The sequence below is a fragment of the Paenibacillus arenosi genome, from assembly GCF_014841135.1.
GTDB classification, from domain to species: Bacteria; Bacillota; Bacilli; order Paenibacillales; family Paenibacillaceae; genus Paenibacillus_B; species Paenibacillus_B arenosi.
The window spans coordinates 288,357-346,027 of sequence record NZ_JACYTN010000003.1; the positions used below are offsets into that span (position 1 = coordinate 288,357).

Consider the following 57,671-nt stretch of genomic DNA (forward strand, 5'->3'; position numbering starts at 1 on the left):
CGTTCAGTGCGAATGAAATCCAGCCAATTTGGGTGTAGCTAAGCTGCATGGAGTCTTTTAAAATCGGGAAAATGGCTACGATAACCGCCTGTATCGAATCATTGAACAAATGAACGAAGCTAATCGCCAGCAAAATGTTGTACAGCGTTCTGGGAGCTGGTGTCGTTTGCTGTGTAGTGAGCTTATGAGCATTGTTCGATTGAGATACGGCAGTATGATTCGTAGTGACTGCTGATGGTTGTGACATCAGAGTGACACCTCGCTTTATATGTAAGGGAATGTATACAATTATCCATTCTTTACTAATGTATGTAATAGTTAACGATACTCCTGTCAGTCGGGGTCTGCAATACACAATTTAGCCTGAAATGAGGGAATATCATGTCTTTCTTTCAGCAGGGCGGGCAAATGCTAATTATTTTGTATAAAAGATAAGCTAAGTAAAGTCGGCATGCTCTAGTAAATTGTAAGTAAAAAAGCACCTCTATCGTATGCACAGGAACGCTTCTTTGCTGAGAAAGATTCCGAGTGATTACGAGTAGAGGTGCTTATCGATAAGATTACTTACTTATTGTATGTGAGGAAGCTTCATTTTAGAAAATGAGATGCGCCATACCAACGATAATTGGCAATGTAATAATGGTGCGCAGCAAGAAGATAATGATTAGATCGTGCAGCTTCACGGGAAGCTTCGAGCCCAGCAATAGTCCGCCTACTTCAGACATATAGATAAGTTGAGTTACCGATAAGGCAGCAATGACAAAGCGAGTGAGTTCACTCTCGATACCAGATGCCAATACCGTAGGCAGGAACATGTCTGCGAAACCGACCATAATCGTTTGCGATGCTGCAGCGGCTTCAGGGACGCCTAGTACATTTAAAATAGGAATAAACGGTTTGCCGAGCCATTCAAACAATGGCGTATACGTTGCCAACGCAACGGTAGCTGTACCGATTGCCATTACGACAGGAAGTACGCCGATCCATAAGTCTAAAATGTTATGGAAGCCGTTCTTCACAAATGCCCCGGCCCCTTTATGGCTTTGTGCCTTCGCTACTGCTTGCTGCAAGCTCCAGCGCCAAGGTGTCCATTGTGCAGGGATTAATTCATCCTGCTGTGGCTCTACGCCTTCATAATACGTATCAGATTTGCGAGACAGAGGCGGTATACGAGGCATAATAATAGCTGCCACCATACCTGCAATTGTAACTGTCGCATAGAACGGGAGGAACAAATGTCCCAGCTTAACATTTGACAAGACGATAAAACTGAATGTAATCGATACGGCTGTAAAGGTTGTACCAATAACAGCGGCTTCACGCTTGGTGTAGTAGCCTTCTTCATACTGCTTGCTTGTCATCATGACGCCGATCGTACCGTCTCCAAGCCAAGAAGCCATGCAGTTAATGGAGGAACGGCCAGGCAGCTTGAAGAGTGGACGCATAATTTTGGTCATCAATGTGCCTGCGAACTCCAGTAAGCCGAAGTCGACGAGCAATGGCAGCAGCAAGCCTGCCAGCAGGAACACGACGAATAGGCCAGGGATTAACCCTTCGAGCAGCATTCCGCCTGTATCCGCTGACCAAATCCACTCAGGGCCGATCTTAAGCAAGACGGACCATGCAAATAGAAGTCCTACCGTACGGACCGCATACCAAAATGGCGGTATATGAAATAAGGTGCGCCATAACGATTTTGCTAACAGCTGTTTAGGCTTAAGTAGTAGGGAAATTGTAGAGCCGACCCAAGCGATTGTTATGATAGCTACCGTAGCTGGAGCAATGAAGTCTCCCAGCAGGTGCTGAATATATTTTGCTAAAAAAGCGATTGGTACCGTCACTTCACCATTCCATGTAACAGGAACGACAAACAGCATAAGGCCGATGATGGATGGGATAGCAAAGGCTAAAATAGAAGCGAGTGCTGGCCATTTATTCGGCGACGGTGCCGTTTCTTTATGTGAATTCATGTTCTGTATCTCCTATACCGAAATAAGTATAAATATGCAACAAGGACAACTTTATACGATTCTAGGTCAAATTCCAACCCTCTAGGGCATGGAAGTTATTAACACGTGCTAAATATTCCTGTCCAGGCCAATATTTCGCCTTGAGCAACGAAAACATTACCTCGTATGACAAGGGGGCGGATCCCTCCCACTCCTTGATGTCCTAACGGTTGCCATAGAGGCTATTCCGTGAATATGAATGGATTTTAAAATGTAACGGTCACGACGGAGCTTATTTGTCTGAGTGATCGATATCAATTGTCTTCATTGCTAAAATAAGCTCAACTGCAACCGTTAAAAATCTGAAATGAACCATTTCATGAAAATAGCGCCTATGGCGCTCGGTAGTGGAATATGTGTTCATCAAGTGTATTTGTTCAAGTGCATTCAACGGTTAAGTATGTTCATGTTCATTTACAATATTATTTACATTAATAGTAGTATTCCAACAAAAGGATGTTTCGTATGTATGTAGTGGAATTTCGCTACATACAATAAATGGAATATACTTACAATTATGACTTGCATGTTGAAAAATAGATGCTGTACTCCAATTCCATCAAAATCCCCGTTAAAGAATGATCTAGCTTTACTATCGGTTACATTTCTTTCTTCTTCCTCTTCTATAATGACGGATTTGAAGCCTGTTCTCGTCCAGAGGATTACATTTGGAGTTAGTGTTAATGTTAATGCATCAGTGCATCCTCAAGGGCGGGAACGGTCAGCAATACTGTTGTTCCTTCCTCAGTCACAGATTGAATCCATTGTCTTAGCAAATAGCTTCCTTCCTTATCAAGCTGGAACTCAGGATCTTCAATTAAAATAAGCCGCACAGCTTAGGACGCTGTGCGGCTGCTAGTGCCAAATGAAATCGCCGCTGCTCGGAAGGGGTGAGCTTTCCAAGTGCAATATGCTGCTTTTCTTTAAGACCAACGAGCTGCAGTAAGGATTGAATACGTGTTTTATCTGTTTTGTCATACAGCTGCATAAAGAAAGTGATTTGTAGTTAACATTTAGGCGGGAAATAAGTTGTTTACAATGATAATACGAAATATTTCGACAAGCTAAATAAAATATGGTTATTTGTGGGTGTCAAAATAATGTTCGTGAAATACAATATATAAAGATATATTTATAGATGAAAACTATTTTAATGTAATAAAACACGAACATTAAATAAATTTATTGTTGACTCGTTCGTTTTATACCTCTACAATAGGGGATGTTGCACGAAGGTTACTACAAATAGAAATCAATTTCGTTCGTATAACCCTGATAATAAGGTTCGGGGGTCTCTACAAGGAGCCGTAAATTCCTGTCTACGACGAGGCGCGCTTTGACGCACCTTCGTGTAGGCAGGTTTTGGCATGTTCAATCGTCACAACCAATGGATGAGGAAAGTGTACAGCAGGCAACGATTCGAATGGACCTTAAGGAGGAGCTCATGAGCAAATACGATGTAATTGTAGTCGGGGCAGGACCAGCAGGTATTTTTACATGTTATGAATTGATGTTGAAGGCGCCACAGCTGAAAGTGGCACTTATTGATAAAGGTCATGATATTTACCGACGCAATTGTCCAATCTTGGAAGAGAAAATTCAGAAATGTCCTCCTGCAGCAGGCAAGAAGGATTTTGCTGGATGTGTGCCGGCATGCTCGATTACGAATGGCTTCGGTGGAGCTGGAGCTTATAGTGATGGCAAGTTCAATATTACGACTGAATTCGGCGGCTGGATGACGGACTATCTCGCTCCCACGCAAGTGTTGGATTTGATTCGCTATGTAGATGCGATTAACTTGGAGCATGGTGCAACGACAGATATTACGGATCCTACAACGGACACGGTGCGTCGAATTGAGCAGCAAGGATATGCGGCTGGATTGAAGCTGTTGCGTGCACAAGTTCGTCATCTAGGTACAGAGCAGAACTTAGAGATCTTGAAATCGATTTATGAGAAGTTAGCCACTCATATTGATATGATTTATAAAGCGGAAGTATTGGATATTATTACGGTCAAACAAGAGGGCCGTCATACGATTAAGGGTGTTGAGCTGAAAAATGGCGAGCGCTACGAAGCAGATGCTGTCGTAATTGTTCCTGGTCGTGATGGTTCAGCATGGTTAACAGATATATTGAAGAAGCGTCGTTTGAAAATGTACAACAACCAAGTCGATGTTGGTGTTCGAGTAGAGACATCCGATGTCGTTATGCGTGAAATTAACGAACATTTATATGAAGGTAAATTTGTCTTCAATACTTCTGTTGGTACGCGTGTGCGTACATTTTGCAGCAATCCGTCAGGGCATGTTGTAGTTGAGAACCACAGCGGCATTATGTGCGCGAACGGTCACTCTTATAAAGATCCGAAGCTGGGATCGCCAAATACGAACTTTGCCCTGCTCGTTTCGCACAAATTTACGGAGCCGTTCGATAAGCCGAATGAATATGCTCGTGAAATTTGTAAGCGTGCGAATGATTTGTCTGGCGGAGGTCTAATCGTACAAAAATACGGAGACATTATCCGTGGCAGACGTTCCACAGAGAATCGCATTCGTGAAGGTTTCTTGGAGCCTACGTTGAGAGAGGCTGTTCCAGGGGACTTAGGACTTGTTCTTCCTTATAATACGATGAAAAGTTTGATCGAAATGGTAGATGCGCTGGAAAAAGTAACGCCAGGTATCGCATCTGAGCATACTTTATTCTACGGTGTAGAAGCGAAGTTCTACTCAGCTCGTCCGAAGTTGGACGATAACTTCGAGTCCGAGATTGCAGGCTTGTACTGCGGCGGCGATGGCGCGGGGATTACGCGTGGTCTCGCACAAGCAGGAGCGGCAGGCGTGCATATCGCGCGCGGCATTATTGCGAAGCGTGGCTAAACGGGTATTAGCTAGAAATTTATCGTAAGTTAGAAAAGTAGCCTAGCAACCTCTAAGTGATATGAGGAAACTAGACTACTTTTCAGTTCAGTTATTTTCTAAGTAGTTGTTATGAGGACTGTATGGGTTATGAAGATGATAGTTAAATAGAGTGACTTCATATTACTGAAGAAAGTCGAACGTTGATTTCAAGTCTTAAATTGGTTGAGTAGAGGATATTTCAACGCTAACATCATTTTTACTGATAGCTGTCCCGCTAGCATTTTCTTTATACGTGCCTAAATGAGTCATATAATCAATATCGTATCTGTCCCATACTAAGGTACCACCAGAATTATAGCCTACAGCATAGGCGCTAATATAGGCAATACTCTTAGCAGGAATCGTTTGGGTAATTCCATATGTCGTTCCGGAGTGATAGGTCCATTGTTTGCTGACGCTTGCGCCTGTTGTTACTTCAATTTTTCCTAAAAATGAATTTCCGATTGTTGCTTCTCCTTGAAGATTGACAGTTGCATTCCAATTGTGTGTTGTTGTATTGGTTTGGGTGTAGGATGCTTGCGTAGATGTTGTAAGTCTATTTTCAACTCTGTATGTTCCAGTGTTTTTAAATTTCCAGTCTTTAGCTATTCTGCTTTGGTCGTAATGGGAAAAAACATAATTGTAGCCATTTCCTACAGGTGGAGCTAATGTGCTATTTTCGTTAGTAGATAGATTTAACGGTGTGACTTCACGTGTAACACCGTCAAGATCGGTTTCCCATGCTTTTATTTCAGGAATCGTAAACACTTGTTCATTTTCTGCTTGTTTCACTTTTTCTAATACTTCATTAGGTATCTCTGAAACTGTTGATGTTGCATAGGCTGTTGTGTGTAGAGATGAAAGCAGGGCAAAACTGGTAGCATAGATTGCAATCTTCTTTTTTAAAATCATTCAAAAACCTCCTATAATATGTAATTCAAAATGTAGAATACATTAAAATCCACATATTGTCAAACTAGATTAATAGTTTTTTATCATTTCCACAATAGGGTATATCGAATCTATTAATACATCCCGATCTGCTTTATTATGAGAAGTTAGTTGAACACTGATAATAAGATTTTTATAGCTTAGTATCATGAGATTCGTTGCTTCTGCTAGAGATTGATCGGTCTCTGAAAAACCAAAATTTTTATTTCCATCTACAATATCATTTCCAATATATGATTTTGTGTAAGCCAACCTGATTACAAGTTGATTATTTACCTTACTTTTATCTTTATTGTCTTCAAAAATAAGTAAATGATGAGTGGGTTGGGGAATCTCGTTAGGATCCAGAGATCCGTTTAAGACTAATGTATCTCTTGTATTAAAAGTTAATTTTTTATCTATTATTGTAATATCGGGGAGTGTACTACTTCCGTTTTTGAAATGAAATCCATTTATTTTTAGTTGTTTCTCCAAATCAATTGCAAGCTCTTGGAACTCTGGATAAGTTAATATTTTTTCGTCATTATTAGGTATATCCTTATGCGGAATGTTATCATTTTGAGTTATTGAAGGGACGTTCTTTTGAGGAGTGGGATTTGCTATGGGTTCATTACAGCCGACAATAAATATCATAGTTAACAGTAAATAAAGCATGTACTTAAATTTCAAACTAACACTACCTCCCATATATTGTGAATTTAATAATTATATATTAGTCTTAAAACCCAAAAAAGTAAAGTTTTGCTTGGGTAATTTCAATGATAAAGGTTATTGTAACGCGGAAGTACATTGTTTATCTAATCTTGATTTTTTTACTGTAGGTGGCATTATATTTGCTGGCTGTACAATTTCTTACCGTTCAAAATTCTGCTGTGAGGTTTATTAATCAGCAACCCCACTATATCCCAACAAACTTAAGTTCGTATACATGGAATACTGTATAGGCCACTTTTTCGTACGTACACTTAGATTTGTAGGTATAATGGATGTAAATAGATATGATTTTACAAAGAAACATGAAATGATTGAAAGGCTGTTGCAAAAAGAAGAAACAGAGCTTGAATTTGGATTTATCAACTATACTTCTATTGCTAAATAATAGGCCTAAAATTCTTATGCTTGTCATGCTATAAATGGAAGGTAATTACGAAAAAATAAAGAATATTATGCATACTGAGGAGAGTCCTGAAGAGCAAAATCTATACATCATAGCACCAACGAGTACATTTAAGGAAGTTGTATAGCTTATTCCGTTTGTTACAGTATAAAAGCTGTATTCAGATTGTTGTATCGCTAGTTCATAACATACATGCTCAGAAGCATAAAGGCCTCATACAGCCATCGCGATGCGAGGGATACATGAGGCTTTTTGCCTGTAACAACGGCTCATCCCACCTCCCACCAGAGAAGGCTTGCCTGTGTAGACAAGGTACCTGCAACGGTGAGGGAGGCGCTGACGGCAAGGGAAAGTGTCGTGGATGGAGGTACGACAATGCTGCCGTTAAAGTCTGAAGTAATCGGTCCGGCAGTAACAGGTACCGTGAGTAGTAAAGTCCCGCCGGTGACAGCGCCAGTTGAACCGGTTACCGTCATGCTGCTCGTGTTTGCGCTACCTAAGTTTGCATTCTGTGGTGTAAGCGTAGTCGGAGACGTGATCGTGCCGTTTTGATAGACGGAGTAGGAGGCATTTAAGCTGGATAACAAGCTTAATCCGACTCCGACGCCCCCGGCAATGCGTATAACGTAGCATGTTCTCGTACTACTCGCATTGTTTAGGCGGATGGACGATTGCACGGTACCACCGAGCAAGCCAAGTGAGGCGGATGTAGTTGTAAATGCACTAAATACATTGCCAGCGACGCTCGCACTATATGGAGGGCTCGTAATAATGGCTGGCGAGTCCAGCGCATTGGTAATTTGATCGAAGACAGGGCGGTCGGAACGGTTGAATGGTACGAAATTGGGCATTATAGTTCCCACCATTGCAAGTTAATCGAGCCTGTTAAAGCGCCTACACCCAACGATACGGTGAGTACTTGGTTCGCAGGAACGATTAGGCCGCCATCGAAAACGAGGAGATAAGCCCCCGCAGTAACGTAGGTGGTTAAAAATGTCGTTGGTGTTCCACCCAAGGTTCCGCTAAGCTGTCTTGTAGTGACGACACTGGTCGTAGCTGTACCGAGTCGAGTGTTAACAGGTACAGGAGTCGTACCTCCAGCGATAGTACCGCCTGAAGATACATTGATTGTGGCAGCTGCGGTAGTGCCTCCTGAAATATCCACTAGATAAATATTTTTACCGCTGGCTGCGGGGTTTGTAATCTGAAGCAGTAGGTTTTGGCTTCCTCCTACACTTGCACTAGCTGTCGTTAGCCGAAAGCCCACTCCTGCTGATGCAGCGGCCTGCGCAGCGCTTGATCCTACACCAGGGTTCGTATACGTATTTGTCATAGACGTAAACAATGGCATCGATGAGGTGTTAAATACGGTTTGATTAGGCATATGCGCACCTCTCCATTTCTATCTTATCTTACTAGTAGAATATGCATGAAGCTGAATCTTGGATTGTGTGCTGAAAGAAACATAGACATATGATAGGGAAGGTATCAAATGCCCTACCTATTGCAGGGTGAAGAGATAGTAAGGTTATTGTTTATTATGTGATTATAATCACATAATAGCTTGCATGCGATGAATACAATGAAAGTATATCGATCATTCGCAAGTGGTAAGGGAGGAATGACAATATGGCAGGATACTTAAAACCGCATGAAATTGCGGAAGCAACCGTGGAAACTGGAGCTGCCAAAGCACGGAACCCGTTACCCGTCATGCTGGTACTTGGATTTCTAGCGGGGGCTTTTATTGCACTTGGCTACTTATTATATATCCGTATTACGGCAGCAGTACCTAGTGAATGGGGAAGTATTGGCGGGCTCATAGGGGCATCTTTATTCCCAGTAGGACTCATTCTTGTGCTATTAGGTGGCGGAGAATTGCTCACTGGAAATATGATGGCAGTACCCTTAGCTCGTATGAAACAGCGTATTACGACTTGGGAAGTGACCAGAAATTTAATCATCATTACGCTTGCTAACTTCGCAGGAGCCATATTCGTTGCCTACGCATTCGGGCATATTGTCGGGCTAACAGCTAGCGGCGTATATGTGGAGAAGACGATTGCCGTTGCTGGTCATAAGCTGGATGAATCGTTTTTGCAAGCCTTTATATCAGGGATTGGTTGTAACTGGCTGGTCGCTATTGCGGTATGGGTCAGTTATGGTTCTAAGAGCTTTAGCGGTAAAATTCTTGGCATCTGGTTCCCGACGATGGCATTCGTGGCGATAGGATTTCAACACGTTGTTGCGAACATGTTCGTCATCCCTGCTGCCATCTTTGAAGGCTACTATACATGGGGAGATTATTTCATGAACTTTATCCCCGTTTGGCTTGGCAACCTTGTCGGCGGGATGTTGTTCGTTGCAGGAGCATATTATATAGCATACCTGAAACCTCACTCCGAAGCAGCACCAGTTGCTGTAAACAATAATACGATTGCACTAGATAAGGTCAAGGCAAAAGCAAATTAAATATCGTACATCTTATGAAAATAAGGCTTATTCCATCTCGAAATATAGGAGGAATGAGCCTTTTGTTATTGAATAAATGAATGTATGTACCTATTTCAATAAAGTTATAGTGCTCGCAGATCAATTGATTGCTGCTGTCCTATTTTCTTAGTCCCAATAAAGAGGAGATACTATGGAACATAAAGTGGTCCGAATCGATACCATCATTAAGGATTTAATCGACGAATCATTTACACAGTCGAAGATGCGGCAGTATGCCCATGAATTTTTACAAGAAAAACGAGTAGAAGAACATTCAAGATTCGGGCTTCTGGCCGAGTACCATTACAACATGTTCGGAGGAACAGAGGAAGGCATTTACGCGGCATGTGCGGCAATTGAATTATTTTTGCTTGCATCCGATGTGATAGATGATCTGCAAGACCAAGATAATGGGGATAAGCGTTGGATGCAGTTACCGATGCCATTGTCACTTAACGTAGCCTTAGGGCTGCTGCAATTAGTGCCTGTAGCAATGAAGCAATGCCGTTCGACTATGAATGAGCAATACGTATGTACGGCGCTGGAGATGATGAATCACCAGATGGTAGTTGCGCTAAACGGGCAAATGGCTGATCTTGAAAATGATATCGCTGACATTCCTGCATACATGGAAATGGTGGAGCACAAATCAGCCTCTATGTTCATAATGGCATGTATGACAGGGGTCATATTGGCTACAGGACAATGGGATGCAACGGTAGCCGCTTATGCGAAGGAAATGGGACTTTCTTCACAATTGAAAAATGATATGAAGGACTTGTATCAGCTTACCATTAAAAACGATTTTCATAATCGAAAGCGTACAGCACCGCTCTTGTATTTGGCTGAAGCCATTGATGGGAACGAATATAAATGGATTAAGGATTATGTGAGTGGGCATTCCGATCATATTCCGGAAGAGAAGATAGGGCAACTTCATGAAGCGTGCGAAAAGACAGGGACTTTTATTGCCTCTGCGGTGAGAATGAGAGTTCATTACTATCAATTTCAAGATTTGTTCAAGCAGAATTCGATAACTGCCCCTTACCTAGAAGAATTCAAAGTTATCTTCCTAGGCGTGGAGGAGACAGAAGCAGCACCGCAATAAAAATTGTGGAAATTACGAGTCAACAATTCGTTTACATATGATGGACAGTAGAACATAAATAAATATATGCTCTTGCATAGGCATGCAGAAAAACTATTTATGTATAAAGGTGTTGTCTGTCCATGTTTAAAAGAATAGAAAATAATTGGAAGCTATGCGTAGTAATCATAGGTTTACTGTCTATTGTTGTGTATCTGACGTTCGCTTCGTATTTTGCTCCGCCTAGAACGATAACTCTCGATCGAATCGATGGGCAGCATTATGTTGTTCATAATGTCTTGTCAGATACAGACATATATGATGCCCCAATCGAGAAGGGGGATAAGCTTCTTAAGCTAGATGGTATCCCCGTCCATGAGTATTATTCGGAGCAAGATCGTATGGATGGTTATTATGTCATTCCAGGAACTGTACAGGAACTAACGATACAGAAACAAGATGAACAAGTTCAGACAGCTTTGTTCAAGCAGAATTGGCACGAGGGATTGCCTCAGGATTTGTTTATTGTTCTCTTTATTTTGTCTCCTATTTTTTTAATTTTATTTTCTTATATGGCCTATTACTTATGGAAAAATAAACGAGATCAGCCAGATGCTCGAATCCTTATCGTCTGCTTTCTTATCATCGGTATATCTTTTTACGGAAATGTTGCATCTTACAATATGGATGTAGTAGGTGGAGCCATTATCATGATTGCTCTTCCTGCTCTTCCCTATATTTTTATGCATTTTATGAACGTTTTCTTGGAGAAGTTTTACTTATCCTTTATTTCAAAGAAAGTGCTTGCCTCCTTATTTGTCATTGATGTAATCATAAGTGTCTTTGCTTGGTCCAATCGCTTTGTATTTAAATTCATTGATATAAAAGGAATGACCCCGCTACTAGTAAAAGGAACGCTTGCGGTTGGTTATGGGATTTGTTTATTTCGTTTAATTCAACTTTATTTACGTCATAGACGCGATAGCTCGCCTCCGCTATTTAAAATCTTCCTCATTGTACATATCGTAGCATTTACACCATTCATTGTACTTAATGTGATTATGCCGTACTTTTTTAATGGAGAGGACACGAATGTCCCTTTTAGTACCTTATTTTTGTTCAGCTTGCCCATTAGCTATATGTATTTAATTTCATCCAAGCAGTTATTTGATATCGATTTTATCGTGAACCGATTCAGAAAATTTCTCGTTGTTGCCTTTCTCCCGGCCGTTATCATCGTTTCGGTAATAGCTACCGTTGTTGACTTCGGATTTGTCCTCGATACGGGAAAACTAGTAAAGTTCTTCCTTGTCATGCTTCTATCGATTACGCTGCTTTTGTATGGGAACGAGATACTGCAGAATCAGTTTCGTTCTCGCCTCTTTAGTAATTCGTTTAATGGACAGGATAGCTTGGAACGGTTCTCTCGCCAACTGTCAGGGGTTATGAAGCATGCAGAACTGGAACATATTCTTGGACAGGAATTGACCGAAATGCTACCGCTGTGCAGTTATCAGTTCTTTGATGTAAATTTGACTACCAAGCAGGTGACCCCGCTACCCAACACCGTTATGGGACGACATGCTTCCAAGTCTATTCTTAATGAGGTAAGTGAGCTTCGTATAGCCGAGCTTGTTCGATTGCCAGATGGCATTCTTCTTGTGCTAGGCTGTTTTAAGCATACGTATCGAGTAGGATGGTTGAGCAATAAGTCCAATCATACGCAGTTCAATCCAGATGAATGGAAGTGGCTGCAAACGATTACGCGCTATGCCAGTCTTGTTTATGAAAATCTTTACTCTGTGGAGCGTATGGTGGAGGACTTGCAAGATCAGTTGAACAATCGTAAGCTAACTTCCCCTTGGATGTCGCGGTTATTATTTTGTCTATCTGAAAATGAGCGGCAAAAGCTTGCTTCTGATTTACATGATGCAGCATTACAAGATCAAATTATTTGGTATCGTAAGCTAGAAACATCTACGCTGGATTACCCGATGAGTCCTGAGCTGAGGTGTGAGCTGCTGGAGATTAAGGAAGGTTTGCTTGATGTCATTCATCAAATACGAGAGACCTGTCAAGAACTGAGACCACAATTGTTAAAAGAAATGGGCTTAGCTGAATCGCTTAGGCATCTTATTGAGCATGAGCTGCTTCGAGTGAACTTTTCAATAGAGCTGCTAGCCTTTCCTGTGAACGATACGCTGAGCAACGAGTTGATGACAGGTGTATATCGTATCGTGCAAGAGCTGCTTAGGAACACAGACAAACATGCTCAAGCGGATTGCGCCATAATTGAGCTGCGTCAGAGTGAGGACTATATTTTGTTCCGATATACAGACAATGGAATCGGAATGGATGAAGTAGCTTGGAAGCATAATCGAATGCATATGGGATTATCAAGCATTTATGAACGCGTACGCAGCCTAGAAGGGGAAATCAAGATTGTAACAAGTATAGGTGGTGGATTCGACGTGCATATCCGATTGCCGATTAAGCTATCAGAGCAGGGTCAATATTCATCCTATATTTATATGGTAGAATGAGCGAAGAATGATAGAGCTAGCAAGGTAGAGCCAGCAATGAGTTGGTTGAAACTTGCTAGCTTTTTTCGTCTGGAGAGAATAGGTTGTGTTATGCGATGCTCAGTTCTAATAGGTGCTAGCTAGTTATGAAGCGAGGCTGTATACGTCGTTCAGAAGTTTATGTGAATTAGTTCACATATATGAGGTTGGTGATGTGCTACGATGATGTTGATTTCAAGTGAAAATAATCACTTGTAAAGTGTAGGCGATCTACGCTAGTTATTAGCAAGCGTACAGCCTATCACTTTGAAGACAGAGAGAACATCATCATAAGGGAGTGCTGCATCATGAAAAAGTGGATACCAACCGTACTTGCGGCTGCAATGGCGTTGTCATTATTGTCGGGGTGTGGAGCAAAGAAGGAGTCGGCTGACGTTGTTGTCGTTGGAGCGGGCGGTGCAGGTCTGGCGGCCGCGGTTCGTGCGCAAGAAGAAGGTGCGAATGTGATTGTGTTGGAAAAAATGCCGATTGTAGGCGGGAATACGGCGCGTGCGACAGGTGGTTTGAATGCTGCTGGGACGAAGCAGCAAATAGATAAGGGCTTTAAAGATAGTGTGGAATTATTCTATGAGGATACGATGAAAGGCGGCTATGACAAAAACAACCCAGAACTGGTCAAATTGCTCACGGAGCAAGCGAAAGATTCCGTAGAGTGGTTGGAGATGTATGGTGCGGACATGTCTGATGTTGGTCGAATGGCTGGAGCAAGCGTCAATCGTACTCACCGTCCAGCAGGAGGAGCGGCAGTAGGCTCTCATATCGCTATGGTGCTAGAGAAGACTGCCAAGGAAAAGAACATTGATGTACGTACGCGGCATCAAATGACAGATATCGTTATCGATAAAGAAGGGGCAGTTACTGGTATAAAGGCAAAGGACAAAGAAGGCAAGGAATATATGATAAATACAAACGCGGTTGTATTGGCATCGGGGGGATTTTCTGCGAATCAAGAGATGGTCGTCGCACATAAACCAGATCTGAAAGGCTTCGCTACAACGAATCATCCGGGAGCGACAGGGGATGCGATAACGATTGCGGAGAAGCATGGTGCGGCTCTTGTTGATATGGCTGAAATACAAACGCATCCGACTGTTGTTCCAGATAAAGGTGTAATGGTAACAGAAGCAGTTCGAGGTAATGGTGCTATTTTGGTTAATAAGAGTGGTAAGCGTTTCGTGAATGAGCTGCTAACTCGTGATGTTGTTTCCAAGGCTATTTTAGGTCAGCAGGATGGTCGTGCCTATTTATTGTTCGATAAAGGGCTTCGGGACAGCTTGAAAGCGACAGAAGAGTATTTCAATATGCAGCTCGTAACTGAAGCGGAAAGCATAGCGGCGCTAGCTGAAAAGCTGGGGGTAGAGTCTGCTGTATTGGGTAACACATTGAATTCTTACAACATAGGTGTGAAGGCAGGCACAGATGAGCAATTCCAGCGTCCCGATCTGCCGCGTGAGTTGAGCAACGGTCCGTTCTATGCGATTGAGGTAACACCTGCTGTACACCATACTATGGGTGGGTTAAAGATTAATACAGATGCACAAGTGCTAAATAATGATGGACAAGCGATAAAGGGTCTATACGCAGCAGGTGAAGTAACAGGTGGGGTTCATGGCGGTAACCGACTTGGTGGCAATGCGTTGGCAGACATTATTACGTTCGGTAAAATCGCGGGATTGAATGCGTTCAATTATGTGAAGGTAGAGCAGTAGTAAGCTATTACAACTATTGGCATAAAGCATCGGCACGGAATCGATTCGGGACATTCTGAGGAGCTGTCGTAATTTTGCTCTAAATATAAAGACATCAAGGGGAGATTGTGATGAAGAGAAAAGCATGGATCATAACAGGGATTGCAGCTATGCTCGCATTGTCGGGCTGTGGAAACGGCGGTCTTTATAAAGATGGAGTGTATGAAGGCAAGTCACGAGGAGCAACTAGTGATATCGTTGTAGCTGTAACCGTGAAGTCGGGAAAGATTGATTCCGTTGAAGTGAAGCAGCACGAAGAGACAGCGCAGATGATCCAAGCGGTAACGGACAATACTGTTCCTGAAATTATTGAGAAGCAGGGAGCGGATGAGGTAGAAGCGCTGACAGGTGCAACGAAATCTTCAGAAGGTGTCATCGCTGCTGTGAAGCAAGCATTGGAGCAGGCGAAGAAATAGGGAGTCTGCTATAGAACACTTACCAACAGGAAAAGAGACGACTTTCGATCCAATGTAGGAGTAGAAATGCCGTCTCTTCTCATGTTGAATGTAAGTATATCTACAGCAACGCTTGTATATTAGATTGAAGGAGGAACCTTACAGATCATTTTGTGTGAAGAGGCTTCAGCTTTGCTTCAATTTCTTCACGTTGTGGCTCTAAAAATGGTGGTAAGGCTAGGGTCTCACCTAGATGCTCCATATCTTCGTCGGTGTCGAAACCAGGTCCATCTGTGGCTAGTTCATACAAAATACCGTTTGGTTCACGGAAATAAAGCGAACGGAAGTAGAAACGGTCTACAAAGCCTGAGCTTGGCAGGTTGTGCTGCTCAATATGATTAACCCATTGATGCATTTCCTCTTCATTATCGACACGGAAGGCGACGTGGTGCACAGCACCGCGACCTGGACGAGACATTGGCAGATCATTGCGTTCTTCGATATGAACTTCAGCGCCCGTTCCGCCTTCGCCTGTTTCAAGGATAATAATATCTGGCTGGCCATCGAACCAAGATGGGTAGGACGATTTTGGACGGAAGCCCATAACAGATGTTAGTACGTTAATCGTTGATGAAGCTTTGCGAACAGTTAGTTTGATTGGACCCAGTCCAATGATTCCATATTGTGATGGGATGTCACTATGCGTCCAAGCTGTTCCGCCCGCAACACCGCTGTTATGCTCATCGGAGACAAGAATCAGCTTGGTGCCTTCAAAGTCAGTAAAAGATAGTGAGTTGCGCCCCGTACGGTCTGTAATTTCACCATGCGGTACTTTGAGTGTTTCGAAACGCTGTTTCCAAAACAATAACGCTTCGTCTGAAGCAACTCGCAAAGAAGTAGCCGAAACACTGTTAATGCCGTATTGTTGGCCAACTGCCATCGGGATTTCGAAAAATGTAATCTCTGTTCCAGGGTTGCCCTCAGCATCAGCGTAAAACAAATGATACATCGATGTATCATCTTGGTTAACCGTCTTCTTCACAAGACGCATGCCTAGTATATCGGTATAGAATGCCAAGTTCTTCTCGGCATTTGCAGTTAGTAACGAAACGTGGTGAATCCCTTTCAATTCCATGGTGGGAGCCTCCTCTAGGGTGGTGAGTTATATCTCGATCTTAATTATCTTGAATTAAAGATAATATAAATTGATAATGATGTCAAGCCGATAGGGTCTTTCCATTATAAAAAGACGCAAGTCGTCTCCAGTGATGATGGAGGTACCTGCGTCGTTATGCTTTACTTATCGTATGCTTCTATAAGAAAATTTTCGTTAAGCCAAAGCCCACGGCAACCGAAACAATCGTCGCCACTAAACCCGGAACCATAAAGCTGTGGTTCAGTAAATAGCGACCAATTCGCGTTGTGCCTGTGCGGTCAAAGTTAATCGCCGCGATAACCGTCGGATAGTTCGGCAAGAAGAAGTAGCCGTTAACCGATGGGAACATCGCAATCAAGGCTGGTGCTGGCATGCCTAAGGCGATACCGAGCGGCATCAAACCACGCACCGTTGCTGCCTGCGAGCTGAGCAGGATCGACATAAAGAACAAAGCAACGGCAAACATCCATGGTGCAGCCGTAACGGTATCCTTAATTGCGGCATCGATAATCTCCATATTGCCACGGAAGAATGTATCCCCGAGCCACGCAATACCGAAAATGCTGATGACAGCCTGCATCCCTGCACTGAAAATATTGCTCTTCACTACTCGTTCTGCTGGAGCGCGCGATACGAGCAAAATCATACCGCCGACCGACAACATGACGATTTCAACCACTTGCGGCATACCGAGTGTTTTCATGACGCCTTCTGCATCCATATAGGAGGGGCGAAGATCCGGGAAAGAGCCGAACAACACGACAGCAATAACGCCAATTAGGAAAATAAATACGGATGCAACCGCTCCGCGCGGCAACTGACCATCATCGCTGGTAGCGGAGCCAGAACGATCTGCTTCGCCAATCGGGGGCACCGTTCCTGCTTCCACACGGCGCTGGAACTCTTCATCTTCCGCAAGGGGCTTGCCGTAACGGTTCATCACCAGTGCGGATGCGATACAGCCAATAATCGTAGCTGGAATGCTAATAAGCAAAATGTTCGGCAGCGTATAGCCCTGCGGCGCCAATAGCGCTAATAGCGCGACGGTAGCAGCCGAGATCGGGCTTGCCGTTATCGCTTGCTGCGATGCGATGACTGCGACGGACATCGGACGCTCAGGGCGCACGCCGGATTGGCGCGCTACCTCCGCGATAACGGGCATAACCGAGTAAGCAACATGTCCGGTTCCTGCACATAGCGTGAACAAGTATGTAACGACAGGCGCCATAAATGTAATGTGATGCGGATTGCGGCGCAGCGCTCGTTCTGCTATTTTGACGAGCACATCCATACCGCCTGCCGCTTGCATCGTAGCGGTCGCTGTTACGACTGCCGCGATCATCAGGATGACATCAATTGGCGGATCGGAAGGGACGAGCCCAAAGCCGAACGTAAGGATAGCAAGTCCAAGCCCGCCCATAACGCCAAGACCTATTCCTCCAAGTCTTGATCCAAAATAAATGGCAAGCAAGACGATAATTAATTGCAATAGAAACATATAACGTAGCTCCTTCCTTTCTGTTGAACAAAGCTGATACTAGCGCTGGATAGAGCGTGCTACATGCATTCGTTTCTTACAGTGGCCTTTCTCTTACCTACAGCTGTATATAGATAAAGACCCGCCATAGAAAAGACGTAACAGGTCCGTTTGACCGGTCAGCCTTTTCTATGGCGGGTCTAGTCTGTGTCGAACTCGAACTTCTTGCTGAAAATGTTCATTCATGGCATTCAGTCAGCGTACGTAAAGGGATTGCATTGTCTGATACTGAAAACCTTACTTTTTGAACTCATATTTATATTGATCATCCGTCAGGGTGAAAAAGCTTGGAATGCCTGACGTGGTGTATACTTGCTTGTCTTCTGTTATAAAAATAGCTTCGGCATTCGGTTTCGCTTCAATGAAGGCAATTCCTTCTTCAACACCAAGCGCAAAGGCAGAGGTAGAGAGCGCATCTGCATCAGTAGAGCGATCCGTTACAATAGTAACACTATTAAGATTGCTCTTGGCAGGGTAGCCTGTCTTTGGATCGAGAATATGATGATAGTATTGCCCATTATGCTCCAAATAACGTTCATACACGCCGGAGGTCACAATGGTGCGATCCTTTATTTTCATCATGCCGATCTGATTGCCTCGTGTCTCATTCGGATCTTGAACGCCAATCGTCCAGTCGAGTCCGCCTGGCTTGGCACCAACCGCATAAATGTTGCCGCCCAAATCAATAATCGCGCTTTTTACGCCTTGCTCACGAACATAGTCGGCAATAGCGTCAGCTGCGTATCCTTTGCCGATACCGCCCAAGTCGAGCTCCATGCCCGGCTTCGCCAAGGCTACCGTCTTCTTGGCTGTATCGAGTGCCACTTTGTCATAGCCAACTAGCTTGAGTGCTTCATCGATTTCAGCTTGAGCTGGTACACGGGCTTGTTCCGTACCGATCCCCCATAAACTAACGAGTGGTCCTATCGTTGGATCAAAGCGTCCATTCGTTTTCTTGGCATAGTCCAGTGCCTTTTCGATAACGATGAACGTTTCATCTGAAACTTGATAAGGGCCTTTGCCAGCATGGGCGTTCAGCTTGTACAGCTCACTTGTTTCCAGTGTGCGGCTCATCTTGCTTTCGATGTCTTTCATAATGTTCAAAATATGTTCAAAATGTTGCTCGTAAGCAGGATCATCGTACAATTTCACCGTAACCATGGTATCAAATATAAAATAGGACTTGGATTGAATCGTTGGCTGCTGCGCCTGTTTAGAATCGGATGATTGTGAATCACATCCTACTGCCAACATAGCAATGGATAGCGCCACTGCAACAATGTAAGCCCAAGGTGGAAGTTTCATCGAGCGTATTCCTCTCATAGTTGTCCCTCCGTAATCTGTCCATAGGTTAAGGCTTGTACGATCTGCCTGTCTTTTAGCACAACATTATATCAGAATGAAGATGTATTGCCTAGGAAGTTTGTCACAAAAAAACAGCCAAAATCCCGCTGTATAAGGGTTTTTCTGGCATCTATCCAAGCTGTCAACATTGAACGAAAAATGAGGTGGCAGTATAATAATATTGAAATTTATAATCATTAAAATTTTATAGATTGTTACTTAATAACTTAAGGAGATGCTAGGTATGAAGCGCGGGGATGTAGTATTAATCTGCCTCGTCATTGTGGCTGCTCTTGCATTCTTTATTCCTAAGTGGTTGATTCAGAACTCAAGTGAAAATAATCACAATAATACAATGACAGCAGAGATTACGGTCGATGGCAAGCTGTTTAAGACAGTGACGCTAACCGAAGAAGAGCAAATGATTACAGTGCCGACTGATCACGGTACAAATATTTTGAAAGTTCATAATTATGGCATCGAAATGATTGAGGCGGATTGTCCTGATCAAGTGTGCTTGTCCTTTGGCTTTGTGAATCGCAAAGGAGATACCATTGTTTGTCTGCCGCATCGCGTGCTTGTGGAACTGAAAACGGATCAAGCAGAGGAGAGTGAACTAGATGCGGTTGTCAGCTAATGATTCCTCGGTCTCTTCATCGCTTAAGTTAAGGAAGACGGTCATCATTGCCATATTTGCGGCAGTAGCTGCTGTATTGGGATTGGTAGAAGCGATGCTCCCGACACAAATGTTTATGATGATTCCGGGTGCCAAGCTAGGTCTAGCTAATATTATGGTGTTAACATGCTTATGCTTCCTGTCTTGGCGAGATTCGCTGGCGCTAGTTATATTGAAAGCGTTAATTATGACTTTGATATACGGCGCGTTCTCGGCATTTTTATTTAGCTTTCTAGGAGCGCTGTTTAGCTTCATTGTTATGTACGGTCTTATCCGAGTCGGGCGAGGTCGTCTCAGTCTCATCGGGATTAGTGTAATGGGGGGCGTAGCGCATAATGTGGGGCAATTAACGGCGGCTTATCTTGTTTTTCAAACAACAAAGATCTATTACTATCTTCCAGCTTTAATGCTGCTCGGAATTGTGACCGGTATCTTTATTGGAATCGCTGTGAAATACGTGGTTGCCTCACTTTCCAAGCTATCGTTGTTTGAACCATTTGCACCAGAATTGCAGTAAAGGCGGTGGCAACTATTATACGATTCAATCAAGTAGGTTTCCAGTATCCGAAGGGAGAGCCGATGTTCGCAGACTTGTCCTTTCATATCGAACAGGGACAGTGGGTAACGATTGTAGGTCCGAATGGTTCTGGCAAATCGACATTGACGAAGCTGATGAATGGCTTGCTAGCGCCGCAGTCAGGCACGATTCAGATCGGCGGTGTAACGCTTGATAGTCATACGGTTAGCGATATACGTGGACTTGTCGGCTACTTATTTCAAAACCCAGATAATCAGTTTATAGCAGCTACGGTGCAAGATGATATGGCATTTGGAATGGAGAACCGCTGTTTGCCGCGAGCAGAAATGCAGCAGAGGATCGATCAGGTGTCGGTTGAGCTGGGCATTCAAGATTGGCTGCATCGCCATCCATCTTCCTTGTCTGGGGGACAGAAACAGCGCGTTGCGCTTGCTGGGCTGCTCGTGCTTGATCCGGAAGTCATGATTTGGGATGAGGCAACGTCGATGTTAGATGAGCAGGCAAGGCGAGAGTGTATGACTCATATACGGCAATTGCGTGCAGGACGAGGGTTTACCATCGTATCAGTGACACATGATGCGGAAGAAATAATGGCATCGGATCGTGTGTTGGTCGTAAAGGGCGGCCAACTGGCAGCTGATTTGTCACCGATGGAGCTGTTCGCACGGGAAGAGCTGATGGAGGAATGCCGCCTACGTCCGCCATTTGCTGTGGAGTTATCGCTAGAGCTTAGGCGTCGTGGTATTGAAATGGATATATGCCGAGATGAAGAAGAGTTGGTGAATGCATTATGGCCATCGTGTCCAGTGAAAAATTAAGTTACCAATATGAAGCTAACGGCCGTAGTGAGCAACCGTTTGCGATTAAGGATATCAGCTTCGAATGGGAGCAAGGACAGTTTTATGCCATTCTAGGTTCGGCCGGCTCCGGCAAGTCGACCTTGCTACAGCACGTAAACGGTATTTTCCAGCCGACCACGGGAAGACTCCGTGTGCTGGATGTGACGTTTGAGGCTGGGATAAAGCAAAAAGGGCTAAAGCCGCTGCGCAAACGAGTCGGGCTCGTCTTTCAATTCCCGGAGCAGCAGCTGTTCGCAGATACAGTGGAGCAGGATCTTATGTTTGGCCCTTTACAGTTTGGCATGTCTGAGCAGGAGGCACGTCAAGCGGCTCTTGAGGCGCTGCGCACGGTGGGACTGCCTGAAGCTGTGCTCACGATGAATCCCTTCCAGCTCAGCGGCGGACAGATGCGCAAGGCGGCCATTGCAGCCGTGCTGGCATCCAATCCAGATTTGCTCGTGCTGGATGAGCCGACAGCTACACTCGATCCAATCAGTAGAATCGAGCTGCTTGATCTCTTGCATCGACTCACGATCGAGCAAGGCAAGACAGTTGCGGTCGTTACGCATCGGCTGGATGAAGTGTTGCCTGTTGCGAGCCACTATATGTTAATGCAAGCTGGTCGACTTGTGTTTCAGGGCATCCGCACTGAGCTGCTAGCCCAGCCTTTGCAGCTGCAAGACGCGGGGATCGTCCTGCCAGCCGCATTGAGGCTAGGGCAGCTAATAGGCGAGCGATGTAGAGAGCAATTGGATGTGTCAGGGGAAAAGCACTCTACAGGATGGAAACGCGCCCTAGCAGCAGAAAAAGTCGCAAGGCAGACTACTGAACGAAGCAGTGAGCATGGTGTTGGAGCAGATCAGTCGATATTTCTGCTGGCTACACAGGCGGAAGCATTGCCACTTACCGCCAAGGAATGGGCCGAGCGATTGATCCATTTACGTCAGCAGGAACTAGGTAGTGGGCGGGGTGTGGTCGATGAGGATAGCGGCGTGAATCCATACGAACAGCAGCTCGAACAATCAGCAGACCAAGGAGCAAATGTTTATTACGCGGTAACGGGGGGAAGTGAAAGTGCGCATCATGCTACACATCTTCCTAGAGGAGAGGAAGAACGATGATGAAGTCATCTAAGCTGGTGATGGGCCGCTATGTAGAGGCTTCATCATGGGTACATCGATTAGATCCACGTGCGAAGTTAGTAGCGATGCTGCTGTTTCTAGCCACTGTTATTAGCGCTCATTCCATCGTAGAACTAAGTACGATAAGCGTAATCGCATTGCTTATTTTAGTAAGCTCGGGCATTCCGTTATCCCGCTATGGTCGGGCTTCCAAGCCGCTATGGCCGCTTATGTTCTTTATGTTTTTGTTCTATGCGCTGTTTGAGCAGGGTGGCAGCGTATGGTTTGAAATAGGTAGCTTCCACGTTAGTAGCGAGGGTGTATTACTAGGGCTATCAGCCGTATGGCGCATGCTGCTGCTGGTGTGCTTTACGTCGATTCTAACCTTTACGACGACACCGATAGAATTGAATCTTGGCCTTGAGGCAGTATTGAAGCCGCTTAAGCTTATCGGTGTTTCTCCACAGCAGTGGACGATGATGATTACGATCGCGTTGCGGTTTATCCCGACGATATTTGAGGAAGCGGATCGTATATTGAAGGCCCAAGCATCCCGTGGAGCAGATATTAACGATTTGAAGTTAGCGGCAAAAGGGAAAATGCTGTTGACCCTGCTCGTTCCGATTATTGTAGGGGCTTTTCGCAGAGCGGAAGACTTAGTGCAGGCGATGGAGTCGAGGGGATATGTGCTGGATCGAGCACGGACTTCACTTCGTATGTTGAAGTGGCGGCGAGTCGATTCGCTGTTTCTAATCGGCTTTGGAGTCATGCTTGTCTTCACTTTTGTGATGTAGATCAAGCTGCAATTCGTTCCATGTGAATAATAGAGGTGAGCGTTAGAGATTTAGCTGAACATGTTACTCATTATGTAGGTTCAAACTCTAACAGTATGCATAAATAGTAATTAATTTGTGAAAATGTTCACGTTAATGAGGATGGGGAGGAACGATTATGGCTAGATATTTCAACGGTAAAGAGATAGAGTTGTTGGCTCCTGCGGGAACGTTTCCTATTTTCCAAGAGGTTATTGATATGAATTGTGATGCGGTGTACTTCGGTGGACCGTCGCTCAATATGCGGATGATGCGCAAAGGGTACAATTTATCCTATGATGAAGTTCGAGAAGCTATTCAAATGGCACATGACCGAGGCAAGCGTGCCTATGTTACTGTGAACAATTTATTAAACGAAGAAGATTTGGATGAGGCGAAGCGCTATTTTGAATTTCTAAATGAAGTCGGCCCCGATGCGATTATTGCGCAGGATATGGCGGTGTTCCCACTGATTCACGAGCAGAACTATACGAATATACCTGTGCATTCTTCCGTCATGATGAATATTCACAATTTAGAAATGATCGAGGCGATGAAGAAGTTTGGCGTGACTCGGGTAGTTGCCTCTCGTGAGATGGATCTGAACACAGCAGAGCTGCTGCAAGCAAAAAGCGGGATGGAGTTCGAATACTTTGTTCATGGCGACATGTGCACGGTTCACGGTGCAAATTGTACGATTAGCTCGATGATTTTCGGTAATAGTGCCCAACGTGGGCGTTGTATGAAGCCTTGTCGTTGGGATTATCGCGTGAAGAAGGACGGGCATATTTATCCGACAGAATATCCTCTCGCTGCGAAAGACATGTACATGTATGAGCATATCCCGGAACTGATTAAGTCAGGCATTATGTCATTCAAAATTGAAGGCAGAATGCGCGATATCGAGTTCTTGAATTTATTGGTCAATCAATATGGGAATGCGATTGATCGCTATATTGCTGATCCGATTGGCTTTAATCGTATGGAGGATGCGGACAAGCTGTATGACAATCGGAAGCGGGATTTCTCAACCGCCTATGCATTTGGCAAGCCTGGTCTTAGCTATATTAATAGACGTTATGAGGGGACAGGGAAGTTCTACAGTACAGGGAAGGTGTTCAGTACACCTACAGCTGAACGTGAGCTGAAAGAAGAGCGTGTTACGCAAATTCGTGAGCGTCTTGCTGATGCCAAAAGAGATACCGCTCACATTTCTAAGCAGACTCATCCCCAGATTGCCGTACATGTCAATAATGTACAGCAGGCACATGCAGCACTTGAAGAAGGAGCAGATCTCATCTATTTGACTGGTGATGTGTACATGCCAGATCGTCCATACAGTCTTGAGGATATCGAACGGCTGACTGCATCTAAAGGCACGTCGCAAATTATTCTAGGCACACCTCGGATGATGACAGAGCTTCATATGGAGCAGTATACACACTTCTTGCAACAAGGAAAGCAAAGAGGGATGTATGGGCTGGATGGCTTGCTTGTATCTAATTTTGGTGCGCTGCATAAGTTTGGTTCACTAGAGCTGGGGCTACCTATGATTGGCGATGCGAATTTGAATGTGTACAACTATATGTCAGCTGCTGTGTATGAAAAGTATTTCGGTGTGGAGCGTGTTCACGCTTCGATGGAGCTGCCGCTCAATGATTTGGCGAACTTCATTGAACATACAAAAGTACCAGTGGAGATGACGGTTCATGGCTCGCCGATCGTGATGTATTTGGAGCTTGATCTCTATGAAAATACAGAAGTGATGGAGTCGATCGGCCAAGAGGATAACGCTTATGTGGATAATCAGTATCTTGTGCTTATGACAGACAAAGGTGAGAGTCCCGTCTATCGAGATTGGAGCGGACGCAATCATCTCGCTTTGTCCAAAGAATTGTGCTACTTGCCGATGATGAAGGAGCTGTATGAAGCAGGGGTCCGTCATTTCCGGATTGAAGGCAAGACATATACGGATGAGCAACTGCGGACGATTGTACGCACATACCGTCAAGCAGCTAACAACTTAGAACAATGCGGTAGCTTGTTCGCCCAGATGAAGCCTGTTTATGCAGGATATACGCTAGGCAGTTTACAGTTTGGAGCGGCTCGCCACCTTGAGTTAACAAGCACCAATGCGTAGGCCGAGAACCAAATACGGATTCAAAAATGTGACGAGGTGAATACGCATGACAAGCGTGACAACGATGCATCCAACCTATATCGGTCCTGAAAAAGTGTTAGAGAAGCGTAAACAATATTTCTTTCCTTGTACCCATCATTTTTACCAAGACCCGCCACAAATCGTGCAGGGAAGCATGCATCAGCTTATTGATCATACAGGCAAGACATATACAGACTTCTTTGCAGGTGTATCCGTTGTTGCTTGCGGACATTGCAACGAGCATATTACAGCTAAAACGATTGAGCAATTAACCAAGCTGCAGCACACAACGACGATTTATTTAACAGAGCCAATGGTTCAACTAGCAGAGCGGCTGGCGAATGAATGCCTGCCAGGTGAGTTGAAGCGAACGTTTTTCTGCAATAGCGGCTCTGAAGCAAATGAAGGGGCCTTGCTGTTGGCAAGGCTGCATACGAGGCGCAAAGACTTCCTCGCGCTGGAGTACGGTCTGCACGGTAGAACGTTCCTCACGATGGGAGTCACAGGGATGCCGATGTGGCGCACAGATGATTACCTCGACCCGCATGTTACCTTTATTCCTCGTCCTTACGATGAAGAGTTGGACGTGGAAGATGCTGCTCATCGTTCCATTGAGGCGCTGCGACAAGTGCTTGCGGAAAAGGGAAATACGTTCGCAGCGATGATCGTTGAGCCGATTCAAGGCAATGGTGGGATGATCGTCCCGCCTGACTGGTATTTCCGCGAAATGAAGGTGCTACTGGCTGAGTATGGCATCTTGCTCATCGCAGATGAAATCCAGACTGGCTTCGGTCGCACGGGTCGTATGTTCGCGATGGACCATTATGGGGTTGCACCAGACATCATTACGATGGCAAAAGCGCTTGGCAATGGCGTGCCAATCGGAGCTTTTGCTACGACAGACGCAATTGCAGCCAGCTTTAATCGTCCATCTGCTTCGACATTCGGTGGTAATCCAGTCTCTGCTGCCACGGCCATGGCGGTATTGGATTATATCCAGCAGGAGCAGCTTGTGGCGCGCTCTGCCGAGTTAGGCAATCAACTAAAAGACGGACTGCGCACACTCCAAGTTAAGCACAGTGTCATTACAGATGTGCGCGGCAAAGGGCTTATGGTAGGAGCCGAGCTAAATACGGGTGAAGCGTCATTGGATGCAGTGCTGACGGATCGTGTGCTGGAGAAGATGAAAAATCGCGGTTATTTGATTGGCAAAAATGGTGTTGGGCGCAACGTTCTTGCATTCCAGCCTCCGCTTATTATGCCAGAAGCAGAGATCGATGCGATGCTCTCGGTGCTAGATGAAGTTCTCTCTAAAGCGGTTTATGCCGGTGAAGAGAGGGGGGCGAAAGATGGACGCGATTCATAAGGTCTTCTATAAGACTCGTATGTTCGGAGAACTGGTTATGTTCTCGCATACGTTATTCTCTTTGCCTTTCGCCATTATTTCGATGGTATGGGCAGCCAATGGTTTGCCGGCTGGTGAAGTGATGCTGTGGTCACTCATTGCCCTTGTGGCAGCACGCAATGGAGCGAATGCGTTCAACCGTCTCGTGGATAGGGAATTTGATGCACAAAATCCACGCACAGCTCATCGTCACCTGCCTAAACGTTTACTGATGGAGCGAGAAGTAACCGTATTTATCATAATTAACTATGGGCTATTCATTTTAGCAGCGGGGATGTTGAATCCGCTATGCTTAGCCTTGTCCCCAGTGGCGGTCGTGCTTATTTCTAGCTATTCGTACACGAAGCGGTTTACCTGGTTGAGCCATCTGTACCTCGGCTTTACGATTGCTTCTGCGCCTATTGGTGCATGGTTCGCTGTGACAGGTGAGTTCGCGTTGACGCCATTCGTACTTGGAACGGTCGTTATGCTGTGGATTGCAGGCTTTGATATCATCTATGCTACGCAGGACATCGAATTTGACCGAAATGCGGGGTTGTGGAGCGTCCCGCGTGTATTCGGTTATGAGGATGCATTGTTTATTGCACGTACGTTGCATACGGTGATGGTGCTGCTGCTTATTTTGCTATACTTTTTCCGGGATTCGCTGGGAATGGTATATTTGATAGGGATAGGCTTAGCCATTGTCCTGCTTGCAATTGAACATCGAATTATTAAGCCATCTAGCCGCAAGCGGATGAATGTTGCTTCGTACAATTTGAATCAAGTCATTAGTATGGTTATATTAGCTTGTACATTATTAGATCAGTTCTTATCGTAAGATTACCGATAGTCTAGGAAGCAGAACGTTAACAAGTCGTATTTATAAAACGAATCGCTATAAAATGGGACAAAACAAGCCGCTGTAGAAGTACGAACGATTCGTATTTTCGACCAGTGGCTATTTTCATTCTCCTTTCTTTCGACAGAAATAGGTATGGAGAGCCAAGAAACACATGAAAAAATACATATTTCCCCATCGGAGAAATTGTTGTATTCTAGTCTACAGACAGAAATCCTACATGTTCTAACCATCCGCTGCCTCATGAAAGGCAACAAGTCATGCATCGTCAAGATGTATACTCACTCACGGGAAATGTTACTCTCTTCCTACCATTTGTTCCTGCCGGACACCTTTCATTTTTATCAAGAAGTTCTTCATTTTCTATTCTATGAAATGATACTGTCAATTTTGCTTGAAGCTCACTTGTTGTGAATATCATTTTCCATCCAAATTGTATATGAAGAGGTGACTTGCATGGGTATATTAACGAAGCCGGCTATCGTACGTCCACAATATCGCATCACGCAAGATGAAATGGTAGATGTGCTCCAGCGGCTCCATCCCAATCATCCCGACTGGAACAAAATTAATCGTATGCTCCGCAACACACAAGTGAATGAGCGGTATATCGTCCGGCCCATTGAAGAGATTATTGCACATTCTCGTTTTGAAGAGCGCAGCCTTATTTACAAAGAAGAAATGAGAAGGCTTAGTGCTCAAGCTGTTGAGCAAGCGTTGGAGAACGCTGAACTAGAAGCTTTTCAAATTGACCTCATCATTGTGACATCTTGTACCGGATTTATGATGCCTTCCTTAACCGCCTACCTCATAAGTGATTTGCCATTCCGTGAACAAACGAAACAGCTTCCTATTGCACAGCTTGGTTGTGCTGCTGGGGCATCTGCGATTAATCGTGCTGCTGAATATTGTGAAGCGTTCCCTGGTGCCAACGTTCTTATCGTAAGCGCGGAATTGTGCTCACTCTGCTTCCAGCCTGCTGAGAGTGCGATCTCGGACTTCGTATCTGCTGCTTTATTCGGAGATAGTGTGTCTGCTTGTGTTATGAAAAGTGCTAGCGGAACAGGCTTTCAAGTAGAGTCAAATGCCTCCTATTTAATTAAAAATACAGAGAACTATATTGCCTATGATGTGAAGGATACTGGTTTTCACTTTGTACTGGACAAGCAGGTCATGTATACGATTGAGACGGTAGCTCCTGTTATGCGTGAATTCGTGGAAGAGACGGTGCAGCGGACACCAGCTGATCTCGATTTCTTCGTATTCCATACAGGGGGACGGCGCATATTAGATGAGCTTGTGAAGCATCTTAGCATTGCAGAGCAACGTGTAGGCTTGAGCAGAGAGAGCCTAGCAGAGTGCGGGAACCTGTCCAGCGTCGTCGTCTTCGATGTGTTAGCTCGTCTATTCGAAGCGGGAACGTGCTCGCCTGGGGATAAAGGGTTGTTAGCGGCTTTCGGCCCAGGGTTTACGGCGGAGATGTGTTCAGGGACGTGGGTAGAGTAAGTATGTAGGTTGTAGAAGGGGAATGAACCACGGAGTAGGTTAGTTCACGTTGTGATAGGAGTTAGAGGATAGGAATGATAAGGGGGCAGTAAAAAGTAGAATAAGCCATAAGCGGAGTTTGTTTAACATGAGGAGTCTTGTAATCGGGGAGGAAACTAATAGGTATGAAAGGGGCGGCGAAACTACTAGCTGCTCCTTTTTCTATGGAACGATAGTTGAGTTACCGATGCACACGCTGCTTAAGTGTACTATTAAGCACGCTCCTCAGTTGATGTGAATAGTATCTGTTTACCATTTAAGGTTAGGAATAGATAAGTATAGTTAATAAAATATGTACCTTTACACACATAGTAAATCTATGTATAGTAATTCTAGGTATACTATTGGTTCATTGTGGAAAAAGAGTGCGAACAAGAGGAGGTATGTCTGTCCATGGATCGAGAAGAGAATAAACGCTCTCTATTAGATTCCTATGTGGATCAAGTAGAGGTGGGGATTCATGCGCAAGAAATGAGAGCGAGCATACGAGCAGAGCTGGAGGATCATCTGTACAATCAGGTCGATGAGCAAATGGACAAGGGGATGTCTCGTTCTGAAGCGGAAGCGAATGCGATTAGACATATGGGATCCGTAGATACGATAGCAGAGAAGTTTAATATCGTGCATCGAACAAGGTTTCCATGGTTATTTTGGGGCATGATTATTATTTTACTAGTAGTGAGTACATTGGGAATTTGGGCCGTTCAACATACGGTGAATGGTAATTATGCAGAAATTAGTTTGTTGGATAAGCATATTGTTTTTCTAGGGTTTGGACTTACGATATTCATTATTACCTCATTAATTGACTATCGTTGGTGGCGTAATAAAGGATGGTTTTTATATGCGACTGCAATGGCCTTGTTTGTAATAGCGCAATTCATAGGGCTAAAGGTAAATGGAGTGGAATCTTGGATTGGTATTGGTGCTATTGCATTAGATGTTGGATTTTTGACGACCTTTTTATTTTTATTCGGGATCTTTTTAATCATCTCACAATATCGTGCCAAGCATCAGGGGCTTAGTATTAGGAGGGAGCTGACTCTTCAGTCCATTGGGATTATTCCCGTTTTCACCTTTGTGATCGATTCGCAGTACTATGCAGTCTTTGTCTATTTAATAGGTTTCATCCTGATATTGTTCATACATTCGTTTTCTATGAAAGCGCTGATTATTGGAGGAGCTACTGCAATAAGTGTAGGTGTGCTAGGATTTATAAGTTTGAAGTCTTACATGATACATAGGGTAGAAGCATGGACAAACCATTTTCTAGGTCATCATAAGAGTGATGCATCATCGCTATTCTATTATTTGCGGGATTTAATTGTACAATCCGGTTGGTGGGGAAAAGGATGGGCTGAACCAGCGGATATTGTATATCCACATACTAATTATCTATTGGTGGTTATTGTTTATGCATTCGGCTGGATTGTTGGATTAGGAGTACTGGCTATCTTGTTTGGAGGATTGATTTGGCTGTTCCGTTCTTCGTATCAGGTAAAGCAGCGTTTTGGGAGAGGCTTGATGCTATTCATTAGCTGCTATGTTACAATCCCTGTTATATTCAATGTAGGTGGTTTGATTGGTATAGTTCCGATGAATGGAGCGAGCTTGCCACTACTAAGTTATGGTGCGAATTCAATGCTTATTTGGATGTTTGCGCTTGGATTATGTACGAATATTTATACGCGTAAAGATACTCTACCCAAACATGAAGCTAGATGGGACAGGACAGTTGTAATTGGGAAAGGAAGATGATAGATGAAGGTGAGCAAAGAAATGCTCAAGGGGAGCACAGTTATGCTCGTGCTCTCCATGCTGGAGCAGCAGCCGATGTATGGTTACCAGCTCATTAAGCGGTTAGATGCTCAATCGAATGGAGTATTTGCATTGAAGGAAGGTACGTTATACCCTATTCTTCACGCATTGGAGAATGAAGGTCATGTGGAAGCGATATGGAGTGAAGCAGAGGGCCGGGCTCGCAAGACGTATCACATTACCGATAAAGGGAAAAAGCAGCTTCAAGAAAAAACGGAGGAATGGAAGCTGTTCCAAGTTTCTTTGAATCGTGTGATCGGTGAAATATAACGATTAGTCGCGGGTCTTATCATGTACATTGCATCACGCCGTGGCGCTTCATCTAACGAACGCTATGGACGTTATTTTCGTAAAATCGTCCGTTTTAAAATTTAAACGGTCGTGCGAGCGCTTATTATAGCAATTCTGGCTAATCATATTGCTCTCTATAGCAAATAAGCTGGCTGATACCCTTTACATATCAAAAACAAGTAATATAAGCGGAATAGCCTCTGTGGCAACCGTTAATGTAATTTATTCTGTTGAGAGAGAACTGACTCTGATTCCAAAATATGTGCAGTATCCTTTTGTGCACTTTTCGTTTTCTTATGTAAGGATAGGGGCGAAAGACGTAAAGTCACTAAGTTACATAGTCATAAGTCACGGATGTCACCTATCGGGGAGCCGTTTAGGCTGTTCGTGACTGGACCTTCGTCTTTCGCCGTCTGCCTGTTATGAATGATTCGCTAGCGAATCTTATTCCTCCGTATGCTCCAGCGCATATTCATAATCTTCAATATCGTAGATCGGAATTGGCACCTCATGTTGAATAAGTCGCTCCATGTATTCCAATTGGTCGGTCAGCAATGGGGCTTGCTCGCGCATGCAAGTAAGAATAATCTCTGTTTCAATCGGATCAAAGGTTTCGCCGTACTGCATGCTGTCCATCCCATTAATGATGATAATAGATACATGCTCGTTAATGAGCAAAGGAGCGCTCTGCCGCCAAGGAATGCCAAGTGCACGGTCAATTTTTTTCTTATTAAATGGTCTTTCGAACAGCTCGATCAGTAAGTCCACGTGTTCCTTAGCATGCTGGTCATCTTCTGGATCAGGCATGATGCGCTCGCCCGTAATACGTATCTCATACAATTCACTAATCGTTGAATATGGAATCATATATTCTACAGGTCGTTTCGGGACGAATAGGTGACCGTATACGGCTAACATGATTGCTTCAATTACGAATCGCCGTGGCTTCACATTTCGGTCCTCCTTTATGAACACCCACCTATAAGCAATAGTATCGTGCAGGTGGTTTGTAATGGACAATGTTAATGCCGTTGTCCCACTTTTTATTTTACCATTGTGATTATACACGAAAAAGAGTCATTCATGCCGTATAACAGAAAGCTCTCCGCGCATGTACATCGTACACAGGCGAAGAGCTTATTAATGTTTCCGCAGGATTGATTCATATTGTGTTGTCAGACGTACTCGCCAATTGATGACTCATTAGATTAATACGTACGCTTCTCAAAATAATGCCACAACGTTTGTAAGTCTTGGTGAGCTGGATAGTCAGCTAGCTGTTCGGTAATATCCCACGCGCGCTGCATAAAAGTGTGGCTTACCTCTAATGCTTGTTCTATTGCACCGCTGTTTCGAATGAGCGTGATCGCTTCATCGAAGAGCTGATCGGGCGCTCCTTCGTGCAGCTTCCGTAAATGGCTTTCAATAGCAGGTTCCTCCATGGCCAGCAGGACAGGCAAGGTAACTTGTCCATTGCGCAAATCAGCTCCTGCAGGCTTGCCGAGTGCTTCTGCCGACTGCTGTAGATCGAGCACATCGTCTCTCACTTGGAACGCCATGCCGAGTTGATCACCGAATTCGTACAGCTGCTTAGCCACTTCTTCATCGGCTTCACTTGCTCTAGCTCCTAGATGCAGCGAGGTAGCCATAAGTATTGCTGTTTTATTTCGGGTCTTCTCCCAATATTGTTCCAAGGTGAGGTCAAAATTATAACGATTATCCATCTGCTGATACTCGCCGAGACACAATTGCGTCGTTGTTAAAGAAGCAAGCTCATCAATGTTGCGGTCACGATCCTTCGTTCGAGCAGACAGCAGTTCCAATACGCGGCTCATCATATAGTTGCCAACCTGTACGGCTGTTTGCACATTTGTTGTTTTGTGTAATGACGGCTGACCGCGGCGGGTGTCAGCTTGATCCAGAATATCATCGTGTACAAGGGAGGCTGCATGAATGAACTCGCACACAGCAGCTAGTTGATACACATTTGTACTCTCGGGTTTTATTCCGAATCGGCTGCCAACGATAACCATAATGGGGCGGAGCCTTTTGCCTCCAGATCGAATGAGCTCCAGCACGCTCTTTCTTACAATGGAGCGGGATGCTACATCAGGATCGGTCGTGACGATACGCTCCAAGTCACGGTTAATCTGTTTCATGGAAATCTGCAATTGATCGGGTAGAGAGGAGTTAGACAACGTCATACGTCACCTGCTTAAACGTTTGAGTCAGTGGATATAGTTTCTTATATCGTTTAGCAATATATTTTACCGTTTGTTTATGAATATGGGCTTCATCCGTTTGCTTGCGCTCAGCACGCTTAATCTGTACTTGCTTAATGACAGGAGCGAGTTCGGCTATCAAGTCAATGAATCCATGGCGCAGGGCGAACTGCAAGTAGAAACTCATAATAAAGTCTCCATCCAGCACAGAACGTCCAGCAGCTGCTGGGTCGGTGGGAAGTTGATCATGAATCCGCAAGGAAAGAAGGACAAGTGCATAGCAGCCAAGCAATGCTAGTCGTTCTTTATGTGGCATCTCAACATGATGCAAGCGAACGGCCATGTCTTGAAGTCTGATGTTGTATAGATCCGCGTTGAGCTGTATGCTGGCTTGATGTGGAAGCTCTCGCTCTAGTTGTTCATACATGTCTTGAATAAATTGCGTTATCATGATCCCCCGCCTCCCGATAAAATAAGTAAAGTAATGTGCACGATGTACACATTACTTTGCTCCTATATAAATGAATATACTAATTACTACGGATTAGTCCGTGTAAAGGTACCATTTTTTTACGAAAGGTATATTCTTCCAAATTCGTTTGAGATGCGGATACAAGTAATAGTCGAGACCAAGTGTGCTGCCTGAACCGCCGATGAGAGCGATACCACCGAAGAAATACCACAGCATTTCAAATGGTGCCATACCAGATGTATAGATCATAACGCCCATTGCAATCGTACCAAGCGACGCTAGTGACGTGAACAAGCCTAGAATTAGCATTGCCCCGAAAATAATTTCTGCGAACACCATTCCCGTTTGGAAAATAGATGCTAACGCCGTATATCCGCCATCCGTTGTGTAGAAGAACATATCCATACTTCCATCGACCATGTTCTTGAGGAAATCCGGAACCGGAATCGCTTCAACAGCTGTCTTTGCTGTTTGGACGGAAGAAGCAGCCGTATGCCCGTCAACGGTTTGTTGGACAGCTTCAATTGCTTGCGATGCACCTGTTGTTCCATCGGCCGCTTTTGGCGGAATTAAGAAGATGTTCGAAGGATTTTCCAACACTTTAGGAAGCTTCGCCAGACCTTCACTTAACCATTTGAAGCCTAGGAAAATACGAAGTGGAACGAGCCAGAAGTTCGGCGAGCGCATGGCGAGATGTCCACCTACGAAGCTGCGCTTATTTTTTACTTTAAAGAACTCATGTATTTTATAAGACCAGACTTTATGGAAGCCAAGCACTTGCAAGAAGTAGACGATATTAATCATATGTTTGAAGAACATCGCCATAAAGCCTGTGAAATGGAACATTTTCTTCGGTGTGCCAATAGCGGCAACCCCATATCGTCCACCGATACATACCATCGTACCATGGAAAGTAGGCTTGTAAGATTTGTACTTACCTGTTTCTTTAATGTCTGCCGTAATGTTGTGAGCGATTAGTGTAGCAGAGTGCTCTGCATTTTCAACCATTTGCGGTACAGGACGTTCTTCACCTTCTGGCACATAGAAGATGTTGTCGCCAACAACGTATACATTTTTGTGGTCAGCTGATTGCAGCTTATCATTTGTGACGATACGTTTACGGCCATTTTGCTGCACGTCAAGGTTGCCAACTAGTTCCGATCCTTCCACACCAGCTGTCCAGACGATCGTCTGTGCTTGCAATTCGCCTTTATCACCCAGCACGACAGAGTTCTCTGTCACGCCTGTGATCTTCGCACTCGTAATCATTTCTACGTTCATCTTTTGCAAATACTTTTCGGATTTCTTAATAAGCTTGTCTGGCAAAATAGGCAGAATCTTCGGTGCCATATCGGCTACAACGAGTCGCACATCTTTTGAATCAATATGATATTCGTGGCACAGCTCTTCACGATATTCTGCAATTTCACCGATCAGCTCGATCCCTGTGAAGCCGGCGCCAACAACGACAAACGTTAGCATTTGTCTGCGCTTCTCTTCATCCAGCTCTTTCGAAGCAAGGTTGAACATATCGCGGATTTGGCGCTTCAACTTTACTGCATCGTCGAACGACCATAGCGTCATCGCATGCTCTTCTGCACCTGGAATGCCGAAGAACGTAGGCTTACAGCCGGTACCGATAACAAGGTAATCGTAGTCATACGTTTTCTTGCTTCCTTTTAGCGATTGGCCATCAAAGTCGATATTTTTAACTTCATCTAATACGACATCAACTTTGCGTCCTGCAAATATCTGCTTCAGATCCATCTTAATCGCTTCTTCATCCACACGACACGCTGCTACTTCATGCAGCTCTGTCATCATCGTATGGTATGGATGGCGATCGATAAGTGTAATGCTGACGTCTTTATGCTTCGCTAAGCGCTTCGCCAGCTTCTTCGCTGTTAAGACACCACCATAACCGCCGCCGAGTACAACGATTTTCTTCATGGTATTTGGTCACCCCTAAAATGTTTAATGTCCAATTGGACTTATCGTGCTAGTGATATTTTGGAAAGGTTCAAATTTAAATCAATCTATACGTAAAAGGGAGCTCCGCTGCAGAAAAGGGGAGGACTCCACAAAACGTGAGAGCCATACTTGCTTTCTCTACAGCGGAGCTGTCTCATGACTAGCATTTCATTATTTCGCGCTTGCAAGAGCCTCTTGAGCCAATTGAACAAATTCAGATACGTGAATCGAAACGCCTGTTACTGCATCTGTTTTACCGTCTTCTTTTAACACGATAGCTGCTGGATCTTGCTTCTCGATAAGTGCTTTTTCCATCGATGCAGCTTGCTCATGCCAATGCGAACTGCCACCGCCTTTTACCATGTCATAGCGGCCATCTTGAGATTGGACTTTTTTCGTGTCTCCGCCATCTTTGTGGACTGCATCCCAGTTTACAGTTGCGATTTTTCCGTCTTTAACGGTAACTTCTACAGTGCCTTTCCAGCCAGATTTGGCGTCAAACTCTTTGCCTTCAGCACGATAGGAGCCATCTTTGTAAGCGGTTTGTTGTTCGGTTGTAGCTGGAGTTGTTGTTTCTGTTTTAGGAGCCGTATCTTTCGCTTCTTCTTTCGCGCCACAACCAACAAGTAAACCAAATGCCATAGTTACTGCAAGGATCAATGAAAGTTTTTTCATGATTTCCCCCACCTTTTTAATTTGTAAATTTAAGTTATTATTACTTTGTGAAAAAAATATCTTAATAATTTCAAGTCCATTGTAGCACTTTCCCAATACGATTCAAGCCTTTAGAAGACGTATTTTGCATCATATTGAGAGATCGATAACAATGTTCAAATTTTCATCACAATTCCAGAAATATACGCAAAATTAGAATCAAATTACTATGATATTTATCACAATTACAGCGGAAAACAAAAATTTATTGGCTCTCTATTTTAATTGTGATATAGTTACTCATTGTGCTCATACAATGTGCGATATGCACCGCGGTTCGTAACCATCCCGCGATATCAAAACTAGGAGGAATTCCTTATGTTTAATTTTTATTGGGGGATACTGTTCGTTCTCGTGAACTTTGTATTTTTCCTACTCTGTTACCGTCAGTTCGGTAAAGCTGGTATGTATGCATGGATCGGGGTTATGACTGTTCTTGCTAACATCCAAGTAACAAAGACGATTGAAATGTTTACAATCGTTATGACACTAGGCAATACGGCGAATGCCACCTTGTTCCTAACGACGGACTTGTTAAATGAGAAGTATGGACCGAAGGAAGCGCGCCGCGCTGTATGGTTTGGGTTCTTTACGCTTATTATGACAACAGTCCTGATGCAGCTTGTACTTGTGTTTGAACCACAAGGAGATTTGACGATGCAGCACGCGATGGAGTCGATCTTTGGATTGATGCCGCGTATCGCGATCGGAAGTTTGACGGCTTACTTTATTAGTCAGTTCTTAGATGTGAAGCTGTTCAGCATCATCAAGCAGAAGTTCGACAAGCCGAATCAACTGTGGATTCGCAGTAATGTAAGTACGGGATTAAGTCAATTGGCAGATTCGTTCGTTTTTTGCTTTATCGCGTTTGCATTTGTATTCCCATGGGATGTATGGTTCGAAATTTTCATTACAACGTATGTAATCAAACTAATCGTATCGATTGCATCGACACCGTTCCTGTACTGGGCACGCAACATTCGTACGCGTGAGTGGTAGAATGGTGTTGTGAAGATAAATAACAAAAGAAAATAAAAGAGCAATCTTACCCTATAGCGGATAAGATTGCTCAATGAACTAGAGGGCAGCTACTTGGCTGCCTTTTTATTTGTTAGTTGGGTCTGCTTGTTTTTAGTTTTCTTCCGCTATTTCCCCATCAGCTTATACGTCTTCCCTAACGGTTGCCATGGACGCTATATCCGTGTTATAGCACGCTATGGTAATGTAACGGTTGTAGGCGAGCTTATTTTAGTCAAATTGGGGAGTGAACGCGTTTTATCTAGCAATTAAGCACTGTGACAACCGTTACCATTCAAAGTACAGTCATATTAGCCTAAATAGGCTGCGTGGCAACCGTTAGCGCAATTTAATTGCCCCATTTACTTTAGGAATGCATATGGTTATTCAATAAGTATCCATCTATTTACACATTTGAGCATTTACACGACACACTCAGTATGGAAGCATCCCATATGCACTCCATCCGCTGCGATTTGCTGTTTTATGTGCTGACATTGCATGCCGAGGTCTCCGAACGAGCTCTCCGCTGCAGGTCGAACAAGTATGTTCCAGTACATCCGCACAAGACTCACAATACGTACATTCTTCAACACATATATAGGCTGCGCCGTTCTCTTGAATATGCTGGCTGCATCTTTTGCAATTTGTGATCATCTTTAGTGTCATTTTAAGTTCCCCCTCGAACATGTATTCGTTATACTAAAAGTATATGAATTACAGGAAAGAACTTACATAACATTTCGAAGGTGTTTCAGCCTCGAAACTAAATATTTTTAGCTCTATTTCGATCAAACCTAAAAAAATAAAGGAGAGCTTCAAGATGGATCATATTGATGAAAAAGTGCTGCGCATCCTCCAAGAGGACGGTCGTATTTCCATGACTAAGCTAGGTCAGATGGTTAATCTATCTACGCCAGCTGTTACGGAACGAGTGCGGAAGCTGGAGGGTTCTGGAGTAATTGAGGGATATCGGGCCATCGTCAATCCTGAGAAATTAAACAAAAGCTTTACCGGATTTATTTTATTCGAAACGAAAAAAATGCTCGCGTTCCAACAAGTTTGCCAACAGTCACCGATTGTTATGGAGTGCCACCGCGTTACGGGACAATATTGTTATATCGTTAAAATTGTGGCGGAGTCCATTCATGAGGTAGAGGCATTTATTGATGAGGTTTCAGAATATTCGGCATCTACGACGCTCATCAATTTTTCGTCTCCAGTGAAGTTCAAGGCAATCTAACCGTTCTGAGATTGTTTCTTATTATATGCATATGTTTCAGTAAGCTATCTAGGTATGCTGGAGTTCTACGTGGCTAATAGATGATAAAGAAAGACGAAGTTGTGAGTAATCACAGCCTCGTCTTTCTGCTTGTCGTATCCAATATATTCACCATTAAACCCACTGCGTTAGAGCGAGCATCGTAATAATACCTGCAACGAAGGAAATGGTAGCTGAACGTTGATGTCCATCGCCATGACTTTCGGGGATAAGCTCTTTATAAATAATAAACAGCATCGCACCAGCCGCAAAAGATAGGCCATAAGGAACGAGGTTGCTTACGATTGAACTTAAATAGTACCCGAGCAGTGCAGTAATAATTTCTACGCCGCCCGTTAATGCAGCTACTCCTAGCGCCTTCCAACGGTTCACATTTTGAGTAACGAGGAAGAGAGCAACTAGAAAACCTTCCGGTGCATTTTGCAAGCCGATGGAAAAGGCAATTAACGGGCCTAGCGCTTCACTTCCGCTTGCATAGCTGACCCCGACCGATAAGCCCTCAGGGAGATTGTGCAACGTAATCGCTGCAATAATAAGCATCGATTTGTGATCGATAGGAGCGTGAGCATGACCGCTACCACTGCCTAAAGCATGCTCCATTTTTTCAAGATCTACATGAGGTACGATGCCTTCTAACCACAATAAAGTTAAGCAGCCAAGCATTAACCCGAACGCAACGATCCATGTGTTGGATAAGCTTAATGCCTCTGGAATAAGGCTGAACATGGAAGCGGAGGTCATAATACCTGCCGTGTAAGCCAACAAAATATCACGCCAGCGATGGGTAACATTTTTCATAAATAAAATAGGAATCGCTCCGAGCCCCGTGGACATTGCGGAGACAGCACTTCCGATAAGTACATCTTGCATCGTTGAAATAACCCTCCTGTCTGTACATGAAGTCATACTGCATGTATATGGTTATAGGTAGAATTGATTTAACATAATATTAGCGATTGGACTGCTGCTCGATCATGCTCATGCATCTTATTGTGCTCTTACTTTTGAGCTTGCTGATGGTGCTCGGCTAATCGTGGCAGTCGAGTAAAGCTGCGAGCCATCGTTTGCTTGATATAAGCGACCTCGTATTTTGCAGCAAACTCTTGAATAAGGGACAACAGCGGCACTGCCGTATCGAATGCCTCTTGCTCGGAAGCTATTGACTGCCAATCCACTGCCTCGAATGCTTGCTGAAATGTGCTTCGTTCTTGTTCATGCACATGCTTACTCACATATCCCCACATATGCTCAATCGAAGTTCGAAGCCCTTTCATCGTGTAGGGAAGAACGTCAAGTGTATGGGATATGTTATGTATAGCTGCTTCATAATCGGCTGTAGTAGATGCATCGCGATAGCAAGCAGATATTTGCTTATAGGAAGCATACCCACGTGCCATTACATCATACTTGCTAACTGCCCAGAACTGCTCGGCTTGTTTCTTTATTCGTTTCAGAACCGACTGGTCGAAGCTTGTAGGCTCGTTATTGGTAGCATCATACATCACTCACTACATGTTCCTTTCATAAAGGTATGCACCACGTTATAACGATGAGATAGGTTAAAGTGAAGCCTGATCACCTATGACGATCAAAGTCCTAGTACTATCATAATAGCATGAGTCGAACTTTGTTGAAATATCTGGACAATCCCTATAGGGAAGTCTATAATTACGAGTTGTAAACGTTTGTTTACGAGTGACTATAGCACTCGGGGAGCTGGAATATGGCCGGCTGAGAATGTATCCCATGAAGATACCGACCCTTTTAACCTGATCTGGGTAATGCCAGCGTAGGAAACATTGATTCAGTGAATATGGGATAGGGCGTCATATTGCACGTCCTGAGACGACATCTAAGAGAATGACTTCCAAACATACGCGTGTCAGTTTGCACGATGACACCAGAGGCACATAGGAAATCATATGCACGATGGTTTGATCACCATACACTGAAATCCAATTACGCAGCGATGGCGTCCCGGAAGGGACGCCTTTTTTTGTTATCCATATTCAGAACTATTCACCTACTTAGGAGGTATATGAGATGCAATTTTCAAGTAAGCAGCGAGCAGTCGCCATTTTTCTAGTGTTCATGATGGGGCTGGCATTGGCGGCCTGTGGAGCAAAAGAGAAGCAAGTTTCAGAGTCAAATGGACAAGCTGGTGAGGCTGCCAAATTACGTGATGTGAAGATTGTGCTTGATTGGACGCCAAATACGAATCACACAGGTTTATATGTTGCGAAGGAGAAGGGCTACTATGAGCAGGAAGGATTGAATGTGGATATTATTCAATCCACAGCTGGGGACCCGAATACGCTAGTTGGTTCTGGTGAAGTTCAGTTCGGCATTTCTGTACAAGAGTCATTGACGCAAGCGCGTTCGCAAGGAGTGCCAATTGTGTCGCTAGCAGCGATTATTCAGCACAACACATCTGGATTTGCTGCGCGGCAATCCAAAGGGATCAAGTCACCAAAAGACTTTGAAGGCAAAAACTACGGTGGTTGGGGTTCTCCGGTAGAGGAAGCTATTTTGCGCACGGTAATGGAGCAAGCAGGTGCTGACTATGGCAAAGTGAAAAATGTAAATATCGGCGAGGCAGATTACTTTACAGCCGTGAAGCGTGATATTGACTTTGCTTGGGTGTTCTACGGTTGGACAGGGATTGAGGCTGAGCTGCGCGGCGAGCCGGTGAATATGCTCTATATGAATGAGTTTGCGAAAGAACTGGATTTCTATACGCCTGTCATTGCAACGAATGAGAAGTTGATTGCGGAAGATCCTGAGCTAGTAAAAGCCTTTATGAAGGCAACCGCGAAAGGCTATCAAGATGCGATGGAGAAGCCAGAAGAAGCGGCAGACTTGCTGCTTAAGGCTGTACCGGATTTGAATAAAGAGTTAGTACAGGCTAGTCAAAAATGGCTTGCTACCAAGTATCAAGACGATGCACCGCGTTGGGGTGAGCAGAAGCGCGAAGTGTGGGCTAACTATACAAAGTGGCTTGTGGACAACAAGCTGATGGAGAAGTCGATTGATGTGGACAAGGCATTTACGAATGATTTCTTGCCTAGTGCCAAGTAAGTGCGAGCGAAAGTTTGACGTAGTGATGATACAGTTGAATATATATTAAGCCTCATTGTTGAATAATAAGGCAACCTACCTTTATCTAGGAAAGGAAGATGAACATGGCAAACAGTTTAGTAAGTGTTCAAATTATCCCGAAAACACCAAATGGTGAGGACGTTATCCCGTATGTAGACCGTGCAATTGCTATTATTGAAGCATCAGGTGTGAAATATCAAGTGAACCCATTGGAGACGACCATGGAAGGGGAACTCTCCACATTGCTGCGTGTCATTGAACAAATGAGTGAAGCGATGGTCGAGATGGGCTGTGCGAGTGTGATGTCACAAGTGAAAATCGTGTACAATCCAAGCGGCATCAGTATGGATAAATTGACGGAGAAATACCGTTAATGCTGCGTCGGAAAATGGTACAAGTGGGACCGCCCTTAGTGGCGGTTCTTCTGCTCCTAATTGTATGGCAAGTTATCGTATCGGTGTTCGATATTGAAAAATGGATGCTTCCAAGCCCATCCGATATTGTACGAGAGGCGATAAATAATTGGGAATCGCTGCTAGGTCATACTTGGGCGACGCTTAAGCTGACACTGGTTGGCTTCGGGATTGGCTCAGCTATAGGGCTGCTGGTGGCGATGGTGCTGCACCCTATTCCGATTATAAGAAGAGCTGTCTATCCCTTGATTATTATTAGTCAAAATGTGCCGACGATCGCCTTGCTTCCACTGCTTATGATCTGGTTCGGATTTGGCTTGCTGCCTAAAATAATTGTAATCGCACTTGTTTGCTTCTTCCCGATTACCATTGCCACGATGGACGGGCTTTCCCGTACTGATCGCATGATGCTCAATTATATGAGAATGGCTGGGGCGAGCCGTATGCAGCTGTTTTGGAAGCTGGAGCTGCCGCATGCGCTGCCTTCGATGTTTTCTGGATTGAAAATTGCGGCTGCGTATAGTGTTATGAGTGCTCTTGTGGCGGAGTGGATCGGAACCGACAAAGGGATCGGCCACTATATGCTGCTGCAGCAAGCCGCGTATCGTACGGATCGTATGTTCGTTGCTATCGTCATCGTTGTGCTGCTGGGCGTCATATTGTTCCATGCCATTCAGTTTATTGAGCGTAAGCTTATTCATTGGCAAGGACAGCGTTCCACGGATGAAGAGTAGGAGGGAGCGATGAACATGCAGAATGAAGATAAGACGAAGTTCAATCCGAACTATGAGGGAGATGGGCAACAACAAGCGCAAGAACGACTACAACAACAGATGCAACAACGTGCTGCTGACAGCAGCTCTCCACTAGCTTTGCATATCGATCAGGTCGATATGTCGTTTAAAGGAGCAAAAGAGAGGGTGCAAGTGCTAGATGGCATCTCCTTATCCGTTCGAAAGGGTGAATTCGTATCCTTGCTAGGGCCTTCTGGTTCCGGTAAAAGTACGTTGTTTCACTTGATAGGGGGGCTGTTAAAGCCCGAAGCTGGTGATATTTCCATTCATGGCAAGTCGGTCGTAGGTGAAACAGGCCATGTCAGTTACATGCCCCAGCAGGCGGCGCTGTTCCCGTGGCGTACGATTGAGGACAATGTCATCCTCGGTCAAGAGATTGCGGGACGCGGGAAACGCGAGCTGCGAGCTGAGGCGCGCGAATGGCTGCGCAATGTCGGGCTCGAAGGCTATGAGCGGGCTTATCCGCATATGCTGTCCGGCGGCATGCAGCAGCGGGCGGCATTTCTGCGTGCGCTGCTTAGCCCGCATGAGCTGATGCTGCTCGATGAGCCTTTCAGCGCTTTAGACGCGCTAACGCGCAGCGATATGCAGCGTTGGCTTGTGGAGCTGTGGGAGCGTCATCGCCGCTCGGTGCTGTTTATTACACACAGCATCGAAGAGGCTTTGCTATTGTCCGACGCTATCTATGTATTAAGCGCGCGACCTGCTAGTGTAGTGCAGCGAATGGACGTACCTTTTGCACGTCCTCGTCGTGAAGAGCTGCTGAGTAACCCACAATTTTTACGCTTGAAGCAAGATGTTCAGGCGCTGCTTCGGTAGCGTGCGGGGAGCATGAATGCGTGTATAAGATACTAAATAAGTATGTAAGTACGCATGCAAGATATTGGTTGGTGGAAATCTATATAGCTATAGCGGAAAAAGCGTATTAGGGGACTACAGGGAGGGTTAAACCTCGGCTCGGTAGACAACCTAATACGCTTTTTTAATAGCTAGCTGCATCTAGTCCTTCATTTATCTTCCTGTTACTTCTTTTCGCTTAATGGTTAGTCGTACGACATCTTTCTTATCTGTTTTCGTCATTATAATGACAAAGTCGTCGTCCCCTTTGCTGGCATGAAATAATTTGTTCGGCTCAAACTCCTCCAAGCGCCAGCCCAGTGCTTGTAGTTCTTTTAAATAGTAATCAACAAAAGCTTTGTATTCGTATGCAATTAAATAGTTCAGGCGATCACCTGTAGACTCATCTTCTTTCACTTTTTCAGGAATGGGAATATACCCCCACTGTGAAAGTGTTACAAACGTAGGAGCGAGAAGCTCCTGCTTGCTGCCGTTGCCGCAGCCGATTAGGGCAATGCTTGTCACAAAGAGAAGTAAAAATAAGCCTGTATATAGGAAACGGTTACGACCGTATGTTTGTGCTGAGTTAAGCATGGGTACGTTTCTCCTTTGCTACGGAAATGAATGTAATGATGTAATCATGTACGGGTGTAACAGAATGCAACAGTTACGTAAGTGGAATCTTACTTGAAGAGCTGATCTGCGGTTCAATGTGTTTATCTGCATGCTACATAGTAAATAAACATGAATCTGCATTGTTAATCTGAGACAGGAGTGCTAACGGAAGGTTGTTGAAAATGAACAATAGAAGGTGCCAGAAGGTGAATTTACTTTATGGTATCATAAGAGCGTTTGTTACGCTGACTGGTGGTTCATTAACTATGGTATAGTTGTAGTGTTGTAAGAAATGATAACAGAAAATAAAAAAAATATCATGTCGCTATTGCTGCATCATTGCATACAGGGGAAGTTCGATGATTAGGGGTTTATTCACCATGGTGAAAAAGTGTGTAGTAGATCTATCGGCACAAAGGGTCGATAAATAAAGGGGGACAGATGAGAAATATGATAACGAGTCAACATCAAAATAAGCTCCCATTCGTCGTGGCCGGATTACTGCTCGGTATATTAATGTCTGCGATGGATAACACAATCGTCGCATCTGCGATGCCAACCATTCTTGCCGATATCGGCGGAGCAGGGGGCTGGGAGAAGTTTGTCTGGGTAACCTCGGCCTATATTGTTGCTACAATGGCGGGGATGCCTATCTTCGGTAAGCTTTCTGATATGTTTGGTCGTAAACGCTTTTACATATTTGGTCTATTGATGTTTTTGTTAGGCAGTATGCTGTGTGGAACAGCAAACAGCATCGAAATGTTGGCAGTATATCGTGTCATTCAAGGGATTGGCGGCGGCGCACTCGTACCCATTGCCTTCACGATTATTTTCGATATATTTCCACCAGAGAAACGTGGCAAAATGACAGGGCTGTTTGGTGCTGTATTTGGTACTTCTAGTGTGATGGGTCCGCTGCTTGGTGCTTATATTACAGACTTCTGGGGCTGGGAATGGATCTTCTATATTAATTTGCCGCTCGGTATCGTTTCGTTCTGGTTCATTATGCAGTTCTATAAGGAAACGTCACCGACGAAGAAGCAGCAGATCGATTGGGCGGGCGCATTTACGCTTATTATAGCAGTGGTCAGTCTCATGTTCGCGCTTGAGACTGGCGGCAAGACTTATGCGTGGAACTCCATACCGATTATTAGTTTGTTCGTCGTGTTTGCGGTGTTCTTGGCTCTATTTCTATGGATTGAGACAAAGGCAAAGGAACCGATTATTACGTTCTCACTGTTTAAACGAAGGCTATTTGCAACGAGCCAATGTATTGGCTTCTTGTATGGGATGATTTTCGTATTCGCTGTTGTGTATATTCCGATGTTTGTGCAAGGTGTATATGGGGGGACAGCTACGAATAGCGGTCTCATTTTAACACCGATGATGCTTGGTTCGGTTGTAACAAGTACAGCAGCGGGCATTCTCTTGTCCAGACTTAGATTCCGTTCACTTATGATCGTGTCGGGTATTTTGCTGGCAGCAGGAATTGGTCTGCTAAGTACACTATCGCCTGATACTCCTCGTACGTTGATGACGTTGTACATGGTACTTACGGGGATGGGAGTAGGGTTCTCGTTCTCGCTCATCAGTTTGGCTTCTGTTCATGGGATGGACTTTAATCAGCGTGGAACAGCAAATGCTACGCAGTCGTTCTTCCGTTCGCTTGGGATGACGCTTGGTATTACGGTTTTTGGAGCGGTACAGTCTGCGTTGTTCAATCGCAGCATCTCACAAGCGATGCCTAATCCAGAGGCGATGCGAGGAATCGATGCTCAAGTACTATTGGCAGAAGAAACGCGCAAGCAAATTCCGCCTGATGTGTATGATCAGTTGATTAACAGTTTGGCAGATTCGATTAGTGGTACGTTTGGCTGGATTCTCGTTCCGGTTGTCCTCGCACTTATTTCGATTGCGCTTATGGGTGGAGAACGCATCCAGGCCGAGAAGCCAGAGCGAGACAAGAGAGCTAAGGCATCTAATGTCGGCTAATGAGTATAGCTGTTAACATAAAAGTGCTGAGTTCTGAGAAGATTGTTCTTCTTGGAGCCCAGCACTTTTTATTTTGTATAAAAGATAATTGTCTTCTATTGTTCTTCCTGATCTACAGCACCATGGCAGCAATAAAGCCGAAGATGAGCAGTGGGATGTTGTAGTGCAAGAAAGTTGGCACACATGTATCCCAAATGTGATCGTGCTGTCCGTCGGCATTCAAGCCCGCTGTGGGACCGAGCGTACTGTCTGATGCAGGGGACCCTGCATCGCCAAGTGCTGCCGCGGTACCGATCAGCGAAATCGTAGCCAGCGGGCTGAAGCCCAACTCCATGCACAGCGGCACGAATACGGTCGCGATCAGCGGAATCGTTGAGAATGACGAGCCGATCCCCATCGTGACAAGCAGACCGATGAGCAGCATGAGTATGACTGCAATGGCGCGGCTATCGCCTACATAAGCAACGGATGTCTGAACTAGCGCATCAATGTCTCCAGTTGCGCGCAGGACGGCAGCTAAGCCGGCGGCAGACATCATGACGAAGCCGATGTATGACATCGAGCGCATGCCGTCTGTAAAGACGCGCTCTGCGCGCTGGCGCGTCATCAGGCGTGCTAACAGGAGCACGCCAAGCCCTGCTCCGGCTCCGGCAATCATTGAGCCGGTCGCCAACTGCGTGGCAAGCATCGCGGCAATGGACGCGATGCCTGCCACCGTGCGCCATCGAGCGCCTGGCAGCTGCGCTGCGCTCGAGTCGCGCTCGTCAACAGCAGCGACAGTAGCCTGGGCCGCTGCTGCTGACGTGTAGCTGCGCGGACGGCGGTAGGACACGCCGATCGCGACAAGCAGTCCGGCGAACATGCCTAACGCCGGAATCCACATCGCCTGCGGCAGCAAGCTGGCGTCTACAGCGAGACCGTTCTGCGTCATATTTTCCGCAACGATGTCATGAAAGATCGCCCCGAACCCGGCTGGTATTAGCATATAAGGCATAATCAAGCCGAACGTCAATGCAGATGCAACTGCGCGACGATCTACGCGCATCTCATTCCAGATGACCAACATCGGTGGGATGAGTATCGGAATGAAGGCGATATGAATCGGTACAACATTTTGCGATAGGCTGGCTATAAAAGCAACAGCGAGTAGCATTAGTACGATAATTGTCGTACGGCGCGAGCTACCATCTTGGGTAGAGCGTCCTAGCAGCTTACGCGCTCCATGAACCAATTGGGAGGGCAGACCTGTCTCGGTCAAGCCAGCGGCGAAAGCGCCAAGCAAAGCGTAGCTCACAGCGATGGTAGCACTATCAGCAAGGCCTGTCGTAAAGGTCTCGATGGTAGTAGCCCACGATAAGCCTCCTGCAATACCGCCAACAGCGGCTGCAACCAATAGAGCGAATACGACCTGAATTCGGAATAGGCTTATGATGAAAAGAACAGCTAATGATAATAGAACAGCATTCATAGAAAGTCACCCGTCTTGTAAGAGTATGAAGGTCATGTAAACATCCGTGTTTGAATACAGGATGATAGATACAGTTTCCATTTCATATAGAAATGAGCACGTGTCGTAAACTGATATAAGATTCAAGGATATGAAAATAAAATTGCAAATCGCGTTTGTTTGCTAATACATTACCACTTTACCAAGATGAAGTAAAGAGTGGATTATGATTCTATTTCATTACTATTCCTCGAATCACTCTTTTTTAACGCATATATTTCCTGATATATACACCCGATGTACGTCCAGAGATGTAGATAGAAACGATGCTATCGATGTATTGAAGTTCAACTATGTTATAGGTAAACTTATGATCTAATGTTGTTACAGGAAGTAGAGTGGGGGGACTCAAATGAATCAAGCAGCAACACCTTCTGCAGCTAGCTTGTTCAGTAATCGCTTCGTGCAGGCGATTATGCTAGCTGGCCTATTTATGCAATTGGGCATATGGATACGGAACTTTGCTGTTCTACTGTATGTCGTCGAGATGACCAACAATGACCCGATAGCGTTATCGCTCGTCTCGGTTGTGGAATTTGCACCTATCTTTATATTTTCTTTTATTGGTGGTGCTTTCGCAGATCGGTGGCGTCCGAAACGCACGATGATTTGGTGTGATGTATTAAGTGCAATATCTGTATTTGTGGTTCTGTTAACAATTATAAAAGGTTCATGGGAAGCCGTATTTTTCACAACGTTTGTCTCAGCCATTCTGTCACAGTTCTCACAGCCTTCATCTATGAAGCTGTTCAAGCTGCACGTACCTGAGGAGCTATTACAAGCAGGGATGTCTATCTTTCAGACGATGGTTGCTTTATTTATGGTCGCAGGGCCTGCAATTGGTACCATCATATATGAACAATATGGCATTCAAACTTCATTAATTATTACAGGATTCTTGTTTTTACTTTCAGCGGTTGCGTTGTTGTTCTTGCCAGCTGATCGTAAGGAAGAGAAGAAAGAAACGAACACATCGCTGCGTTATGAATTGGCGCAAGGGGCACGTTATGTGTGGAGAAGCTCCATTCTTAAGCCTTTGATGGCTTGCTTTGCGATGGCAGGATTGGCGATCGGCCTTATTCAACCGCTGGGTATTCTAGTCGTTACAGAGCAGCTGGGGCTTCCCAAAGGGCACTTGCAGTATTTACTCATGGTCAACGGGGGCGCGATGCTAATTGGCGGAGCGTTAGCAATGATGATGTCTAAGCGGCTCCAGCCACAGCATATGCTTGCAATCGGGATGGCGGTTAGTTCGATTGTGTTTGTCGTAATCGGCGTGTCCCATTTGTGGTGGCTAACCTTAACGGCACAATTTTTCAGTGGGCTTTTCCTACCAGCAATCCAGATCGGTATCAATACGTTGATTCTTAAAAATACAGAGTCCAGCTTTATCGGTCGAGTTAATGGTATTTTAAGTCCGATGTTTATGGGTGCGATGGTGATTACAATGTCCTTGGCTGGCGTTTTGAAGAGCATGCTGCCACTATCTTATATGTACAGCATATCATCTGTGCTCTTCATTATTGGCATATTGTCGATTATTTCTATTCTTCGTATGCGACAATCCGAGCAGTTGGAGGACGTAACAGAGCAGGCTGTCATTGCGAGTTCAAAGTAGCTGCCGATCGTAATGGTAATAAGCTAATTTCTTATAAAAATTGTCTACCCAAGGAAGACAATTTCCGCAAGGAACGATTGACTTTTTAACACCAGCGAGCACATAATAGGGATTAATAACTTGCAGGAAACAGGAATGAATTACCTTTCTAGTTGCGTGCAATTTATATCGGTTGTACGTGATAATCCTACAATAGTACAGTGATGAACTGTGCTAGAGATTTAATATGGTTGAAGAGACTAGGTGTGTCAGCGGGAAGTCTACAGAGAGCCGACGGTTGGTGTAAGTCGGTGACGGAAGCAGATACATATCCTCTCTGACATGCTGCGCTGAATGAGTCCTACTTGGAAAGGTAGACAGTAAGTGCAGACGGCAAATCCCTCGTTATCGGGATAGCGCTAGTGCGCAGCGGAGTGCCGCAGATTGGAATGGCAGCTTCATGTAGTGGAATTATGAATGTCCGGCTACCCGGAATTTAGATTCCTTATGTTGAAGTTGGCGATGTGCGGAACAAGGGTGGTACCACGAGATCAACTCGTCCCTTTTTAGGGGCGAGTTTTTTTGTACTCTTTTTTATAGGTTATGTACGTATACTATGCGGCAAACAACTAGGCATTTCAGATGTGATGGCAGACTTACACAGACATAGGATGGAGAAGGAGAGACAGAACATGACGACTACGACTGGCATGATGGAACATATCGTACGTGCCCATCACGTATTAAAAGAAGTAATTGTACGGACTCCGCTGCAGCACGATCCGATACTGTCCGCTCGATATGATTGCAATGTGTATTTGAAGCGTGAAGATTTGCAAATTGTACGCTCATTTAAAATTCGCGGAGCCTATAATAAAATTCGCCATCTCTCCCAGAGCGAGCTGGAGCGAGGCATCGTATGCGCGAGTGCGGGTAATCATGCGCAAGGGGTAGCTTATTCCTGCCAAGCATTGCAGATTCAAGGCACAATCGTGATGCCAAGTACGACACCAAGCCAAAAAGTAAGCCAAGTCAAGCGATTCGGTGGCTCTTATGTTACTGTTGTCTTGACTGGTGATACGTACGACGATGCCTATGAAAAGGCCATGAGCATTTGCAATGAGCAAGGTATGACTTTTATTCATCCTTTCGATGACACTCATATTGTTGCAGGCAATGGTACGGTCGGTATGGAAATTATGGAGTCGTTGGACGTGCCTGCTGATCTCGTATTCGTCACGATTGGCGGCGGTGGATTGGCTGCAGGTGTCGGTACTTATGTGAAGATGATTAGTCCAACTACTAAGGTTGTAGGTGTTGAACCGAAAGGTGCTGCCTCCATGACGGCATCGCTTGCTGAGAAGCATGTCGTTACACTGGATCAGATCGACAAGTTTGTCGATGGTGCAGCTGTAAAACGCGTTGGACAACTAAACTATGAAATTTGTGAAAAAGTACTGGACGATGTTATTCATGTGCCCGAAGGAAAAGTGTGTACAACGATATTGAAGCTGTATAACGAAAGTGCTATCGTCGTTGAACCAGCAGGTGCCTTGTCTATTGCTGCGCTTGATCTGTATAAGGATCAAATTAAAGGTAAAAACGTTGTCTGTGTCATTAGTGGTGGTAACAATGATATCGACCGTATGCAGGAGATTAAGGAGCGCTCGCTCATTTATGAAGGATTGAAGCATTACTTTACGATCAACTTCCCGCAGCGTGCAGGTGCATTGCGTGAGTTTCTGCAAAATGTACTAGGTCCAGATGATGATATTACACGCTTTGAGTATCATAAGAAGCACAATAAAGACAATGGAGCAGCTGTTGTTGGTATTGAATTGAAGCATGCGGATGATTATACCCAGCTTATTGATCGAATGAATAAGAAGGGGCTCGATTACGTTGAGCTGAACAAAAATCCGCTTCTGTTTGATTTGCTCGTATAAAAGGTTGGAAGTTATAACCCCCAGAGTTGAACTGATGGGGGTTTGACGTTATATTTATGTAACAAAGTTTTATTAGACAGAGAGGTTGATTTATGGTGGAAACTCCGAGCGCATCGAATTTTATACGCAATATTATCGTAAATGATTTGAAGGAAGGCAAAGTAGATAGCGTCGTTACTCGCTTCCCTCCTGAACCTAACGGTTATTTGCACATCGGTCATGCGAAGTCGATCTGCTTGAACTTTGAACTGGCTAAAGAGTTCAAAGGCCGTGTACATTTACGCTTTGACGATACGAATCCATTAAAAGAAGATACAGAATATGTAGAGTCCATTAAGGAAGATGTAAAATGGCTCGGATTTGACTGGGACGGACTATACTTTGCTTCCGATTACTTCGAGGAAATGTATGCACGTGCTGTTCTCCTTATTAAAAAGGGCAAAGCGTTCGTATGTGAATTGAATGCAGATGAAATGCGTGAAATGCGCGGTACATTGACGCAGCCAGGTAAGAACAGCCCTTATCGTGACCGTTCGGTAGAAGAAAATCTTGATCTGTTCGAACGCATGCGTAACGGTGAGTTTGGTAATGGTGAAAAAGTATTGCGCGCGAAGATTGATATGGCTTCACCAAATATCAATTTCCGTGATCCTGTTATTTATCGAATTGCACATGCAACACACCACAATACAGGTGATGCTTGGTGCATTTATCCGATGTATGCATTCGCTCATCCATTGGAAGACGCAATTGAGAGTGTAACGCACTCGATCTGTACGCTGGAGTTCGAAGATCAACGTCCGTTCTATGACTGGGTCGTTGCTGAAACAGAAATGGTGAGTACGCCACATCAGTATGAGTTTGCTCGTTTGAACATTACGAATACGGTAATGAGTAAGCGTAAGTTGAAGCAACTTGTTGATGAAGGTGTCGCTGATGGTTGGGATGATCCGCGTATGCCTACCATTTCAGGCTTGCGTCGTCGCGGCTTCACACCAGAATCGATCCGCAACTTCTGTCGTGAGATCGGTGTAACGAAGTCTGACAGTACGGTTGATTCTAAGTACTTGGATCACTTCATTCGTGAAGACCTGAAGCTGAAAGCGCCTCGTACAATGGGTATTTTAAAACCATTAAAGGTGGTTATTACCAACTACCCAGAAGGTCAAGTGGAATGGCTGGATGCGGAAGTAAACCCTGAAGTTCCAGAAATGGGGATGCGCCAAATTCCATTCTCTCGTGAAATTTACATCGAGCAGGATGACTTTATGGAGAACCCGCCAGTGAAATATTTCCGCTTGTTCCCTGGCAATGAAGTGCGTTTGAAGCATGCTTACTTCATTAAGTGTAACGATTTCATTAAAGATGAGAATGGCAACGTTACAGAAATCCACTGTACGTATGATGTAGAGACGAAGTCAGGTAGTGGATTTACAGGTCGTAAAGTAAAAGGAACGATCCACTGGGTGGAAGCGACGCATGCTGTACCAGCGGAGTTCCGTTTGTACGAGCCGCTCATTCTTGATGAAACAGAAGAAGAAGCAACGGAAGAGACAACATTCCTTGACCGAATCAATCCGAATTCAATGGTTGTTGATCAAGGCTTCATAGAACCGAATTTGAAGGATATTCAGCCGCATGACAAGCTGCAATTTTTCCGTCACGGCTACTTCAACGCTGATCCGAAGCATACGAAGGACGGCAAGATCGTATTTAACTTGATCGTATCGTTGAAGAGTTCCTTCCAACTGCCGAAGAACTAAATATAAAGTTTGCTGAGGAGCCTTTTCTTTCTACTTTTATGGTGGAGGAAAAGGCTTTTTTACGTGTTGGGGCTTGTACTGTATTTCTTGCTGTTGTGGTGCATTTCAGCAAAAGATTCATAAATACGACGACTTCTGTATACTTTTAGGGGGAAGGAAGGCACGATAAGAGAAGGAAATTATCAAAACGTAAACTCGTTGTAACCCTTCTGTTTGGATATTCCGTTATAGTGGTAAGCGCAAAGGAGGATTGAGACTGCATGAATGAACATAAGGAACCGTTGGACAGGGATTCTCAGAAACCGCATGATCCTGTAAACTCAAACCAACCTTCATCCTCTTGGTACAGCCGCTTCTTTGGTTGGGTCAAACCCCATAAACGAAAGATTGCTGCTGCGTTTGGCATGATTTCGATTGTAATTATAGGTTTAGGAACTTACTTCGCGATGCATCTGGACGAAGCTCCGCTTCCACATGGATATCGCGTGATGGGCATAGATGCAGGTGGATTACAGCCTGCTGAAGTAATGGTGAGAATGAACGAACACATTGCTACGTTTGAGGGGATGACCGTTCAATTTGTACCAGACCGTACGGATCAAAGATTGGAACCTTTAACAGAGCAGACCTTTACACTAAAAGAGCTTGGCTTCACATTTGGCAACGAAGAAGCTGTTAATCAGTTGCAGCAATGGGAAGAGGGAAACATCGCACATAAATGGAAACTTGGTCGTGAATTAGCTGAGGAAAGCTTGGATATAGAAACTAGCTTTCATGTCGATCAGATGACGGCAGCTGTACGCAAGTCGTTCGGGACCACGATTGATCGTAAGCCCAAAAATGCACAAGCCCAATACATAACACCTTTTAAAGTTAAGTATGAACAAGAAGTAGATGGATGGGAACTGGATGAAGATAAGTTAGAGCAATCACTTATTCAGCTTGTGACTAAGTTGAAATCCCATCCCGATGTTAGACAGCCGATGACTGTACGGATGCCGCTTGTTACGATACCAGCGGATGTGACTGTCAAAACATTGAAGACACGTAAGCCCGATGCGCTGCTTGGTGAGTACACAACGGTGATTGCGAACCGTGGAGAAGGCCATGCTCATAACGTACGTGCAAGTGCGAAGGCATTGCATGGCGTCGTTGTGAGCCCGAATCATCAAATTCGCTACAGTGACATCGTCAAGAAGACAGAGGAGCAATACGGGCTGATGATAGCCCCTGTCATAGAAAATGGTCGCATGGTAGATGGAATTGGCGGAGGGATATGCCAAACGTCTACGACGATGTATAATGCAGGTCTACTAGCGGGTATGGGGGTCGTCGAGCGTAATTCACACTCGCTTCCTGTTCCCTACGTGCCACTCGGAAGAGATGCTACGTATTCAACGGGTGGTCCTGATCTTGTGATGTCTAATGAAACGAGTGGGGACATCGTATGGACGACGCAAGTGGAGGGCGATCGTTTAAAGGTACAAGTGTACGGTCAACAGCTTCCTGGTATTACGTATGATGTCATAACTGAGCAGCGCACTAGCCCTGTCTTGAAGATTAGCAATCAGATTACGGATAAAATAGCACCGGAACAGTCGAGAATTATCGTTGATTCGTATCGCATAAAGAAACGGAACGGCGTTGTCGTTTACAAAGAGAGGCTGCCTCAATCTACATATAAGCTGCACCAAGAAGAAAATGTTGAGGAAAAAGAACGGTATTGATTTATTGTGATACAGTGTAAAAAATGAAGAGTGTAGGCATAGAAAAAAAAGGGTTGCCCTGTCAACGAGTGTGACGTGTGGGCAACCCTTATTCATTATGGACATTTAGAATTTGGAAAATAGCTTCTTATTAAATTTTATAGAACGCGCTTCGCTCCAACATAAGTCTTGCTAGACCAGCTGGAACCAAGGCTAGACACCGTAACACCCTTCACTTTCCCGGAGGAAGCGTGAATGTATTGGTTATCTCCAAGGTATATACCAATATGCGTAATACGTGAACCACTCGAAGAGAAGAATACCAGATCTCCTTTTTGAGGGTTTTTAACGGCTGTACCCGCATTTTTGTAAATATCATGTGCTGTACGTGGAAGCTCTACATTGTGCTTGCCAAATACGTAATTCAAGAAGCCAGAGCAGTCAAATCCAGCTGGAGTTGTTCCACCCCAAACGTATGGTACGCCTAGGTAGCTGTAAGCTGTATTAATAACAGCATCTGCTTTGCTCAAGTCTTGCTTGCTGGATTGAATGGAAACTTCCTTCTTGTAGCGATCTACAGATGGAAGAGTCTTTAAATATTTCGAATCCCAAGTGAACGTTACACCCATTTCATCTACGAAGAAACGCAAAGGAATGTACGTTGTATTTTTATATAACCAAGGCTTATCCGACATCTTAACCGATTTTCCGTTTACTTTCACTGTAGCGGAATCTGTGCGGAATTCAACTGTCGCATCAGCGCTTTTGACGATAATTTTCATATGATTGCTGTTAATGTTAGATGTAGACATTGTCCATCCCATTTTGTTCACGAAATCGCGAAGTGGAACGTACATCGTCTCTCCATCTTCCAACACAGGTACTGTATTTGTAAAGGTAAGTTGTTGACCGTTAATTGTAATTGAAGCTTTTTTGTCTCCGTCATAGGCGTAAGCTTTCGTTCCGAGCGCGCCATCCGTAAAGAGCATGCATCCGAAGACCGCTCCCGCTAGGAGAACTGTCTTTATTGCCGTTTTCAAATCATCGCCTCCTGTAAGTAACTACATAAGTATTTGGAATTTCATATTAAGCTGCCGTAACCTATAAATCCGATATCACTAATTCGTGAATGTATGTAAACAGCATCAGTTATGACAGTTTCTTAATACATGGATTATTGTCTTACAAAATTGTAACCATGTCAAACGGTTAGCTGTATAAAATGATCACCCACATTATGGATAATGCTTGTATTGCCTGCTGTATTGGGATATTAAGGGGGAGAGGTAAAGATTACAAAAAGGTAATAAAGAGGATTTGGGTAACGTTTTTAGATGGTTTTTTTGCAAATCATATGGCATTCCTCATTTGTTATATACATATATATCATTTATATTAATACTAGAAAGGCAAGCGATAGTCATAATCGTATGCGCTTACATTTCGAAGTAATGCCACTTATCGTATCGAGTGTACGGGGAAAAGAGGCTTTGTTTGATGCTGAAAAGAATTTACCAGACTCATTTTAAACGCAGGCTATTTAATAAATTAATTGTCGTATACTCTTGTATTGCCCTTATATCGTTGGTAACTTTATCTCTCTTTACCTATCAATTCTTTGTTCGAAAAGATATGAGCTCTATGCTGCTAGAACAGCAGCGTTCGGTTGACGCGATGAATCGCTATTTTGATCAGAAGTACGAAACTTCGCAGCTGCTTATACAGCAGCTTTATCAAGACAACGTTCTAATAAGAGATACCGTATACTTTTTGGAAAATGGCTATGAGTCCTACTTACGTTATCGATTAGATACGTACAGCGAGAGCAATAGCTTCTTTGTGCGGGATTTTCACACGTTCTATGCGAATCAATTTTGGAAAGACTCTGATCTGAAAAATATTGTCCTAGTAAGCCCAAGACAAGGGTTTGCTTTTATGTATAGCGATAACGGTGTTTTCCGCAAAGTGTATCCGTGGGAAGTTACTCCGGATCCTCAATTTCTCCGAGATCGTTATCCATTGCAAGGCAATGAATCAAAGGTACCAAATCTAGATGGAGCGGAAGATGTAACGAAGGATATCGATAACTCCAATGCATCCCAGCGCAGCGAGGAGGCAACGAAGCAGGCCTTAGTGGAGATGGACAAGGAACCATCTGCGCTTCCTTATTTTACGGTAACCAATCGTATCAACAATCCAGATACATTGACGACATCTGGTGAGATTATGATCGACTTCGGCATCGATGGCATTCGCCACAGATTGGTAGATGCTCAGCAGCTTGATTCCGTTATCGTTTTGAATGAGCAGGATCAAATCATTTATTTCAATAATAAGAAAATGGCGACCGCCTATGAGC

The 57,671-nt window shown here is 44.4% G+C and carries 50 protein-coding genes, 2 riboswitches and 1 other annotated feature (2 of these 53 cut by a window edge); of the genes, 29 read left to right on the forward strand and 21 right to left on the reverse strand.

The genetic code is table 11. The annotated features are described in order from the left end of the window. The 3 genes from IFO66_RS07230 to IFO66_RS07240 form a co-directional block, all read right to left on the reverse strand. On the reverse strand, positions 1 to 247 hold the 5' end (the start) of the coding sequence (locus tag IFO66_RS07230; RefSeq protein WP_192024483.1) for an MFS transporter. Its footprint begins 1,043 nt before the window's first position; the window shows 247 of its 1,290 coding nt (coding positions 1–247); it begins with the start codon at positions 245 to 247; the stop codon falls past the left edge of the window. A 346-nt stretch (positions 248 to 593) separates the two neighbouring features. Continuing rightward, positions 594 to 1,970 carry a YjiH family protein gene (locus IFO66_RS07235; RefSeq protein ID WP_192024484.1) on the reverse strand — a complete coding sequence of 459 codons (1,377 nt, stop codon included), beginning with the start codon at positions 1,968 to 1,970 and terminating at the stop codon, positions 594 to 596. A gap of 856 nt (positions 1,971 to 2,826) precedes the next feature. Beyond that, a complete protein-coding gene (locus IFO66_RS07240; protein ID WP_192024485.1) occupies positions 2,827 to 2,997 on the reverse strand; it encodes a hypothetical protein in 171 nt (56 codons plus the stop codon). 253 nt (positions 2,998 to 3,250) lie between these two features. Beyond that, positions 3,251 to 3,351, forward strand: a riboswitch (purine riboswitch). 102 nt (positions 3,352 to 3,453) lie between these two features. Here IFO66_RS07240 and IFO66_RS07245 point away from each other — a divergent pair. Continuing rightward, on the forward strand, positions 3,454 to 4,887 hold the full coding sequence (locus IFO66_RS07245) for an NAD(P)/FAD-dependent oxidoreductase (RefSeq protein ID WP_192024486.1): 1,434 nt from the start codon (positions 3,454 to 3,456) through the stop codon (positions 4,885 to 4,887). A gap of 195 nt (positions 4,888 to 5,082) precedes the next feature. Here the strand turns inward: IFO66_RS07245 and IFO66_RS07250 are convergent, their stop codons facing one another. The 4 genes from IFO66_RS07250 to IFO66_RS07265 form a co-directional block, all read right to left on the reverse strand. After that, a complete protein-coding gene (locus tag IFO66_RS07250) occupies positions 5,083 to 5,820 on the reverse strand; it encodes a hypothetical protein (protein WP_192024487.1) in 738 nt (245 codons plus the stop codon). A gap of 69 nt (positions 5,821 to 5,889) precedes the next feature. Continuing rightward, positions 5,890 to 6,528, reverse strand: a complete 639-nt coding sequence (locus IFO66_RS07255) for a hypothetical protein (RefSeq protein WP_192024488.1) — start codon at positions 6,526 to 6,528, stop codon at positions 5,890 to 5,892. Between the two features lie 717 nt (positions 6,529 to 7,245). Then, positions 7,246 to 7,827, reverse strand: coding sequence for a hypothetical protein (locus tag IFO66_RS07260; protein WP_192024489.1), 582 nt, complete (start codon positions 7,825 to 7,827; stop codon positions 7,246 to 7,248). After that, positions 7,827 to 8,360 (reverse strand): hypothetical protein, encoded by a 534-nt coding sequence (locus IFO66_RS07265; protein ID WP_028593924.1) that lies wholly within the window; start codon positions 8,358 to 8,360, stop codon positions 7,827 to 7,829. Before IFO66_RS07265 ends, IFO66_RS07260 begins: the two co-directional genes overlap by 1 nt. A 245-nt stretch (positions 8,361 to 8,605) precedes the next feature. Between IFO66_RS07265 and IFO66_RS07270 the strand changes: the two genes are divergently transcribed. The 5 genes from IFO66_RS07270 (at position 8,606) to IFO66_RS07290 (ending at position 15,302) form a co-directional block, all read left to right on the forward strand. After that, positions 8,606 to 9,448 carry a formate/nitrite transporter family protein gene (locus tag IFO66_RS07270; RefSeq protein WP_192024490.1) on the forward strand — a complete coding sequence of 281 codons (843 nt, stop codon included), beginning with the start codon at positions 8,606 to 8,608 and terminating at the stop codon, positions 9,446 to 9,448. A gap of 172 nt (positions 9,449 to 9,620) precedes the next feature. After that, complete coding sequence (locus IFO66_RS07275; RefSeq protein WP_192024491.1) at positions 9,621 to 10,577, forward strand: polyprenyl synthetase family protein; 957 nt, start codon at positions 9,621 to 9,623, stop codon at positions 10,575 to 10,577. 122 nt (positions 10,578 to 10,699) lie between these two features. Continuing rightward, positions 10,700 to 13,099: a sensor histidine kinase gene (locus tag IFO66_RS07280; protein WP_192024492.1), complete on the forward strand. Its 2,400-nt coding sequence runs from the start codon at positions 10,700 to 10,702 to the stop codon at positions 13,097 to 13,099. Positions 13,100 to 13,425: 326 nt separating this feature from the next. Then, complete coding sequence (locus IFO66_RS07285) at positions 13,426 to 14,847, forward strand: flavocytochrome c (RefSeq protein WP_192024493.1); 1,422 nt, start codon at positions 13,426 to 13,428, stop codon at positions 14,845 to 14,847. A 110-nt stretch (positions 14,848 to 14,957) separates the two neighbouring features. Further along, positions 14,958 to 15,302: an FMN-binding protein gene (locus IFO66_RS07290; RefSeq protein ID WP_192024494.1), complete on the forward strand. Its 345-nt coding sequence runs from the start codon at positions 14,958 to 14,960 to the stop codon at positions 15,300 to 15,302. Positions 15,303 to 15,447: 145 nt separating this feature from the next. On the opposite strand, the gene IFO66_RS07295 is transcribed toward IFO66_RS07290, so the two are convergent. From IFO66_RS07295 to IFO66_RS07305, 3 genes are all read right to left on the reverse strand, one after another. Then, positions 15,448 to 16,416 carry a ring-cleaving dioxygenase gene (locus IFO66_RS07295; protein WP_192024495.1) on the reverse strand — a complete coding sequence of 323 codons (969 nt, stop codon included), beginning with the start codon at positions 16,414 to 16,416 and terminating at the stop codon, positions 15,448 to 15,450. Between the two features lie 178 nt (positions 16,417 to 16,594). Next, complete coding sequence (locus IFO66_RS07300; protein ID WP_192024496.1) at positions 16,595 to 17,935, reverse strand: anaerobic C4-dicarboxylate transporter family protein; 1,341 nt, start codon at positions 17,933 to 17,935, stop codon at positions 16,595 to 16,597. A 276-nt stretch (positions 17,936 to 18,211) separates the two neighbouring features. After that, on the reverse strand, positions 18,212 to 19,297 hold the full coding sequence (locus tag IFO66_RS07305; RefSeq protein ID WP_225445566.1) for an FAD:protein FMN transferase: 1,086 nt from the start codon (positions 19,295 to 19,297) through the stop codon (positions 18,212 to 18,214). A 265-nt stretch (positions 19,298 to 19,562) separates the two neighbouring features. On the opposite strand from IFO66_RS07305, the gene IFO66_RS07310 reads away from it, so the two are divergent. From IFO66_RS07310 to IFO66_RS07360, 11 genes are all read left to right on the forward strand, one after another. Beyond that, positions 19,563 to 19,955 carry a NusG domain II-containing protein gene (locus tag IFO66_RS07310; protein WP_192024497.1) on the forward strand — a complete coding sequence of 131 codons (393 nt, stop codon included), beginning with the start codon at positions 19,563 to 19,565 and terminating at the stop codon, positions 19,953 to 19,955. Then, the gene (locus tag IFO66_RS07315; RefSeq protein WP_192024498.1) at positions 19,939 to 20,511 is read left to right on the forward strand and encodes a Gx transporter family protein; all 573 of its coding nucleotides are present in this window, start codon (positions 19,939 to 19,941) and stop codon (positions 20,509 to 20,511) included. The genes IFO66_RS07310 and IFO66_RS07315 overlap by 17 nt, the downstream gene beginning before the upstream one ends. Positions 20,512 to 20,516: 5 nt before the next feature. Further along, positions 20,517 to 21,350, forward strand: a complete 834-nt coding sequence (locus IFO66_RS07320; protein ID WP_192024499.1) for an energy-coupling factor transporter ATPase — start codon at positions 20,517 to 20,519, stop codon at positions 21,348 to 21,350. Continuing rightward, entirely contained in the window at positions 21,323 to 22,492 is a 1,170-nt protein-coding gene (locus IFO66_RS07325) for an ATP-binding cassette domain-containing protein (protein ID WP_192024500.1), read from the forward strand. Before IFO66_RS07320 ends, IFO66_RS07325 begins: the two co-directional genes overlap by 28 nt. Then, positions 22,489 to 23,286 (forward strand): energy-coupling factor transporter transmembrane component T family protein, encoded by a 798-nt coding sequence (locus IFO66_RS07330; protein WP_225445567.1) that lies wholly within the window; start codon positions 22,489 to 22,491, stop codon positions 23,284 to 23,286. Before IFO66_RS07325 ends, IFO66_RS07330 begins: the two co-directional genes overlap by 4 nt. A gap of 157 nt (positions 23,287 to 23,443) precedes the next feature. Continuing rightward, a complete protein-coding gene (locus IFO66_RS07335; RefSeq protein ID WP_192024501.1) occupies positions 23,444 to 25,444 on the forward strand; it encodes a peptidase U32 family protein in 2,001 nt (666 codons plus the stop codon). A gap of 46 nt (positions 25,445 to 25,490) precedes the next feature. Beyond that, complete coding sequence (locus tag IFO66_RS07340) at positions 25,491 to 26,831, forward strand: aspartate aminotransferase family protein (protein WP_225445568.1); 1,341 nt, start codon at positions 25,491 to 25,493, stop codon at positions 26,829 to 26,831. Continuing rightward, on the forward strand, positions 26,815 to 27,690 hold the full coding sequence (locus IFO66_RS07345) for a UbiA-like polyprenyltransferase (protein WP_192024502.1): 876 nt from the start codon (positions 26,815 to 26,817) through the stop codon (positions 27,688 to 27,690). Before IFO66_RS07340 ends, IFO66_RS07345 begins: the two co-directional genes overlap by 17 nt. A gap of 477 nt (positions 27,691 to 28,167) precedes the next feature. Continuing rightward, a complete protein-coding gene (locus tag IFO66_RS07350) occupies positions 28,168 to 29,217 on the forward strand; it encodes a type III polyketide synthase (RefSeq protein WP_192024503.1) in 1,050 nt (349 codons plus the stop codon). A 432-nt stretch (positions 29,218 to 29,649) separates the two neighbouring features. Next, positions 29,650 to 31,014 (forward strand): FtsW/RodA/SpoVE family cell cycle protein, encoded by a 1,365-nt coding sequence (locus IFO66_RS07355; RefSeq protein ID WP_192024504.1) that lies wholly within the window; start codon positions 29,650 to 29,652, stop codon positions 31,012 to 31,014. Positions 31,015 to 31,017: 3 nt separating this feature from the next. Then, complete coding sequence (locus tag IFO66_RS07360) at positions 31,018 to 31,344, forward strand: PadR family transcriptional regulator (RefSeq protein ID WP_192024505.1); 327 nt, start codon at positions 31,018 to 31,020, stop codon at positions 31,342 to 31,344. A gap of 465 nt (positions 31,345 to 31,809) precedes the next feature. On the opposite strand, the gene IFO66_RS07365 is transcribed toward IFO66_RS07360, so the two are convergent. The 5 genes from IFO66_RS07365 to IFO66_RS07385 form a co-directional block, all read right to left on the reverse strand. After that, complete coding sequence (locus IFO66_RS07365; RefSeq protein ID WP_337912638.1) at positions 31,810 to 32,316, reverse strand: ADP-heptose synthase; 507 nt, start codon at positions 32,314 to 32,316, stop codon at positions 31,810 to 31,812. A 257-nt stretch (positions 32,317 to 32,573) separates the two neighbouring features. Next, complete coding sequence (locus IFO66_RS07370; protein WP_192024506.1) at positions 32,574 to 33,569, reverse strand: polyprenyl synthetase family protein; 996 nt, start codon at positions 33,567 to 33,569, stop codon at positions 32,574 to 32,576. After that, on the reverse strand, positions 33,556 to 34,038 hold the full coding sequence (locus IFO66_RS07375; RefSeq protein ID WP_192024507.1) for an adenylate kinase and related kinase: 483 nt from the start codon (positions 34,036 to 34,038) through the stop codon (positions 33,556 to 33,558). Before IFO66_RS07375 ends, IFO66_RS07370 begins: the two co-directional genes overlap by 14 nt. 93 nt (positions 34,039 to 34,131) lie before the next feature. After that, a complete protein-coding gene (locus tag IFO66_RS07380) occupies positions 34,132 to 36,009 on the reverse strand; it encodes an FAD-dependent oxidoreductase (RefSeq protein ID WP_192024508.1) in 1,878 nt (625 codons plus the stop codon). A gap of 192 nt (positions 36,010 to 36,201) precedes the next feature. Further along, positions 36,202 to 36,705 carry an FMN-binding protein gene (locus tag IFO66_RS07385; RefSeq protein WP_192024509.1) on the reverse strand — a complete coding sequence of 168 codons (504 nt, stop codon included), beginning with the start codon at positions 36,703 to 36,705 and terminating at the stop codon, positions 36,202 to 36,204. Between the two features lie 357 nt (positions 36,706 to 37,062). On the opposite strand from IFO66_RS07385, the gene IFO66_RS07390 reads away from it, so the two are divergent. Then, positions 37,063 to 37,743, forward strand: coding sequence for a queuosine precursor transporter (locus IFO66_RS07390; protein WP_028593903.1), 681 nt, complete (start codon positions 37,063 to 37,065; stop codon positions 37,741 to 37,743). A 453-nt stretch (positions 37,744 to 38,196) separates the two neighbouring features. Here the strand turns inward: IFO66_RS07390 and IFO66_RS07395 are convergent, their stop codons facing one another. After that, on the reverse strand, positions 38,197 to 38,430 hold the full coding sequence (locus IFO66_RS07395) for a DUF1272 domain-containing protein (RefSeq protein WP_192024510.1): 234 nt from the start codon (positions 38,428 to 38,430) through the stop codon (positions 38,197 to 38,199). Positions 38,431 to 38,584: 154 nt separating this feature from the next. On the opposite strand from IFO66_RS07395, the gene IFO66_RS07400 reads away from it, so the two are divergent. Continuing rightward, entirely contained in the window at positions 38,585 to 39,004 is a 420-nt protein-coding gene (locus IFO66_RS07400) for an Lrp/AsnC family transcriptional regulator (RefSeq protein WP_192024511.1), read from the forward strand. Between the two features lie 153 nt (positions 39,005 to 39,157). Here the strand turns inward: IFO66_RS07400 and IFO66_RS07405 are convergent, their stop codons facing one another. After that, on the reverse strand, positions 39,158 to 39,913 hold the full coding sequence (locus tag IFO66_RS07405; RefSeq protein WP_192024512.1) for a ZIP family metal transporter: 756 nt from the start codon (positions 39,911 to 39,913) through the stop codon (positions 39,158 to 39,160). Between the two features lie 128 nt (positions 39,914 to 40,041). Then, positions 40,042 to 40,545, reverse strand: a complete 504-nt coding sequence (locus IFO66_RS07410; protein WP_225445591.1) for a DUF1722 domain-containing protein — start codon at positions 40,543 to 40,545, stop codon at positions 40,042 to 40,044. Between the two features lie 197 nt (positions 40,546 to 40,742). After that, positions 40,743 to 40,858: riboswitch (TPP riboswitch) on the forward strand. Between the two features lie 228 nt (positions 40,859 to 41,086). Between IFO66_RS07410 and IFO66_RS07415 the strand changes: the two genes are divergently transcribed. The 4 genes from IFO66_RS07415 (at position 41,087) to IFO66_RS07430 (ending at position 44,168) form a co-directional block, all read left to right on the forward strand. Continuing rightward, entirely contained in the window at positions 41,087 to 42,121 is a 1,035-nt protein-coding gene (locus IFO66_RS07415; RefSeq protein ID WP_192024514.1) for an ABC transporter substrate-binding protein, read from the forward strand. Between the two features lie 104 nt (positions 42,122 to 42,225). Next, on the forward strand, positions 42,226 to 42,516 hold the full coding sequence (locus IFO66_RS07420) for a thiamine-binding protein (RefSeq protein ID WP_192024515.1): 291 nt from the start codon (positions 42,226 to 42,228) through the stop codon (positions 42,514 to 42,516). After that, positions 42,516 to 43,289: an ABC transporter permease gene (locus IFO66_RS07425; RefSeq protein WP_192024516.1), complete on the forward strand. Its 774-nt coding sequence runs from the start codon at positions 42,516 to 42,518 to the stop codon at positions 43,287 to 43,289. The genes IFO66_RS07420 and IFO66_RS07425 overlap by 1 nt, the downstream gene beginning before the upstream one ends. A 99-nt stretch (positions 43,290 to 43,388) precedes the next feature. After that, the gene (locus tag IFO66_RS07430) at positions 43,389 to 44,168 is read left to right on the forward strand and encodes an ABC transporter ATP-binding protein (RefSeq protein ID WP_192024680.1); all 780 of its coding nucleotides are present in this window, start codon (positions 43,389 to 43,391) and stop codon (positions 44,166 to 44,168) included. A gap of 192 nt (positions 44,169 to 44,360) precedes the next feature. On the opposite strand, the gene IFO66_RS07435 is transcribed toward IFO66_RS07430, so the two are convergent. Then, positions 44,361 to 44,780 (reverse strand): hypothetical protein, encoded by a 420-nt coding sequence (locus tag IFO66_RS07435; protein WP_192024517.1) that lies wholly within the window; start codon positions 44,778 to 44,780, stop codon positions 44,361 to 44,363. Positions 44,781 to 45,242: 462 nt separating this feature from the next. On the opposite strand from IFO66_RS07435, the gene IFO66_RS07440 reads away from it, so the two are divergent. After that, positions 45,243 to 46,793, forward strand: a complete 1,551-nt coding sequence (locus tag IFO66_RS07440) for an MDR family MFS transporter (protein ID WP_273015134.1) — start codon at positions 45,243 to 45,245, stop codon at positions 46,791 to 46,793. A 112-nt stretch (positions 46,794 to 46,905) separates the two neighbouring features. Here IFO66_RS07440 and IFO66_RS07445 read toward each other — a convergent pair whose 3' ends face one another. Then, the gene (locus IFO66_RS07445) at positions 46,906 to 48,261 is read right to left on the reverse strand and encodes a Na+/H+ antiporter family protein (protein ID WP_192024518.1); all 1,356 of its coding nucleotides are present in this window, start codon (positions 48,259 to 48,261) and stop codon (positions 46,906 to 46,908) included. Positions 48,262 to 48,652: 391 nt separating this feature from the next. Between IFO66_RS07445 and IFO66_RS07450 the strand changes: the two genes are divergently transcribed. The 4 genes from IFO66_RS07450 (at position 48,653) to IFO66_RS07465 (ending at position 55,333) form a co-directional block, all read left to right on the forward strand. After that, positions 48,653 to 49,918 (forward strand): MFS transporter, encoded by a 1,266-nt coding sequence (locus IFO66_RS07450; protein WP_192024519.1) that lies wholly within the window; start codon positions 48,653 to 48,655, stop codon positions 49,916 to 49,918. A gap of 221 nt (positions 49,919 to 50,139) precedes the next feature. Further along, positions 50,140 to 50,464 (forward strand) — a binding site (T-box leader). Positions 50,465 to 50,589: 125 nt separating this feature from the next. Continuing rightward, on the forward strand, positions 50,590 to 51,843 hold the full coding sequence (gene ilvA / locus IFO66_RS07455; protein ID WP_192024520.1) for a threonine ammonia-lyase IlvA: 1,254 nt from the start codon (positions 50,590 to 50,592) through the stop codon (positions 51,841 to 51,843). A gap of 92 nt (positions 51,844 to 51,935) precedes the next feature. After that, a complete protein-coding gene (locus tag IFO66_RS07460; RefSeq protein ID WP_192024521.1) occupies positions 51,936 to 53,606 on the forward strand; it encodes a glutamine--tRNA ligase/YqeY domain fusion protein in 1,671 nt (556 codons plus the stop codon). Between the two features lie 260 nt (positions 53,607 to 53,866). Next, positions 53,867 to 55,333 carry a VanW family protein gene (locus IFO66_RS07465; RefSeq protein WP_192024522.1) on the forward strand — a complete coding sequence of 489 codons (1,467 nt, stop codon included), beginning with the start codon at positions 53,867 to 53,869 and terminating at the stop codon, positions 55,331 to 55,333. Positions 55,334 to 55,470: 137 nt separating this feature from the next. Here the strand turns inward: IFO66_RS07465 and IFO66_RS07470 are convergent, their stop codons facing one another. Next, the gene (locus tag IFO66_RS07470; RefSeq protein WP_225445569.1) at positions 55,471 to 56,352 is read right to left on the reverse strand and encodes a C40 family peptidase; all 882 of its coding nucleotides are present in this window, start codon (positions 56,350 to 56,352) and stop codon (positions 55,471 to 55,473) included. Between the two features lie 457 nt (positions 56,353 to 56,809). Here IFO66_RS07470 and IFO66_RS07475 point away from each other — a divergent pair, with 457 nt between their 5' ends. Then, a protein-coding gene (locus IFO66_RS07475; RefSeq protein ID WP_192024523.1) for a sensor histidine kinase crosses the window boundary here: on the forward strand, positions 56,810 to 57,671 show its beginning. Its footprint extends 1,037 nt past the window's final position; the window shows 862 of its 1,899 coding nt (coding positions 1–862); the start codon lies at positions 56,810 to 56,812; its stop codon lies beyond the right edge, outside the window.

Coding starts and splice junctions, on each gene's coding strand:
- IFO66_RS07235 (WP_192024484.1), bottom strand. CDS start 1,970: ATGAATTCACATAAAGAAACGGCACCGTCGCCGAATAAATGGCCAGCA.
- IFO66_RS07240 (WP_192024485.1), bottom strand. CDS start 2,997: ATGCAGCTGTATGACAAAACAGATAAAACACGTATTCAATCCTTACTG.
- IFO66_RS07245 (WP_192024486.1), top strand. CDS start 3,454: ATGAGCAAATACGATGTAATTGTAGTCGGGGCAGGACCAGCAGGTATT.
- IFO66_RS07250 (WP_192024487.1), bottom strand. CDS start 5,820: ATGATTTTAAAAAAGAAGATTGCAATCTATGCTACCAGTTTTGCCCTG.
- IFO66_RS07260 (WP_192024489.1), bottom strand. CDS start 7,827: ATGCCCAATTTCGTACCATTCAACCGTTCCGACCGCCCTGTCTTCGAT.
- IFO66_RS07265 (WP_028593924.1), bottom strand. CDS start 8,360: ATGCCTAATCAAACCGTATTTAACACCTCATCGATGCCATTGTTTACG.
- IFO66_RS07270 (WP_192024490.1), top strand. CDS start 8,606: ATGGCAGGATACTTAAAACCGCATGAAATTGCGGAAGCAACCGTGGAA.
- IFO66_RS07275 (WP_192024491.1), top strand. CDS start 9,621: ATGGAACATAAAGTGGTCCGAATCGATACCATCATTAAGGATTTAATC.
- IFO66_RS07280 (WP_192024492.1), top strand. CDS start 10,700: ATGTTTAAAAGAATAGAAAATAATTGGAAGCTATGCGTAGTAATCATA.
- IFO66_RS07285 (WP_192024493.1), top strand. CDS start 13,426: ATGAAAAAGTGGATACCAACCGTACTTGCGGCTGCAATGGCGTTGTCA.
- IFO66_RS07290 (WP_192024494.1), top strand. CDS start 14,958: ATGAAGAGAAAAGCATGGATCATAACAGGGATTGCAGCTATGCTCGCA.
- IFO66_RS07295 (WP_192024495.1), bottom strand. CDS start 16,416: ATGGAATTGAAAGGGATTCACCACGTTTCGTTACTAACTGCAAATGCC.
- IFO66_RS07300 (WP_192024496.1), bottom strand. CDS start 17,935: ATGTTTCTATTGCAATTAATTATCGTCTTGCTTGCCATTTATTTTGGA.
- IFO66_RS07305 (WP_225445566.1), bottom strand. CDS start 19,297: ATGAGAGGAATACGCTCGATGAAACTTCCACCTTGGGCTTACATTGTT.
- IFO66_RS07310 (WP_192024497.1), top strand. CDS start 19,563: ATGAAGCGCGGGGATGTAGTATTAATCTGCCTCGTCATTGTGGCTGCT.
- IFO66_RS07315 (WP_192024498.1), top strand. CDS start 19,939: ATGCGGTTGTCAGCTAATGATTCCTCGGTCTCTTCATCGCTTAAGTTA.
- IFO66_RS07325 (WP_192024500.1), top strand. CDS start 21,323: ATGGCCATCGTGTCCAGTGAAAAATTAAGTTACCAATATGAAGCTAAC.
- IFO66_RS07330 (WP_225445567.1), top strand. CDS start 22,489: ATGATGAAGTCATCTAAGCTGGTGATGGGCCGCTATGTAGAGGCTTCA.
- IFO66_RS07335 (WP_192024501.1), top strand. CDS start 23,444: ATGGCTAGATATTTCAACGGTAAAGAGATAGAGTTGTTGGCTCCTGCG.
- IFO66_RS07340 (WP_225445568.1), top strand. CDS start 25,491: ATGACAAGCGTGACAACGATGCATCCAACCTATATCGGTCCTGAAAAA.
- IFO66_RS07345 (WP_192024502.1), top strand. CDS start 26,815: ATGGACGCGATTCATAAGGTCTTCTATAAGACTCGTATGTTCGGAGAA.
- IFO66_RS07350 (WP_192024503.1), top strand. CDS start 28,168: ATGGGTATATTAACGAAGCCGGCTATCGTACGTCCACAATATCGCATC.
- IFO66_RS07355 (WP_192024504.1), top strand. CDS start 29,650: ATGGATCGAGAAGAGAATAAACGCTCTCTATTAGATTCCTATGTGGAT.
- IFO66_RS07360 (WP_192024505.1), top strand. CDS start 31,018: ATGAAGGTGAGCAAAGAAATGCTCAAGGGGAGCACAGTTATGCTCGTG.
- IFO66_RS07370 (WP_192024506.1), bottom strand. CDS start 33,569: ATGACGTTGTCTAACTCCTCTCTACCCGATCAATTGCAGATTTCCATG.
- IFO66_RS07375 (WP_192024507.1), bottom strand. CDS start 34,038: ATGATAACGCAATTTATTCAAGACATGTATGAACAACTAGAGCGAGAG.
- IFO66_RS07380 (WP_192024508.1), bottom strand. CDS start 36,009: ATGAAGAAAATCGTTGTACTCGGCGGCGGTTATGGTGGTGTCTTAACA.
- IFO66_RS07385 (WP_192024509.1), bottom strand. CDS start 36,705: ATGAAAAAACTTTCATTGATCCTTGCAGTAACTATGGCATTTGGTTTA.
- IFO66_RS07390 (WP_028593903.1), top strand. CDS start 37,063: ATGTTTAATTTTTATTGGGGGATACTGTTCGTTCTCGTGAACTTTGTA.
- IFO66_RS07395 (WP_192024510.1), bottom strand. CDS start 38,430: ATGACACTAAAGATGATCACAAATTGCAAAAGATGCAGCCAGCATATT.
- IFO66_RS07400 (WP_192024511.1), top strand. CDS start 38,585: ATGGATCATATTGATGAAAAAGTGCTGCGCATCCTCCAAGAGGACGGT.
- IFO66_RS07405 (WP_192024512.1), bottom strand. CDS start 39,913: ATGCAAGATGTACTTATCGGAAGTGCTGTCTCCGCAATGTCCACGGGG.
- IFO66_RS07410 (WP_225445591.1), bottom strand. CDS start 40,545: ATGTATGATGCTACCAATAACGAGCCTACAAGCTTCGACCAGTCGGTT.
- IFO66_RS07415 (WP_192024514.1), top strand. CDS start 41,087: ATGCAATTTTCAAGTAAGCAGCGAGCAGTCGCCATTTTTCTAGTGTTC.
- IFO66_RS07420 (WP_192024515.1), top strand. CDS start 42,226: ATGGCAAACAGTTTAGTAAGTGTTCAAATTATCCCGAAAACACCAAAT.
- IFO66_RS07425 (WP_192024516.1), top strand. CDS start 42,516: ATGCTGCGTCGGAAAATGGTACAAGTGGGACCGCCCTTAGTGGCGGTT.
- IFO66_RS07430 (WP_192024680.1), top strand. CDS start 43,389: ATGCAACAACGTGCTGCTGACAGCAGCTCTCCACTAGCTTTGCATATC.
- IFO66_RS07435 (WP_192024517.1), bottom strand. CDS start 44,780: ATGCTTAACTCAGCACAAACATACGGTCGTAACCGTTTCCTATATACA.
- IFO66_RS07440 (WP_273015134.1), top strand. CDS start 45,243: ATGAGAAATATGATAACGAGTCAACATCAAAATAAGCTCCCATTCGTC.
- IFO66_RS07445 (WP_192024518.1), bottom strand. CDS start 48,261: ATGAATGCTGTTCTATTATCATTAGCTGTTCTTTTCATCATAAGCCTA.
- IFO66_RS07450 (WP_192024519.1), top strand. CDS start 48,653: ATGAATCAAGCAGCAACACCTTCTGCAGCTAGCTTGTTCAGTAATCGC.
- ilvA (WP_192024520.1), top strand. CDS start 50,590: ATGACGACTACGACTGGCATGATGGAACATATCGTACGTGCCCATCAC.
- IFO66_RS07460 (WP_192024521.1), top strand. CDS start 51,936: ATGGTGGAAACTCCGAGCGCATCGAATTTTATACGCAATATTATCGTA.
- IFO66_RS07465 (WP_192024522.1), top strand. CDS start 53,867: ATGAATGAACATAAGGAACCGTTGGACAGGGATTCTCAGAAACCGCAT.